General features: G+C 60.6%; 52 protein-coding genes and 3 pseudogenes (2 of these 55 cut by a window edge). 25 read left to right on the top strand and 30 right to left on the bottom strand.

What is annotated here, in order from left to right; translation table 11 throughout:
• Positions 1-103 carry the final stretch of a pirin family protein gene (locus PSH84_RS04260; RefSeq protein ID WP_305467919.1) on the top strand. The gene continues 758 nt to the left of window position 1, outside the view, so the window shows 103 of its 861 coding nt (coding positions 759-861); its start codon lies off the left edge, out of view; its stop codon occupies positions 101-103.
• Positions 104-256: 153 nt separating this feature from the next.
• Here the strand turns inward: PSH84_RS04260 and PSH84_RS04255 are convergent, their stop codons facing one another.
• From PSH84_RS04255 to PSH84_RS04240, 4 genes are all read right to left on the bottom strand, one after another.
• Complete coding sequence (locus tag PSH84_RS04255; RefSeq protein ID WP_122565950.1) at positions 257-985, bottom strand: dienelactone hydrolase family protein; 729 nt, start codon at positions 983-985, stop codon at positions 257-259.
• A gap of 143 nt (positions 986-1,128) precedes the next feature.
• Positions 1,129-3,033 (bottom strand): molecular chaperone HtpG, encoded by a 1,905-nt coding sequence (gene htpG / locus PSH84_RS04250; RefSeq protein ID WP_060743152.1) that lies wholly within the window; start codon positions 3,031-3,033, stop codon positions 1,129-1,131.
• A gap of 87 nt (positions 3,034-3,120) precedes the next feature.
• Complete coding sequence (locus PSH84_RS04245) at positions 3,121-3,582, bottom strand: PaaI family thioesterase (RefSeq protein WP_305482333.1); 462 nt, start codon at positions 3,580-3,582, stop codon at positions 3,121-3,123.
• On the bottom strand, positions 3,579-4,055 hold the full coding sequence (locus PSH84_RS04240) for a PaaI family thioesterase (protein ID WP_305482332.1): 477 nt from the start codon (positions 4,053-4,055) through the stop codon (positions 3,579-3,581). Before PSH84_RS04240 ends, PSH84_RS04245 begins: the two co-directional genes overlap by 4 nt.
• 157 nt (positions 4,056-4,212) lie before the next feature.
• On the opposite strand from PSH84_RS04240, the gene PSH84_RS04235 reads away from it, so the two are divergent.
• On the top strand, positions 4,213-4,464 hold the full coding sequence (locus tag PSH84_RS04235) for a hypothetical protein (RefSeq protein ID WP_122565952.1): 252 nt from the start codon (positions 4,213-4,215) through the stop codon (positions 4,462-4,464).
• A gap of 77 nt (positions 4,465-4,541) precedes the next feature.
• Here the strand turns inward: PSH84_RS04235 and PSH84_RS04230 are convergent, their stop codons facing one another.
• The 11 genes from PSH84_RS04230 to sdhC form a co-directional block, all read right to left on the bottom strand.
• On the bottom strand, positions 4,542-5,279 hold the full coding sequence (locus PSH84_RS04230) for a DUF599 domain-containing protein (protein ID WP_305482331.1): 738 nt from the start codon (positions 5,277-5,279) through the stop codon (positions 4,542-4,544).
• A gap of 269 nt (positions 5,280-5,548) precedes the next feature.
• Entirely contained in the window at positions 5,549-6,862 is a 1,314-nt protein-coding gene (gene brnQ / locus PSH84_RS04225) for a branched-chain amino acid transport system II carrier protein (RefSeq protein ID WP_122565954.1), read from the bottom strand.
• Positions 6,863-7,340: 478 nt separating this feature from the next.
• A complete protein-coding gene (gene sucD / locus PSH84_RS04220; protein WP_014339581.1) occupies positions 7,341-8,225 on the bottom strand; it encodes a succinate--CoA ligase subunit alpha in 885 nt (294 codons plus the stop codon).
• Positions 8,225-9,391: an ADP-forming succinate--CoA ligase subunit beta gene (gene sucC, locus PSH84_RS04215; RefSeq protein WP_003179235.1), complete on the bottom strand. Its 1,167-nt coding sequence runs from the start codon at positions 9,389-9,391 to the stop codon at positions 8,225-8,227. Before sucC ends, sucD begins: the two co-directional genes overlap by 1 nt.
• A 196-nt stretch (positions 9,392-9,587) precedes the next feature.
• The gene (lpdA, locus tag PSH84_RS04210) at positions 9,588-11,024 is read right to left on the bottom strand and encodes a dihydrolipoyl dehydrogenase (RefSeq protein ID WP_122565955.1); all 1,437 of its coding nucleotides are present in this window, start codon (positions 11,022-11,024) and stop codon (positions 9,588-9,590) included.
• Positions 11,025-11,135: 111 nt separating this feature from the next.
• The gene (gene odhB, locus PSH84_RS04205; RefSeq protein ID WP_122565956.1) at positions 11,136-12,359 is read right to left on the bottom strand and encodes a 2-oxoglutarate dehydrogenase complex dihydrolipoyllysine-residue succinyltransferase; all 1,224 of its coding nucleotides are present in this window, start codon (positions 12,357-12,359) and stop codon (positions 11,136-11,138) included.
• A gap of 44 nt (positions 12,360-12,403) precedes the next feature.
• Positions 12,404-15,235 (bottom strand): 2-oxoglutarate dehydrogenase E1 component, encoded by a 2,832-nt coding sequence (locus PSH84_RS04200; protein ID WP_122565957.1) that lies wholly within the window; start codon positions 15,233-15,235, stop codon positions 12,404-12,406.
• A gap of 261 nt (positions 15,236-15,496) precedes the next feature.
• Entirely contained in the window at positions 15,497-16,201 is a 705-nt protein-coding gene (locus PSH84_RS04195) for a succinate dehydrogenase iron-sulfur subunit (protein ID WP_122565958.1), read from the bottom strand.
• 11 nt (positions 16,202-16,212) lie between these two features.
• The gene (gene sdhA / locus PSH84_RS04190; protein ID WP_053123969.1) at positions 16,213-17,985 is read right to left on the bottom strand and encodes a succinate dehydrogenase flavoprotein subunit; all 1,773 of its coding nucleotides are present in this window, start codon (positions 17,983-17,985) and stop codon (positions 16,213-16,215) included.
• A 3-nt stretch (positions 17,986-17,988) separates the two neighbouring features.
• Positions 17,989-18,357, bottom strand: a complete 369-nt coding sequence (sdhD, locus tag PSH84_RS04185; RefSeq protein ID WP_030138327.1) for a succinate dehydrogenase, hydrophobic membrane anchor protein — start codon at positions 18,355-18,357, stop codon at positions 17,989-17,991.
• A complete protein-coding gene (gene sdhC, locus PSH84_RS04180; RefSeq protein WP_003179220.1) occupies positions 18,351-18,725 on the bottom strand; it encodes a succinate dehydrogenase, cytochrome b556 subunit in 375 nt (124 codons plus the stop codon). The genes sdhD and sdhC overlap by 7 nt, the downstream gene beginning before the upstream one ends.
• Before the next feature lie 365 nt (positions 18,726-19,090).
• On the opposite strand from sdhC, the gene gltA reads away from it, so the two are divergent.
• Positions 19,091-20,380 (top strand): citrate synthase, encoded by a 1,290-nt coding sequence (gene gltA, locus PSH84_RS04175; protein WP_003204440.1) that lies wholly within the window; start codon positions 19,091-19,093, stop codon positions 20,378-20,380.
• Between the two features lie 331 nt (positions 20,381-20,711).
• On the opposite strand, the gene PSH84_RS04170 is transcribed toward gltA, so the two are convergent.
• The 3 genes from PSH84_RS04170 to PSH84_RS04160 all read right to left on the bottom strand — a co-directional run bounded on the left by PSH84_RS04170 (position 20,712) and on the right by PSH84_RS04160 (position 23,851).
• Complete coding sequence (locus tag PSH84_RS04170; protein WP_122565960.1) at positions 20,712-22,370, bottom strand: cation acetate symporter; 1,659 nt, start codon at positions 22,368-22,370, stop codon at positions 20,712-20,714.
• Positions 22,367-22,678, bottom strand: coding sequence for a DUF485 domain-containing protein (locus PSH84_RS04165; RefSeq protein WP_122565961.1), 312 nt, complete (start codon positions 22,676-22,678; stop codon positions 22,367-22,369). The genes PSH84_RS04170 and PSH84_RS04165 overlap by 4 nt, the downstream gene beginning before the upstream one ends.
• 318 nt (positions 22,679-22,996) lie before the next feature.
• The gene (locus tag PSH84_RS04160; protein ID WP_122565963.1) at positions 22,997-23,851 is read right to left on the bottom strand and encodes a glycine betaine ABC transporter substrate-binding protein; all 855 of its coding nucleotides are present in this window, start codon (positions 23,849-23,851) and stop codon (positions 22,997-22,999) included.
• A gap of 425 nt (positions 23,852-24,276) precedes the next feature.
• Between PSH84_RS04160 and PSH84_RS04155 the strand changes: the two genes are divergently transcribed.
• Positions 24,277-25,575, top strand: coding sequence for a serine/threonine protein kinase (locus PSH84_RS04155; protein WP_122565964.1), 1,299 nt, complete (start codon positions 24,277-24,279; stop codon positions 25,573-25,575).
• Positions 25,568-26,356, top strand: coding sequence for an MlaA family lipoprotein (locus PSH84_RS04150; RefSeq protein ID WP_046063621.1), 789 nt, complete (start codon positions 25,568-25,570; stop codon positions 26,354-26,356). The genes PSH84_RS04155 and PSH84_RS04150 overlap by 8 nt, the downstream gene beginning before the upstream one ends.
• Before the next feature lie 133 nt (positions 26,357-26,489).
• On the opposite strand, the gene PSH84_RS04145 is transcribed toward PSH84_RS04150, so the two are convergent.
• Complete coding sequence (locus PSH84_RS04145) at positions 26,490-27,404, bottom strand: DUF808 domain-containing protein (protein WP_305467927.1); 915 nt, start codon at positions 27,402-27,404, stop codon at positions 26,490-26,492.
• Between the two features lie 291 nt (positions 27,405-27,695).
• Here PSH84_RS04145 and PSH84_RS04140 point away from each other — a divergent pair, with 291 nt between their 5' ends.
• Positions 27,696-28,301: a TetR/AcrR family transcriptional regulator gene (locus PSH84_RS04140; RefSeq protein WP_014339596.1), complete on the top strand. Its 606-nt coding sequence runs from the start codon at positions 27,696-27,698 to the stop codon at positions 28,299-28,301.
• 126 nt (positions 28,302-28,427) lie between these two features.
• Here the strand turns inward: PSH84_RS04140 and PSH84_RS04135 are convergent, their stop codons facing one another.
• Positions 28,428-28,886 carry an REP-associated tyrosine transposase gene (locus PSH84_RS04135; protein WP_305467929.1) on the bottom strand — a complete coding sequence of 153 codons (459 nt, stop codon included), beginning with the start codon at positions 28,884-28,886 and terminating at the stop codon, positions 28,428-28,430.
• Between the two features lie 214 nt (positions 28,887-29,100).
• Complete coding sequence (locus tag PSH84_RS04130) at positions 29,101-29,541, bottom strand: GlcG/HbpS family heme-binding protein (protein ID WP_122565969.1); 441 nt, start codon at positions 29,539-29,541, stop codon at positions 29,101-29,103.
• 268 nt (positions 29,542-29,809) lie between these two features.
• On the opposite strand from PSH84_RS04130, the pseudogene gcl reads away from it, so the two are divergent.
• From gcl to PSH84_RS04085, 9 genes and pseudogenes are all read left to right on the top strand, one after another.
• Positions 29,810-31,586: pseudogene (gene gcl, locus PSH84_RS04125) on the top strand (glyoxylate carboligase).
• 136 nt (positions 31,587-31,722) lie between these two features.
• The gene (gene hyi, locus PSH84_RS04120) at positions 31,723-32,505 is read left to right on the top strand and encodes a hydroxypyruvate isomerase (RefSeq protein WP_305482330.1); all 783 of its coding nucleotides are present in this window, start codon (positions 31,723-31,725) and stop codon (positions 32,503-32,505) included.
• Between the two features lie 159 nt (positions 32,506-32,664).
• Positions 32,665-33,560, top strand: a pseudogene (locus PSH84_RS04115) (2-hydroxy-3-oxopropionate reductase).
• A gap of 149 nt (positions 33,561-33,709) precedes the next feature.
• Positions 33,710-34,990, top strand: a complete 1,281-nt coding sequence (locus PSH84_RS04110) for a glycerate kinase type-2 family protein (protein WP_305467933.1) — start codon at positions 33,710-33,712, stop codon at positions 34,988-34,990.
• On the top strand, positions 34,980-36,395 hold the full coding sequence (gene pyk / locus PSH84_RS04105) for a pyruvate kinase (protein WP_305482329.1): 1,416 nt from the start codon (positions 34,980-34,982) through the stop codon (positions 36,393-36,395). Before PSH84_RS04110 ends, pyk begins: the two co-directional genes overlap by 11 nt.
• Before the next feature lie 122 nt (positions 36,396-36,517).
• Entirely contained in the window at positions 36,518-37,417 is a 900-nt protein-coding gene (locus PSH84_RS04100; protein ID WP_305482328.1) for an urea transporter, read from the top strand.
• A gap of 20 nt (positions 37,418-37,437) precedes the next feature.
• On the top strand, positions 37,438-38,259 hold the full coding sequence (locus PSH84_RS04095; RefSeq protein WP_122565976.1) for an ion transporter: 822 nt from the start codon (positions 37,438-37,440) through the stop codon (positions 38,257-38,259).
• Between the two features lie 93 nt (positions 38,260-38,352).
• Positions 38,353-39,351 (top strand): sulfate ABC transporter substrate-binding protein, encoded by a 999-nt coding sequence (locus PSH84_RS04090; protein WP_122565977.1) that lies wholly within the window; start codon positions 38,353-38,355, stop codon positions 39,349-39,351.
• Positions 39,352-39,602: 251 nt separating this feature from the next.
• Positions 39,603-40,790, top strand: a complete 1,188-nt coding sequence (locus PSH84_RS04085) for an MFS transporter (RefSeq protein WP_122565978.1) — start codon at positions 39,603-39,605, stop codon at positions 40,788-40,790.
• A 61-nt stretch (positions 40,791-40,851) separates the two neighbouring features.
• On the opposite strand, the gene PSH84_RS04080 is transcribed toward PSH84_RS04085, so the two are convergent.
• The 4 genes from PSH84_RS04080 to PSH84_RS04065 form a co-directional block, all read right to left on the bottom strand.
• Positions 40,852-41,043: a PLDc N-terminal domain-containing protein gene (locus PSH84_RS04080; RefSeq protein WP_003204476.1), complete on the bottom strand. Its 192-nt coding sequence runs from the start codon at positions 41,041-41,043 to the stop codon at positions 40,852-40,854.
• Positions 41,044-41,106: 63 nt separating this feature from the next.
• Complete coding sequence (locus tag PSH84_RS04075; RefSeq protein ID WP_305482327.1) at positions 41,107-41,637, bottom strand: hypothetical protein; 531 nt, start codon at positions 41,635-41,637, stop codon at positions 41,107-41,109.
• A gap of 192 nt (positions 41,638-41,829) precedes the next feature.
• On the bottom strand, positions 41,830-42,348 hold the full coding sequence (locus tag PSH84_RS04070) for an ankyrin repeat domain-containing protein (RefSeq protein ID WP_122565981.1): 519 nt from the start codon (positions 42,346-42,348) through the stop codon (positions 41,830-41,832).
• 94 nt (positions 42,349-42,442) lie between these two features.
• A complete protein-coding gene (locus PSH84_RS04065; RefSeq protein WP_305482326.1) occupies positions 42,443-44,269 on the bottom strand; it encodes a long-chain-acyl-CoA synthetase in 1,827 nt (608 codons plus the stop codon).
• A 356-nt stretch (positions 44,270-44,625) separates the two neighbouring features.
• On the opposite strand from PSH84_RS04065, the gene PSH84_RS04060 reads away from it, so the two are divergent.
• On the top strand, positions 44,626-44,904 hold the full coding sequence (locus PSH84_RS04060) for a DUF3509 domain-containing protein (RefSeq protein WP_003204481.1): 279 nt from the start codon (positions 44,626-44,628) through the stop codon (positions 44,902-44,904).
• 485 nt (positions 44,905-45,389) lie between these two features.
• Here PSH84_RS04060 and PSH84_RS04055 read toward each other — a convergent pair whose 3' ends face one another.
• From PSH84_RS04055 to aroC, 3 genes are read right to left on the bottom strand one after another with little or no spacing between them, the layout of a single operon-like run.
• Positions 45,390-45,923 carry a 1,2-dihydroxy-3-keto-5-methylthiopentene dioxygenase gene (locus PSH84_RS04055; RefSeq protein ID WP_305482325.1) on the bottom strand — a complete coding sequence of 178 codons (534 nt, stop codon included), beginning with the start codon at positions 45,921-45,923 and terminating at the stop codon, positions 45,390-45,392.
• A 34-nt stretch (positions 45,924-45,957) separates the two neighbouring features.
• The gene (locus PSH84_RS04050) at positions 45,958-47,103 is read right to left on the bottom strand and encodes an MFS transporter (RefSeq protein WP_305482324.1); all 1,146 of its coding nucleotides are present in this window, start codon (positions 47,101-47,103) and stop codon (positions 45,958-45,960) included.
• Between the two features lie 34 nt (positions 47,104-47,137).
• Complete coding sequence (gene aroC / locus PSH84_RS04045) at positions 47,138-48,229, bottom strand: chorismate synthase (RefSeq protein ID WP_060741135.1); 1,092 nt, start codon at positions 48,227-48,229, stop codon at positions 47,138-47,140.
• Between the two features lie 143 nt (positions 48,230-48,372).
• Between aroC and PSH84_RS04040 the strand changes: the two genes are divergently transcribed.
• Both PSH84_RS04040 and PSH84_RS04035 read left to right on the top strand, forming a co-directional pair.
• The gene (locus tag PSH84_RS04040; RefSeq protein WP_122566990.1) at positions 48,373-49,338 is read left to right on the top strand and encodes an alpha/beta hydrolase; all 966 of its coding nucleotides are present in this window, start codon (positions 48,373-48,375) and stop codon (positions 49,336-49,338) included.
• A gap of 109 nt (positions 49,339-49,447) precedes the next feature.
• Positions 49,448-50,236 carry a hypothetical protein gene (locus tag PSH84_RS04035; RefSeq protein ID WP_305482323.1) on the top strand — a complete coding sequence of 263 codons (789 nt, stop codon included), beginning with the start codon at positions 49,448-49,450 and terminating at the stop codon, positions 50,234-50,236.
• 241 nt (positions 50,237-50,477) lie between these two features.
• Here PSH84_RS04035 and prmB read toward each other — a convergent pair whose 3' ends face one another.
• Positions 50,478-51,386, bottom strand: a complete 909-nt coding sequence (gene prmB / locus PSH84_RS04030) for a 50S ribosomal protein L3 N(5)-glutamine methyltransferase (protein WP_122566988.1) — start codon at positions 51,384-51,386, stop codon at positions 50,478-50,480.
• Positions 51,387-51,640: 254 nt separating this feature from the next.
• On the opposite strand from prmB, the gene PSH84_RS04025 reads away from it, so the two are divergent.
• The 5 genes from PSH84_RS04025 to PSH84_RS04005 all read left to right on the top strand — a co-directional run bounded on the left by PSH84_RS04025 (position 51,641) and on the right by PSH84_RS04005 (position 54,418).
• Positions 51,641-52,231, top strand: a complete 591-nt coding sequence (locus PSH84_RS04025; RefSeq protein ID WP_122566987.1) for a cysteine hydrolase family protein — start codon at positions 51,641-51,643, stop codon at positions 52,229-52,231.
• 130 nt (positions 52,232-52,361) lie between these two features.
• Positions 52,362-52,682, top strand: a complete 321-nt coding sequence (locus PSH84_RS04020) for a hypothetical protein (protein ID WP_053124023.1) — start codon at positions 52,362-52,364, stop codon at positions 52,680-52,682.
• A gap of 73 nt (positions 52,683-52,755) precedes the next feature.
• Positions 52,756-53,313, top strand: coding sequence for a Smr/MutS family protein (locus PSH84_RS04015; protein WP_003204497.1), 558 nt, complete (start codon positions 52,756-52,758; stop codon positions 53,311-53,313).
• A gap of 82 nt (positions 53,314-53,395) precedes the next feature.
• Entirely contained in the window at positions 53,396-53,941 is a 546-nt protein-coding gene (gene folE / locus PSH84_RS04010; protein ID WP_003204506.1) for a GTP cyclohydrolase I FolE, read from the top strand.
• Between the two features lie 105 nt (positions 53,942-54,046).
• The gene (locus tag PSH84_RS04005) at positions 54,047-54,418 is read left to right on the top strand and encodes a glutathione S-transferase N-terminal domain-containing protein (RefSeq protein ID WP_305471260.1); all 372 of its coding nucleotides are present in this window, start codon (positions 54,047-54,049) and stop codon (positions 54,416-54,418) included.
• A gap of 154 nt (positions 54,419-54,572) precedes the next feature.
• On the opposite strand, the gene PSH84_RS04000 is transcribed toward PSH84_RS04005, so the two are convergent.
• Complete coding sequence (locus tag PSH84_RS04000) at positions 54,573-55,739, bottom strand: aminotransferase-like domain-containing protein (RefSeq protein ID WP_305482322.1); 1,167 nt, start codon at positions 55,737-55,739, stop codon at positions 54,573-54,575.
• 81 nt (positions 55,740-55,820) lie between these two features.
• On the opposite strand from PSH84_RS04000, the pseudogene PSH84_RS03995 reads away from it, so the two are divergent.
• Positions 55,821-56,259 (top strand): annotated as a pseudogene (locus PSH84_RS03995) (MarR family winged helix-turn-helix transcriptional regulator).
• Positions 56,260-56,592: 333 nt separating this feature from the next.
• A protein-coding gene (locus PSH84_RS03990) for an NCS2 family permease (protein ID WP_122566984.1) crosses the window boundary here: on the top strand, positions 56,593-57,102 show its beginning. Its footprint extends 840 nt past the window's final position; the window shows 510 of its 1,350 coding nt (coding positions 1-510); the start codon lies at positions 56,593-56,595; the stop codon falls past the right edge of the window.

The raw sequence follows: 57,102 nt of genomic DNA, 5'->3' as shown, positions 1-57,102 counted from the left end.
CGTCGCCAGCGACCCGGCCCGGATCGATGAAGCCCGCCGGCGCTGGGCCGCTGGGGACTGGCCGACTGTGCCGGGGGAAAGCGAGCGGATCGAGCTGCCCTAGATTCAGGGTTGTCTGTCAGGCAGTCATCGCGAGCAAGCTCGCTCCCACACTGGATCGATGTCATTCACAAATGCTGTGAACACCTCGGTCAAATGTGGGAGCGAGCTTGCTCGCGATGGCTGTGTATCAAACAACAGAGATCCAGCCCCTATCTCAGTCCTTGAACACCTCACCCAACAAGTTATGCATCGACCGGAACGCCCGACCGGCGACCTTGGCGTCGTACATCATCTTGCCCGGCACATTGGCCTGCGGATCGGTAAACGAGTGCACCGCACCGCCATAGCTCAGCAGTTGCCAATCCACCCCGGCGGCGTTCATTTCATCCTCGAAGGCCGGTAGCTGCTCTTTCGGCACCAGCGGGTCGGAGGCACCGTGCATCACCAACACCGCGCCCTTGATGTTCTGCGCATCGGCCGGGTTCGGTGTATCCAGGGTGCCATGGAATGAGATCGCAGCCTTCAGCGGTGCGCCGGTACGGGCCAATTCCAGGGCGCAGCAGCCACCGAAGCAGAAACCGAACGTGGCGAGGTTCGACGCATCGACCTTTGCTTCGCCCTGGCTCTGCAGTTGTTCGAACGCGGCCTGCATGCGCTTGCGCAACAAGGCCCGATCGTTCTTGAGAGGCATCATCGCCGCCCCCGCTTCATCGGCGTTGCTCGGGCGCACCGCCTGCCCATACAGGTCAGCAATCAACACCACATAACCGTTGGCCGCCACCGACTTGGCGATCTCCTCGGCACCCGCCCCTACGCCCATCCAGTTCGGCGCCATCAACAAACCCGGGCGCGGGCCCTGTTGGTTGATGTCGTAGGCCAGGCGGCCTTCATAACTTTGACCATCGATCTGATAGACCAGCGAACGAACCGTAACCTGACTCATGACGGACTCCTCTTGGTAAATGCCTGAAATGCAACCGTGGGAGCGAGCTTGCTCGCGATTCGGTCCAACCCTCAACGATGAGTTGACTGATCGACCGTCATCGCGAGCAAGCTCGCTCCCACAAGGAACTTTCCTGCGTCAGATTAAGCTGACAGTTCAACCAACAGCTTGTTCAGGCGACGCACATACGCCGCCGGATCCTTCAAGCTGTCGCCGGCCGCCAGGGCCGCCTGGTCGAACAGGATGTGCGACAGATCGCCGAAACGCTCTTCGCTCTGCTCGTTGTCGAGTTTTTCCACCAGCGGGTGGGCCGGGTTGAATTCGAAGATCGGCTTGGAGTCCGGGACTTTCTGGCCGCTGGCTTCGAGGATCTGGCGCATCTGCAGACCCAGGTCCTGCTCACCGATAGCCAGGATCGCCGGGGAGTCGGTCAGGCGGTGCGAGACACGCACTTCACTGACGGCGTCGCCCAGGGCTGTCTTGATCCGCTCGACCAAGCCTTCCTTGCTCTTGGCGACCTCTTCGGCGGCTTTCTTGTCTTCTTCCGAATCCAGGTTGCCGAGATCCAGGTCGCCACGGGCCACATCGACAAAGCTCTTGCCATCGAACTCGTTGAGGTAGCTCATCAGCCACTCGTCGATGCGGTCGGTCAGCAGCAGCACTTCGATGCCTTTCTTGCGGAAAACTTCCAGGTGCGGGCTGTTCTTGACCTGTGCATAAGTTTCACCGGTCAGGTAGTAGATCTTGTCCTGGCCTTCCTTGGCGCGGGCCAGGTAATCGGCCAGGCCAACGATCTGCTCGCCATCGTCACCCTGGGTCGACGCAAAGCGCAGCAGGCCGGCGATTTTCTCTTTGTTGGCGAAGTCCTCGGCCGGGCCTTCCTTCATCACCTGGCCGAAGTTCTTCCAGAAGCTCTTGTACTGCTCGGGCTCGTTCTTCGCCAGTTTTTCCAGCATGTCCAATACACGCTTGGTCAGCGCCGACTTCATGGAGTCGATGATCGGATCTTTCTGCAGGATTTCCCGCGAAACGTTCAGCGACAAATCGTTGGAATCCACTACACCCTTGATAAAGCGCAGGTACAGCGGCAGGAACGATTCGGCCTGGTCCATCACGAACACACGCTGCACGTACAGCTTCAGGCCACGTGGCGCTTCGCGCTGGTACAGGTCGAACGGCGCACGGGCCGGCACGTACAGCAGCGAGTTGTATTCCAGCTTGCCTTCGACCTTGTTATGGCTCCAGCTCAGCGGGTTCTCGTAGTCGTGGGCGATGTGCTTGTAGAACTCCTGGTATTCCTCGTCTTTCACTTCGGTGCGCGGACGGGTCCACAGGGCACTGGCGCGGTTGACGGTTTCCCATTCCACTTCAGGCTTCTCTTCGCCTTCAGCAGCGGTGACTTCCTTCGGCAGCTCGATGGGCAGCGCGATATGGTCGGAGTACTTCTTGATGATGTTGCGCAGACGCCAGCCATCGGCGAACTCGTCTTCGCCGGACTTGAGGTGCAGCACGATGCGGGTACCGCGATCAGCCTTGTCGACGGTGGCGACTTCGAATTCGCCCTCGCCCTTGGACGACCAGTGCACGCCTTCGCTCGCAGCGAGGCCGGCACGGCGGCTGAACACTTCGACCTGGTCGGCCACGATGAACGCCGAATAGAAACCGACGCCGAACTGACCGATCAGGTGGGAATCTTTCTTCTGATCGCCCGACAGGTTCTTCATGAAGTCGGCCGTGCCAGACTTGGCGATGGTGCCCAGGTGCGTGATCACCTCTTCGCGGCTCATGCCGATGCCGTTGTCTTCAAGGGTGACGGTTTTCGCGTCCTTGTCGAAGCTCACACGGATTTTCAGCTCAGCGCCGCCTTCCAGCAGTTCAGGCTTGGAAAGGGCTTCGAAACGTAATTTGTCGACAGCGTCAGAGGCGTTCGAAATCAGCTCGCGAAGGAAAATTTCCTTATTCGAATACAGCGAGTGAATCATCAGGTGCAGCAGTTGCTTCACCTCGGTCTGGAAGCCCAGGGTTTCCTTTTGAGTTTCCACGCTCATGGTCATCAAACTCCAAGTGGATGGTGGTGTCCGCCTCGCTGAGATTGGCGGCGGGATGTCCTCAAGGTGGGGGCAACGCTGATGATTTCAAGGGCGATCCGGTTTTGATGGCTCCTGGATCTTGAAATGCGCCCGGGCGGTGGCGATGGGTTCGGCCTCGACGTCTTGCCAGGCGGTGATCGCAACGTTGGCCACCCGCCTCCCCTGGCGCCAGACCTGGCATTTGGCATAGGTGTCGCGAAACTGCCCGGTGCGCAGGTAATCCAGGGAAAAGTCGATGATCTTTGGCACCCCCGGCGTGCCGGTGGCGATCAACAGGTGAACGGCGGCCGACAGCTCCATGAAGCCGGCAATGACCCCGCCATGGATGGCCGGCAGTAAAGGGTTACCAATATTGTCCTTGTTGGCTGGCAGGCGAAACACCAAGGCGTCACCCTCGCGTGTGCAGTCGACGCCGATGAGTCGGGCATAGGGGATCGAGGCGAGCAGCAGCGCGTAGTCGCCCTGCTCGCAGGCGCGGCGCAGTTGTTCCTGGGTGGTATTGGTCATGGCTGGCCCACGGCGGTTATCGGAAGGGTCTTCCCCATGCCCCTGGCATGCTGGCCCAGGCGCATGAACGTGCCCACCACATGGGCGATGGGTTGCTCGGGGTCGTCCTGATAGGCGAAACCTCGGGTGAAGATCACGTCCGGGGTCACCCGATAGCATTGAGCAAAGCCGTAGACGTCCTTGTGGGGCTCGGCGGCGTGCATGTAGTCGATGCGCAGGTCCAGGGTCGGACAGACCTCGAATTGCGGCAGCACACACAAGGTCGACATGCCGCACGCGCTGTCCATCAACGAGGTCAACGCGCCACCGTGGATGATGCCCGTCAGGGGATTGCCGACGATTTGCGGGCTGAACGGCAGGATGAGCGTTAGCCCGTCACGACTGGCGCTGTGCAACTTCAAGCCCAGCACCTGGCAATGCCGCAAGGCGGATAAAAAGCGCGTGGCACGCTCAAAAATGGGATCTTCAGCCATGTCCATCAATGCCCTTGTTCGTTTAGAGGCCTGGCAACAGCACGTTCGCTAAAGTTCCGCGACCGTGCAAAGTTATATATCTGTAGCAAAAGAGGAACTTAACCTGAGGGGGGTAGCTCAAAAGGCCAGTAGTTATTTCCATAAGGAGAAACACCCCATGCGTAAGACTTTTGCTATTGCCTTGATGTTGGCCGCCTCCCTCGGTCTCGCTGCCTGCGATAAAAAATCCGAGGACAAAGCTCAAGATGCCAACCAACACGCTGAGCAAGCTCAGCAAGACATGAACAAAGCACAGGATAAAGTGAACGACGCGGCGAAAGAAAACGCCGAAGCTGCCAAAGCTCAGGCCGAATCGAACGCAGCCGCTGCGAAGGAAGAAGCACCTGCTACCGCGCCTAAAACCAACTGATACGGTTTTAGCAGCAAAAGAAAACCCGCCTGGTGCGGGTTTTCTTTTGCCTGCGATTCGGGAAAACGGCCGAGCAGTCAGGCCGCTTCCTTGCCAACCTCGGGCACTGGCACTTCCGTGGGGGTATAGACCATCACATCCAGCACATCGGAATGAAACTCGCGCTGATACAACACAAACACCACACCAGCACTCATCAACATGAATAACCAGGGGCTGACGAACCACGCCAACATGGTCATGCCGAAATAATAGGCACGCAGGCCGAAGTTGAATTGGTTGGCCGCCATGGAGATCACCCGCGCCGCCCTTAGGGCAAAGGCTTTGCGCTCCTGCTCCGACACATGCCGCTCACCGATCATCGGCGCCGAGCCAATCAGCACCGCCGCGAAGTTGTATTGGCGCATGCACCAACTGAAGGTGAAAAACGCGTAGACAAACACCAGCGCCAGGCACAGCAACTTGACCTCCGCCATGCCCTGGGAAGCCTGCTGCACCATGGGGATGTCCGCCAGCAACGATACGGCCCGATCAGACGCCCCAAGTACCGTCAGGATGCCGGCCAGAATAATCAGCGTGCTGGAGGCGAAGAATGAAGCGTTGCGCTCCAGGTTGCGGATCACGCTGGCATCGGCGATGCGGTTCTCGCGCAACAGCATGCGCCGCATCCAATCTTCGCGGTACAGGTGCATGACACTGGCCAGGCAGGCGGTATCGCGGGCCTTCCAGGTGGCGTAACGGGTGTAGCCCGCCCAGCAGATGATGAACCAGGCGGCGGCAAGCAGATGGATCAGGTTGGCTTGGATGAATGACATTCGATTTCCTGTGACGAAACTAATCTGTGGCAACTTGCAATGGACCCTGTGGGAGCGGGCTTGCTCGCGAATGCGGTGTATCAGACCGCACATTTGTAGCTGAAACACCGCATTCGCGAGCAAGCCCGCTCCCACAAGGTTTTGTGCAAGCCTTTCAAGACACTGCTTCGACGTTAGCCCACGAAAAAAGACACCGCACTCAAGAAAAATGCCCCGTATCGATTGATACGGGGCATTTCGGTTTTATCGGTGAAGCTGCTTGAAGCCGATCAGGCCAACGCTTCGCTGCGCTTGCCCAGCAGGCGATCACACACCACCGCGACGGCCAAGGTCATCACCGAAGGCACCAACCAGGCCAGGCCTTGTTCGCTCAGCGGCAAGTGGGCCAGTTGCGTCGGCATCCAGTCCGCCAGCCCGGCGCCCTTGAGCGCATCGATCAGGCCAAACAGGAACGACACCAGCATCACCGGACCAACGATGCGACCCTGCTCGTGCCAGAAGTCCTTGCAAAAGCTCAGGGCCACCAGGGCGATGCACGGCGGGTAGATCGCGGTGAGGACCGGAATCGAGAACGCGATCAGCTTGGTCAGGCCCAGGTTGGACACCAGCAGCGAAAAGGCTGCCAGGATCACGACCAGAGTCTTGTAGGACAGCGGCAGGACGCGACTGAAGTACTCGGCGCAGGCGCAGGTCAGGCCGACCGCGGTCACCAGGCATGCGAGGGAGATCAGTACCGCCAGGAAACCGCTGCCCAGGCTGCCGAAGGTGTGTTGCACGTAGGCATGCAACACCGCGGCGCCGTTGGTCGCGCCCGTGGCCACTTCGTGGCTGCCCGAACCCAGGCGGAACAAGCTGACGTAGACCAGCGCCAGGCCCACCCCGGCAATCAGCCCGGCGATGATCGCGTAGCGGGTGATCAAGGCCGGCGATTCGACGCCCCGGGAACGGATCGCGTTGACGATGACGATGCCGAACACCAAGGCGCCCAGGGTATCCATGGTCAGGTAGCCATTGATGAAACCTTGGGAGAACGGTGCCGCCACGTATTCGGGGGTCGCCACGCCGATATCGCCGGCCGGCAAGGCAAACGCGGCGATGCCGAGCACGGCCAGGGCGATGATCTTCAGGGGGGCAAGGAAACGTCCGACGGTGTCCAGCAGGCGACCCGGGTAGAGCGAGATGAAAAACACCAGCAGGAAATACACGGCGCTATAGAGGAACAGTGCCAGCGGGCTTTCGCCAGTCAACGGCGCCAGACCAACTTCGAACGAAACGGTGGCGGTACGCGGCGTGGCGAACAACGGGCCGACGGCCAAGTAGCACACCGCCGCCAGCAAGCCGCCGGCGATCTTGCCGATGGGGCTGCTCAAGGCGTCCATCGCACCACCCACCTTGGCCAGTGCCACGACCGTGATGACCGGCAGCCCGACCGCCGTGATCAAGAAGCCCAGCGCAGCCATCCAGACATGAGGCCCGGACTGCAAACCGACGATAGGCGGGAAGATGATGTTGCCAGCCCCGACGAACAGGGCAAATGTCATGAAACCAAGCGCCAGGATATCCTGGCCTTTCAACACTTTCATTAAGGAAACCACACTACTGAATCGGAATTTAGAGAGGGATTTCCCTTATGGGTAGAGGGAAATGCTGCCGATCCGTATGGGATCGACCCGTTTAGCGCGGCGCTTCCTTGTGGGCAGCGGTCGCAAAAATGGCTGCTAGCCTAACGAATTTGCGCGAAAAACGCACTGTTAAGGGGCGGACTATCCGATGCGCGACGTTCATGTGTCGCGTTTACGTATCTATTTTTCCTCACAAAACCCTGTGGCAAGGGGATTTATCTGTGGGAGCAAGGCTTGCCCGCGATGGCATCAACGTGATCTGACAGATAGAACCGAGTCGCCTGTATCGCGGGCAAGCCTTGCTCCCACAGAGCGTTGTTCACAAAGCCTTGCTCCTACACAGTCTTGTTCCCACATATCCTTGCTCCCATAGTGCCAGAAACGACAAAGGCCACCCGAAGGTGGCCTTTGTTGCTGGAACAAAAAAGTCAGCCGAAGCTTACTTCTTCATTTCCCAGCCAGTCAGCTCGGCCAGGGCCTTGCCGATGTCTGCCAGCGAACGCACGGTTTTCACGCCTGCGTCTTGCAGCGCAGCGAATTTCTCGTCTGCAGTGCCTTTGCCGCCAGAGATGATTGCACCAGCATGACCCATGCGCTTGCCCGGAGGAGCAGTCACACCAGCGATGTAGGAAACAACCGGCTTGGTCACGTTGGCCTTGATGTAGGCAGCGGCTTCTTCTTCAGCCGAACCGCCGATCTCACCGATCATGACGATCGCTTCGGTCTTCGGGTCTTCCTGGAACAGCTTCAGGATGTCGATGAAGTTCGAGCCTGGGATCGGGTCACCGCCGATGCCGACGCAAGTCGACTGACCGAAACCGGCGTCAGTGGTCTGCTTCACAGCTTCGTAGGTCAGGGTGCCGGAACGGGAAACGATACCGACCTTGCCTGGCAAGTGAATGTGACCTGGCATGATGCCGATCTTGCATTCGCCTGGGGTGATCACGCCTGGGCAGTTAGGGCCGATCAGGGTGATACCCAGCTCGTCGCACTTGACCTTGGCTTCCAGCATGTCGATGGTCGGGATGCCTTCGGTGATGCAGACGATCAGCTTGATGCCGCCGAACGCTGCTTCAAGGATGGAATCCTTGCAGAAAGGAGCTGGAACGTAGATCACGCTGGCGGTGGCGCCAGTGGCAGCTACAGCGTCTTTCACGGTGTTGAAGACCGGCAGGCCCAGGTGCTCGGTGCCGCCTTTGCCCGGTGTTACGCCGCCAACCATCTTGGTGCCGTATTCCAGGGCTTGCTGGGTGTGGAAACTACCTTGCGAACCGGTAATACCCTGGCAGATAACCTTGGTGTCTTTATTGATCAGGACGCTCATTATTTGCCCTCCGCAGCTTTAACGACTTGTTGAGCAGCGTCGGTCAGGCTGGTAGCAGCGATGATGTTCAAACCGCTTTCTGCCAGTACTTTAGCGCCCAGCTCAGCGTTGTTGCCTTCGAGGCGAACAACAACCGGGATTTTCACGCCGACTTCTTTCACGGCGCCGATGATGCCTTCGGCAATCATGTCGCAGCGAACGATGCCGCCGAAGATGTTGACCAGTACTGCGGCGACGTTAGTGTCGGACAGGATGATCTTGAACGCTTCGGTTACACGTTCCTTGGTAGCACCGCCGCCCACGTCGAGGAAGTTGGCTGGCTTGCCGCCATGCAGGTTGACGATGTCCATGGTACCCATGGCCAGGCCGGCACCGTTGACCATGCAGCCGATGTTGCCTTCCAGGGCTACGTAGTTCAGTTCGAACTTGGCAGCGTGCGCTTCGCGCGGATCGTCTTGCGACGGATCGTGGAAAGTCTTCAGCTTAGGCTGACGGTACATGGCGTTGGCGTCGATGTTGATCTTGGCATCGAGGCAGTGCAGATCGCCGTCGGCCTTGATCACCAGCGGGTTCACTTCCAGCAGTGCCAGGTCGTGGTCCTGGAACAGCTTGGCCAGACCTACGAAGATCTTGGCGAATTGAGTGACCTGCTTGCCTTCCAGACCCAGCTGGAAAGCCAGCTCGCGACCCTGGAATGGCTGTGCGCCAACCAGTGGATCGATGGTGGCCTTGAGGATTTTCTCAGGGGTATCGTGAGCGATTTTCTCGATGTCCACGCCACCTTCGGTGGAAGCCATGAACACGATGCGACGGCTCGAACGATCAACGACAGCGCCCAGGTACAGCTCTTTAGCGATATCAGTGCACGATTCAACCAGGATCTTGGTGACTGGCTGACCGTTGGCGTCAGTCTGGTAAGTCACCAGACGCTTGCCCAGCCACTGCTGTGCGAAGGCTTTGGCGTCTTCTTTGCTGCGAACCAGCTTGACGCCGCCCGCTTTACCGCGACCACCGGCGTGAACCTGGGCTTTGACAACCCATTCGCTGCCGCCGATTTTGTCGCAAGCTTCTGCTGCCGCTTCCGGGGTGTCTACCGCGTAACCGGTGGATACTGGCAGGCCGTACTCAGCGAACAGCTGCTTACCCTGATACTCGTGAAGATTCATGCTTATTACCGTCTTCGTTAGGTACTGCGCATTCGGTGCTGCACCGTGCTGGTGCCGCACCACCTGTGACTGCTGCTTGCGCAGCGTTCCGGACAACCGGTGTCGCTACGCAAGGCTGCGTCCAGCGGATATTCCGCGGTGAGTCTTGCTCGCAAGGCTCACGACGGGCCATACCGCCGTGGTTTCTTATTGTCTATTAACGCTTCTTGCGGTTGGCCACGTGGATGGCGCCGCCATTTACGGCCAGGGCCGCTTCGTGCAAGGCTTCGGACAGGGTCGGATGGGAGAAGACCATCATGCCCAGGTCTTCAGCGCTGGTGCCGAATTCCATGCCGATCGCGCCTTGCTGTACCAGCTCGGCAGCGCTCGGGCCAATGACGTGAACGCCCAATACGCGATCCGTCTTGGCATCGGCGATGACTTTCACGAAACCACCGGTATCGTTGGCTGCCATGGCACGGCCACTGGCGGCGAACGGGAAGGTGCCGACGTTAACTTCAACGCCTTCGGCTTTCAAGGCCTGCTCGGTCTTGCCAACCCATGCGATTTCCGGGTGGGTGTAGATAACCGAAGGGATCAGGTCGTAGTTCATCTGGGCTTTGTGGCCCTTGATGCGCTCGACAACCATGATGCCTTCCTCGGACGCCTTGTGCGCCAGCATCATGCCGCGGACCACGTCACCGATGGCGAAGACGCCCGGTACGGCGGTTGCGCAATGATCGTCAACGTGGATGAAGCCGCGCTCATCGATTTCCACGCCGCTGTCGGCAGCCAGCAAGTCGGTGGTCACCGGGCGACGGCCGACCGCTACGATCAGCTTGTCGAAGGTGATGGTCTGTTCGCCCTTGGCGTCGGTGTAGTTCACCACGACTTCTTCGCCGTTGACCTTCGAACCGGTCACGCGAGCGCCCAGCTTGATGTCCAGGCCCTGTTTGGTCAGGGTTTTCAGCGCTTCCTTGGACACCGCGGTGTCAGCGGCCATCAGGAAGGTGTCGAGGGCTTCGAGCACGGTCACTTCAGCGCCCAGGCGCGACCATACCGAACCCAGCTCGAGGCCGATCACGCCAGCGCCGATCACGCCCAGGCGTTTTGGCACGGTCTGGAATTCCAGGGCGCCGGTGGAGTCGACGATCACGTTCTGGTCAACCGGAGCCGGTGGGATGTCGATCGGACGCGAGCCTGGCGCCAGGATGACGTTTTCGGCTTCGATCACTTCAACCGAACCGTCTGGCTTGGTCACTTCGACTTTCTTGCCCATCAGCAGCTTGCCGTGGCCTTCGATGGAGGTCACGCCGTTGGCCTTGAACAGGGTGGCGACACCGCTGGTCAGGTTCTTGACGATGCCAGCCTTGCGGCCAACCATCGCGGCGACGTCCATTTTCACTTCACCGGTAGAGATACCGTGAACGTTGAAGCTTTCTTTCGCTTCCTTGTATTTCCAGGAGCTGTCCAGCAGCGCCTTGGAAGGAATGCAACCGACGTTCAGGCAAGTACCGCCCAAGGCCTGTTTGCCTTCCTTGTCGGTGTATTTCTCGATGCAGGCAGTGGTAAGGCCCAGTTGCGCAGCCTTGATGGCCGCTACGTAGCCGCCAGGGCCCGCACCAATCACTACCACGTCGAATTTCTGAGTCATGAGTCATTCCTTTTCGAATCAAACCGGACGATCACTTGTGATGACCGTCGAGGGACGAAACCGGTTGTTTCAGCAAGAGGCCGGTCGACAGACCGGCCCTCGCGGCGAAAATCAGATATCCAGCAGCAGACGAGCCGGATCTTCAAGCAGGTTCTTGATGGTGACCAGGAACGTCACAGCTTCTTTGCCGTCGATCAGGCGGTGATCGTAAGACAGAGCCAGGTACATCATCGGACGAATCACGACCTGACCATTGATCGCCATCGGACGCTGCAGGATGTTGTGCATGCCCAGGATAGCCGCTTGCGGCGGGTTGACGATCGGGGTCGACATCATCGAACCGAATGTACCACCGTTGGTGATGGTGAACGTACCGCCGGTCATCTCTTCGATGGACAGCTTGCCGTCACGGGCCTTCTTGCCGAAGGTGGCGATGCCGCCTTCGATTTCGGCCAGGCTCATCAGTTCGGCGTTGCGCAGTACCGGAACCACCAGGCCACGGTCGCTGGAAACCGCGACACCGATGTCGGCGTAGCCGTGGTAGACGATGTCGGAACCGTCGATCGACGCGTTGACGGCCGGGAAGCGTTTCAGCGCTTCGGTGGCAGCCTTGACGAAGAACGACATGAAGCCCAGGCGTACGCCGTTGTGGGACTTCTCGAACAGGTCCTTGTACTTCGAACGCAGGGCCATGACTTCGGTCATGTCGACTTCGTTGAAGGTGGTCAGCATCGCCATGTTCGACTGAGCTTCAACCAGACGCTCGGCAACCTTGGCACGCAGGCGGGTCATTGGAACGCGCTTTTCAACGCGGTCACCGGCAGCGAACACCGGAGCGGCGGCGGCCGGCGCGGCAGGCTTGGACGGGGCAGCGGCTGGCGCGGCTTTCTTGGCGGCAACGGCGGCCACCACGTCTTCCTTGGTCACACGACCGCCCTTGCCGGTGCCGGCAACGGAAGCGATGTTGATGCCATTCTCTTCGGCAATCTTGCGAGCAGCAGGCGCAGCGACTGGATCGTCTTCGCCATCGGCGGCTGGAGCAGCAGCTTGGGCAGCGGCAGGCGCAGCAGCGGCGGCTGGAGCGGCGGCGGCAGCGCCGCCCTCTTCGATCGAGCCCAGGACCTGGTTCGACAGAACGGTAGCGCCCTCCTCGGCAATGATTGCGCCCAGCACGCCGTCAGCTTCGGCCAACACTTCCAGCACGACCTTGTCGGTCTCGATGTCGACGATCAGGTCGTCACGCTTGACGGCCTCGCCTGGTTTCTTGTGCCAGGTGGCAACGGTGCCATCGGCAACCGATTCCGGGAATGACGGGGCTTTGATTTCGATAGCCATTATCTGTGGGTCCTTAAAATTCGGTTTCAGTCAGCGCGAAGGCGTTAAACAGTGAAGGCATCTTGCAGCAGTTTTTCCTGCTGCTCGGCGTGCATCGACGCATAACCACACGCAGGTGCAGCGGAAGCATCACGGCCGGCATATTCCAGGCCCAGGGCCTTGTTATGGTTGCCGATGCTGCGACGCAGGTGATGCTGGCTGCTGTACCACGCGCCTTGGTTCATCGGTTCTTCCTGACACCACACCACATGGGTGAGGTTGGTGTAAGGCGCGATGGCCTCCATCAGGTCCTCTTCCGGGAACGGGTAAAGCTGCTCGATACGCACGATGGCGATGTCTTCGCGGCCTTCGGCACGACGTTTTTCCAGCAAGTCGTAGTAGACCTTGCCGCTGCACAGGATCAGGCGAGTCACCTTCGCCGCGTCCAGGGTATCGATTTCCGAAATGACGGTCTGGAACGAGCCTTCGGCCAGGTCCTCGAGCGTTGAGATCGCCAGCTTGTGACGCAGCAGCGACTTCGGTGTCAGCACGATCAGCGGCTTGCGCAGCGGACGGATGACCTGGCGACGCAGCAGGTGGTAGATCTGTGCCGGGGTCGTTGGTACGCAAACCTGGACGTTGTGCTCGGCGCACAGTTGCAGGTAACGCTCCAGACGTGCCGACGAGTGCTCCGGCCCCTGCCCTTCATAACCGTGTGGCAACAGCATGGTCAGACCGCAGAGACGGCCCCACTTGTGCTCGCCGCTGGTGATGAACTGGTCGACAACCACCTGGGCACCGTTGGCGAAGTCGCCGAATTGGGCTTCCCAGATCACCAGGGCATTTGGCTCGGTGGTGGAATAGCCATATTCGAACGCCAGGACGGCTTCTTCGGACAGCAGCGAATCGTACAAGTCGAAACGTGGCTGGCCTTTGTACAGGTGTTGCAGCGGGATGTAGGTGCTGGCGTCTTTCTGGTTGTGCAGCGCCGCGTGGCGGTGCGAGAAAGTACCGCGGCCTACGTCCTGGCCGGTGATGCGAATCGGGTGACCTTCGAACGCCAGGGTCGCGTACGCCATGGTTTCGGCGTAACCCCAGTTGATCGGCAGGCCGCCGGCTTGCATCTTCTGCCGGTCTTCGTAGATCTTCGCAACCTGGCGCTGGACCACGAAGCCTTCCGGGATTTCCAGCAGCTTGGCGGACAGTTCCTGCAGGGTCTTGAGGTCGAAACGCGTGTCGTGACGCGCGGTCCAGGCGTGGCCCAGATACGGACGCCAGTCCACGAACAACTCTTTGTTCGGTTCCTTGACCAGGCTTTTTACAACGTGCAGGCCGTTATCCAGGGCATTGCGATATTCATCGACTTTTTCCTGGACGCGCTCTGCATCCAGCACGCCGCCTTGGGTCAGGCGCTCGGCATACAGTTCACGGGTGGTGCGCTGCTTGGCGATCTGCTGGTACATCAGAGGCTGGGTACCGCTAGGCTCGTCGGCCTCGTTGTGGCCGCGACGACGGTAGCAGACCAGGTCGATCACCACGTCGCGCTTGTACTGCATGCGGTAGTCGATGGCCAACTGGGTCACGAACAGCACCGCTTCCGGATCATCGCCATTCACATGGAGAATCGGCGCCTGGATCATCTTCGCGACGTCGGTTGCATACTCGGTGGAACGCGAGTCCAGCGGGTTGCTGATGGTGAAACCGACCTGGTTGTTGATCACGATGTGCACGGTGCCGCCGGTCTTGAAACCGCGGGTCTGCGACATCTGGAAGGTTTCCATGACCACGCCTTGACCGGCGAATGCCGCGTCACCGTGGATGGAGATCGGCAGCACCTTCTCGCCGGTCGGGTCGTTGCGACGATCCTGGCGGGCACGGACCGAACCCTCGACCACCGGGGAAACGATTTCCAGGTGGGACGGGTTGAAAGCCATGGCCAAGTGGACTTCGCCACCGGTGGTCATCACGTTGGACGAGAAGCCTTGGTGGTACTTCACGTCACCGGAGCCCAGCTCGACCTTCTTCTTGCCTTCGAACTCGTCGAACAGCTCGCGCGGGTTCTTGCCGAAGGTGTTGACCAGCACGTTCAGGCGGCCACGGTGAGCCATGCCGATGACCACTTCCTTGGTGCCGTAGGAACCGGAACGCTGGATCAGCTCATCCAGCATTGGAATCAGGCTTTCGCCGCCTTCCAGGCCGAAACGCTTGGTGCCCGGATATTTGGTACCCAGGTATTTTTCCAGGCCTTCACCGGCGGTGACGCGCTCGAGCAAGTGGCTCTTGATGTCGGCGGAGTACGTCGGACGGCCACGAACGCTTTCCAGACGCTGCTGGAACCACTGGCGCTGCTCGGAATCGGTGATGTGCGTGAATTCAGCGCCGATGGTGCGGCAATATGTCTGCTGCAACGCTTCGTGAATTTCGCGTAGGCTCGCTTCCTCTTTGCCGATGAACAGGTCGCCGGCACGGAAGGTCGTATCAAGGTCGGCATTGGTCAAGCCGTAGTGAGTGATCGACAGGTCTGCAGGTGCAGGACGCTGCCACAGCCCCAGCGGGTCAAGCTGGGCTGCCTGGTGGCCACGCATCCGGTAGGCCTGGATCAGTCGCAATACTTCAACTTGCTTCTTCTCGTGCTCGGAGCTCACGCTGCCGGCAGACACCGGTTGAGCGCGGCGCTGGTTCTTTGCCAGCAGCACGAAATGATCGCGAATCGTCGAGTGCGAAACATCAGTGGCAGAGTTACCGTCAGCCGGCAACTTCTGAAAGTAGGTGCGCCATTCTTCTGGCACAGCGTTAGGGTCGTGCAGGTAGAGCTCGTAGAGCTCTTCCACATAGGCAGCGTTACCACCGGAGAGGTGGGCACTGTTCCACATGCGCTGCATCACGCTTTCTTGCATGCTTGGTCACCCTCGATTAGGGGAACACCACCGGCGAAAACACCGAGCAAACTTGCAGAAGTCCGAGTGCAGCGACTAAAACAAGCCACTTAGGATCACGCTGATAGTCCGGGTACCAGCCCGGATGCCCCTGCTTGTCTCATTTCTTCAAAATAAGAACCGCCGCTTTGTGAGCGGCTGTTCTGGTTATAGCCAAGACGCGGGTTGAAGCCCGCGCCTGGCCTTTACGGGTACAGCGGTTCTACGGGTACAGCAGCTGAATCACACGCCGTTTTGCAGCAGCATGTTACGTACGTGACCGATGGCCTTAGTCGGGTTCAGGCCTTTCGGGCAGACGTTGACGCAGTTCATGATCCCGCGGCAGCGGAATACGCTGAACGGGTCATCCAGTGCGGCCAGACGCTCGGACGTCTTGGTGTCACGGCTGTCTGCCAGGAAGCGGTACGCTTGCAGCAGGGCGGCCGGGCCCAGGAACTTGTCCGGGTTCCACCAGAAGGATGGGCACGAGGTCGAGCAGCAAGCGCACAGGATGCACTCGTACAGACCGTCGAGCTTCTCACGCTCTTCCGGGGACTGCAGACGCTCGATGGCCGGAGCCGGCGTGTCGTTCTGCAGGAATGGCTTCACCTTCTCGTATTGCTTGTAGAAGATGCTCATATCGACGACCAGGTCACGGATAACCGGCAAACCTGGCAACGGACGAACCACCAGCTTGTTGCCCTTGACCACGGCCGACAGCGGCGTGATGCAGGCCAGGCCGTTCTTGCCGTTGATGTTCATGCCGTCGGAGCCGCAAACGCCCTCACGGCAAGAGCGACGATAGGAAAAACCTTCGTCCTGCTCCTTGATCAGGGCCAGCACGTCCAGCACCATCAGGTCTTTACCACCGGTATCGACCTTGAATTCCTGCATGAACGGCGCAGCGTCCTGATCAGGGTTGTAGCGATAAACACTGACTTGCAACATAGCGGTCACCCTTAATAAGTCCGGACTTTTGGTTCGAAAGTCGGAACAGTCTTCGGCGAGAAGTTCACGGCACGCTTGGCGACGCGTTTTTCACCCGGGAAGTACAAGGTGTGGCACAGCCAGTTTTCGTCGTCACGGTCTTCGAAGTCTTCGCGGGCGTGGGCGCCACGGGACTCTTTACGCACTTCTGCGGCGATGGCGGTGGCTTCTGCCACTTCCAGCAGGTTCTGCAACTCCAGCGCTTCGATACGGGCAGTGTTGAACGCCTGCGACTTATCGTTGATCTTCACGTTGGCGATTCGTTCACGCAATTGCGCCAACTGGGCAATACCCTTCTGCATGTATTCGCCGGTACGGAACACACCGAAGTAGTTCTGCATGCAGTTTTGCAGCTCGCGACGCAGGGTTGCCACGTCCTCGCCTTCGGTACGCTCGTTCAGAGCGGACAGACGCGCCAGGGCGGCTTCGATGTTGGCGTCGGTGGCATCGTCATATTCGATACCGTCGGACAGCGCTTTCTCCAAGTGCAGGCCGGCAGCACGACCGAAGACCACCAGGTCGAGCAGCGAGTTGCCGCCCAGGCGGTTGGCACCGTGGACCGATACGCACGCCACTTCACCCACTGCGAACAGGCCAGGGATGATTTCGTCCACGCCTTCGCCGTTCTGGGTGATCGCCTGGCCGTGAATGTTGGTGGCAACGCCGCCCATCATATAGTGGCAGGTTGGAACCACTGGAACCGGCGCGACGACCGGGTCGACGTGGGCGAAGGTCTTGGACAGTTCGCAGATACCTGGCAGGCGGCTGTGCAGCACTTCCTCGCCCAGGTGATCGAGCTTGAGCATCACGTGGTCGCCATTCGGACCGCAACCGTTGCCGGCGATGATTTCTTTCACCATCGAACGGGCAACTACGTCGCGACCGGCAAGGTCCTTGGCGTTCGGCGCATAACGCTCCATGAAACGCTCGCCGTGCTTGTTGATCAGGTAACCGCCTTCACCGCGGCAACCTTCGGTGACCAGTACACCGGCGCCGGCGATGCCGGTCGGGTGGAACTGCCACATTTCGATGTCTTGTACCGGCACGCCAGCACGCAGGGCCATGCCAACGCCGTCACCGGTGTTGATCAGGGCATTGGTGGTGGAAGCGTAGATACGGCCTGCACCGCCGGTCGCCAGTACGGTGGCCTTGGCGCGGATGTAGGTGGTTTCGCCGGTTTCGATGCAGATCGCGATCACACCGACGAAGGCGCCGTCCTGGTTCTTCACCAGGTCAACGGCATAGTACTCGTTCAGGAACGTAGTACCGGCTTTCAGGTTGCCCTGGTACAGGGTGTGCAGCAGTGCGTGACCGGTACGGTCGGACGCCGCGCAAGTACGCGCAGCCTGGCCGCCCTTGCCGTAGTCCTTGGACTGGCCACCGAACGGACGCTGGTAGATACGACCTTGCTCGGTACGCGAGAACGGCATGCCCATGTGGTCCAGCTCGAACACAGCGGCCGGGCCTTCCTGACACATGTATTCGATCGCGTCCTGGTCACCGATGTAGTCGGAACCCTTGACGGTATCGTACATGTGCCAGCGCCAGTCATCGTTCGGGTCGGCCGAAGCGATGGCACAGGTGATGCCACCCTGGGCGGAAACGGTGTGCGAACGCGTTGGGAAAACCTTGGTGATCACGGCAGTCTTGTGACCGCCCTGTGCCAGTTGCAGCGCTGCGCGCATGCCGGCACCGCCACCACCAATGATGATGGCGTCGAAAGAAATCGTTGGAATGTTAGCCATGGATCAGATACCCCAGAGAATCTGCACACCCCAGACGAAGTAAGCGAACATCGCAACGCCGCATACCGCCTGGAAAAGGAAACGTACGGCAGTCGCCGACTTGCCGAACGCCATTTGCGTCAGGTAGTCGGTCGCGATGGTCCACATGCCGACCCAGGCGTGAGCGCCCAGTGCGACGAGTGCCAGCAGACTGAAGATGCGCATCCAGTTGTTTGCGAACAGTTCATGCCATTGGGCGTAGCCAATGCCAGGGTTTGCCACGACATATCCAATCAGGAAAATGAAGTAAGCCGCGAGAACGACCGCAGACACACGCTGGGCCATCCAGTCATACAGGCCCGAACGCGAAAGGTTCGTGACGTTGGTTACCATATCCAGACTCCTGCCAGAACGATCAGCACCGCAGACACGGCGATAATGATTTTCGAGCCCAGCTTGCCGCCTTCCAGCGTCTCACCGATGCCCATGTCCATGATCAAGTGGCGCACACCGGCAACCAAGTGATACAGCAAGGCGGACAGGATGCCCCAAATCACTAGCTTGGCTAGCGGACTGGTCAGACACGCTTTCACCTGACCGAAGCCTTCTTCCGAATCGAGCGACTTGTCCAATGCATAAAGCATGATGGCCAGGCTGACGAAGAGGATGACACCGGAAATACGGTGAAGAATGGACGTGTAAGCAGTGACTGGGAGTTTGATGGTCCTTAGGTCTAGGTTTACAGGTCGTTGGCTTTTCACGGCTTTTTTTTCACACTGAAGAGCCCCTAACAATCAGGGCAAAGTTGTTGGGGCGCGCACTGGTCAGGTACTCACCACCCAGGGAGTGACGACCCCCAAGAAAGCAGGCCCAAAAGCCCCTGGCGGTCGGTGGCCGAGTATAGACAGTTAGGCTACTAATGACAACGCGTTCACCTTCCCCTAATAGCGCATTGCACATATGGCGCAAAAGGCGTAAACGGCAGGCAATTTCGCGGAAAAAGTGCGGTTAAAGCCTTCTGGAGCAAGACTTTAGGCAAATTGACTTTCGGATTTATCTCACTATAGTGGTGCGGGCCCTGCGTGGGGGGTCTGTCTGATGATTTCAAGCATTAATAGGAGGCCACATGGCTGACAAAAAAGCGCAGTTGATCATCGAGGGCGCAGCCCCCGTCGAGCTGCCCATTTTAACCGGCACCGTTGGTCCCGATGTAATCGACGTACGGGGCCTGACGGCCACGGGCCGTTTCACCTTTGACCCAGGTTTCATGTCGACCGCCTCGTGCGAGTCGAAAATCACCTACATCGACGGCGACAACGGCATCCTGCTGCACCGCGGCTACCCGATCGAGCAACTGGCTGAAAAATCGGACTACCTGGAAACCTGCTACCTGCTGCTCAACGGCGAGCTGCCAACCGCAGAGCAAAAGGCCCAGTTCGTCAGCACCGTGAAGAACCACACCATGGTTCACGAGCAGTTGAAGACCTTCTTCAACGGTTTCCGTCGCGATGCCCACCCGATGGCCGTCATGTGCGGCGTTGTCGGTGCCCTCTCGGCCTTCTACCACGACTCCCTGGACATCAATAACCCCCAGCATCGCGAAATCTCCGCGATCCGCCTGGTGGCGAAGATGCCGACCCTGGCAGCCATGGTCTACAAGTACTCCATGGGCCAGCCCATGATGTACCCGCGCAACGACCTGACCTATGCAGAGAACTTCCTGCATATGATGTTCAACACCCCGTGCGAGATCAAACCGATCAGCCCGGTGCTCGCCAAGGCCATGGACCGGATCTTCATCCTCCATGCCGACCACGAGCAGAACGCCTCTACGTCCACCGTGCGCCTGGCAGGCTCCTCGGGTGCCAACCCGTTCGCCTGTATCGCCGCCGGTATCGCCGCACTCTGGGGCCCTGCCCACGGCGGTGCCAACGAAGCGGTACTGACCATGCTCGATGAAATCGGCGATGTCTCGAACATCGACAAGTTCATCGCCAAGGCCAAGGACAAGAACGATCCGTTCAAGCTGATGGGCTTCGGTCACCGGGTCTACAAGAACCGCGACCCGCGCGCCACCGTCATGAAGCAGACCTGCGACGAAGTACTCAAGGAACTGGGGATCAAGAACGATCCGCAACTCGAACTGGCCATGCGCCTGGAAGAGATCGCCCTGACCGACCCGTACTTCATCGAGCGCTCGCTGTACCCGAACGTCGACTTCTACTCGGGGATCATCCTCAAGGCGATCGGCATTCCAACCAGCATGTTCACCGTGATCTTCGCCCTGGCGCGGACCGTGGGCTGGATCTCCCACTGGAAGGAAATGCTCTCCAGCCCGTACAAGATCGGCCGCCCGCGCCAGCTGTACACCGGCTACGAGTCGCGTGACATCACCCAGCTGGAAGACCGCAAGTAAGACCTGCCTTGCAATGAGGTCTTGAGCTGCACCGAAACAGCCCCTGCTTCTTATATAAGAGCAGGGGCTGTTTTGTTTGGGTCTCTTTTCATCTGATCCAGAAGCTGCATTGGCAGACCCGGCGCCATCGCGAGCAAGCTCGCTCCCACCGTTGACCGGTTGTGAACACAGAACCTGTACTCACTTGAGATCCCCTGTGGGAGCGAGCTTGCTCGCGTTGACGGCAGCCCTGCCAACCCTTAAACCCAGCACAAAAAAATACCCCAGCCTCTGGACCGGGGTATTTCTTCAAACGCACCGCTTTAACTTGAAGCTTTCAGCTTGTCGCTGCTTAGTGATTAACCGCCCCACTCGCCCCCAAACCAGTTTGCGAACGCACGAACTGCGGGAAGAACAGCGCCCGCTCGTTCGCGCCTTCAGCCGACTTGTCGGTGACGGAGAAGAACCAGATGCCGACAAACGCAATGGCCATGGAGAACAGCGCTGGGTATTCGTACGGGAAGATAGCCTTCTCGTGCCCCATGATCTGCACCCAGATGGTCGGACCGAGCACCATCAGGCCCACAGCACTGACCAGACCCAACCAGCCGCCAATCATGGCGCCACGGGTGGTCAGCTTCTTCCAGTACATCGAGAGCAGCAGTACCGGGAAGTTGCAGCTCGCCGCGATGGAGAACGCCAGGCCCACCATGAACGCGATGTTCTGCTTCTCGAACAGGATACCCAGGCCGATCGCCAGCACCGCCAGACAGATGGTGGTGATTTTCGAGACGCGAATCTCATCCTTCTCGTTGGCCTTGCCTTTCTTAATCACGCTGGCATACAGGTCATGAGACACCGCCGAGGCACCGGCCAGGGTCAGGCCCGCTACCACCGCCAGGATGGTCGCGAACGCCACCGCCGAGATGAAGCCCAGGAAGATGCTGCCGCCAACTGCGTTGGACAGATGCACCGCCGCCATGTTGTTGCCACCCAGCAAGGCACCTGCCGCGTCCTTGAAGGCCGGGTTGGTGCTGACCAGCAGAATCGCGCCGAAGCCAATGATGAAGGTCAGGATGTAGAAGTAGCCGATGAAGCCAGTGGCATACAGCACGCTCTTGCGCGCTTCCTTGGCGTCGCTCACGGTGAAGAAGCGCATCAGGATGTGTGGCAAGCCAGCGGTACCGAACATCAGCGCCAGGCCCAGGGAGAAGGCCGAGATCGGATCCTTGACCAGGCCGCCGGGGCTCATGATTGCCTCGCCTTTAGGGTGAACCTTCACCGCTTCGGCGAACAACATATTGAAGTCGAAGTTGACGTGCTTCATAACCATCAGGGCCATGAACGACGCACCCGACAGCAGCAACACCGCCTTGATGATCTGCACCCAGGTGGTGGCCAGCATGCCGCCGAACAACACGTAGAGGCACATCAGGATACCCACCAGGATCACCGCAACGTGGTAGTCCAGGCCGAACAGCAGCTGGATCAGCTTGCCGGCACCGACCATTTGCGCGATCAGATAGAACGCCACCACCACCAGCGAGCCGCAGGCGGACAGACTGCGGATCTGGGTTTGCCCGAGGCGATAGGACGCCACGTCGGCAAAGGTGTATTTCCCCAGGTTACGCAGGCGCTCGGCGATCAGGAACAGGATGATCGGCCAGCCCACCAGGAAGCCGATGGAGTAGATCAAGCCATCGTAGCCGGAGGTGAACACCAGTGCGGAAATCCCCAGGAAGGACGCCGCCGACATGTAGTCGCCTGCGATTGCCAGGCCGTTCTGGAAGCCGGTGATCTTGCCGCCGGCCGCATAGTAGTCGGCCGCCGAGTTGTTTTTCTTGGACGCCCAGTAGGTGATATATAAAGTCGCGCCGACGAAGGCCACGAACATCAGGATAGCCGCGACGTTGAGGGGTTGTTTCTGCACGGCACCCGTCAGGGCGTCAGCCGCCCAGGCACCCGGTGCAAACGCTGCGACGCTCAAAAGAGCCAGTAGACGCCGGATCATTGCTGAGCCTCCTTGAGAATCGCATTGTTCAAGTCGTCGAATTCGCCGTTGGCGCGTCGCACGTAAATGCCGGTCAGGACGAAGGCCGAGACAATCAGGCCGACGCCGATGGGGATACCCCAGGTGATGGTGGACTCAGGCGTGATCTTGGCCCCGAGAATGTGTGGCCCGTAGGCGATCAGAAGAATGAAGCCGGAATACAGCCCAAGCATGATCGCCGAGAGAATCCAGGCGAACTTTTCCCTTTTTCTCACCAGCTCCTTGAAGCGCGGGCTGTTTTGAATCGAGAGGTAAATGCTGTCGTTCATTGTTTTTATCCTCGCAGCACAGATTTAATTGGAACAGCCCTACTCTATGCGGCTCAAGGCCAGGTTCCAGACGACCTTAGTATTAGAACGACATGACGGTGCTGCCGGTTTCCCGCACATTTTCGCAGTTGCCCTCCTGTGGGAGCGAGCCAGCTCGCGATGGCGGCGCTACATTCAACATGACTGCAAGCAGATACGCCGCTACCGCGAGCCAGCTCGCTCCCACAAGGGAATTGTGGAGAAACCAGGAATTGCGGGCACAAAAAAAACCGCATGACACACGGTCATGCGGCTTTCGGAACAGCTAAACCAGGCCGATTACTTGCCGGTCCACTCCTTCACGCGGTCCGGGTGCTTGGCGACCCAGTCCTTGGCAGCGGCGTCTGGCTTGGCACCCTCTTGGATCGCCAGCATGACTTCGCCGATCTCGTCTTTCGACGCCCACTGGAATTTCTTCAGGAACTCGGCCACTTCCGGGGCCTTGGTGCCCAGCTCCTTGCTGCCGATGCTGTTTACAGTCTCAGCCGCGCCGTAGACGCCTTTCGGGTCTTCCAGGAAGCGCAGTTTCCACTTGGCGAACATCCAGTGCGGCACCCAACCGGTGACGGCGATGGATTCGTTTTTCTTCTCGGCACGAGTCAGCTCGGCGATCATGCCGGCGCCGGAACTGGCCTTGAGTTGATAACCGGTCAGGTCGTAATCCTTGATCGCCTGTTCGGTCTTGAGCATCACGCCTGAACCGGCGTCGATGCCGACGATGCGCTTCTTGAAGGAGTCGTCGGTCTTGAGATCCTCGAGCGACTTGGCCTTGACGTACTCCGGCACGATCAGGCCGATTTTTGCATCCTTGAAGTTGGGGCCGTAGTCGACCACGTTGTCTTTGTTCTTGGTCCAATAGTCGCCGTGAGTCACCGGCAGCCAGGCCGAGAGCATCGCGTCGAGTTTGCCGGTGGCCACGCCTTGCCACATGATCCCGGTCGCGACCGCTTGCAGCTTCACGTCATAACCGAGTTTTTGCTTGATCACTTCGGCGGCCACGTGGGTGGTCGCGACGCTGTCGGACCAGCCGTCAACGTAACCGATGCTCAGGGTTTTGGTTTCGGCGCTGGCCAAGGTGGAACTGATGGCCAGTACCAGTGCGGCACCTGCGCCCAAGAGTCGTCGCATCTTCATCGTTACTTCCCCGAAAGTGCTGCGCCCGACGGATGCCGGACGGCGTCAACGTATTGTTATGATGCTCAGCGCCCCCATCACGCTCGCCCTCAAACCGGTCTGAACGCCAGTGGAGTACTGACAGGATCGATCATCAACCTGTGCCGTTCCGGAACCTGCTCTGCCTGCGACGTCGAAGCAACGAGAAACGACATCAGAACGCCAGCTAATGATTACGGGCAATTGGCGCCCCTCTCACGCGTGAGATTCGCAGGCCAAATCCGGCAAATGCCAGATAACTAGCCGCCACTGCTCATGACCGTGTATCGTCCCGCTACTATCGCACCCCGTCCGTGCCTGTTTTGTGCCCGTCATGGCACTTGGCTCCGCTTCGGTGGTCATAGCCTGCGAACTTCATTCGGCACCTTCCTCTAAGGGATCCAGTCATGCTCCGTTCCTTGCGCTTCGCTGCCCTCCTCGGCGGCCTTATCCTGAGTGCGTCCGCGCTGGCGGCAGATATTGACGCCGCCAGCTATGGCTACCCCTTGACCAACCCGTTCGAGGCAACCATCGCCACCACCCCGCCGGACCTGCGTCCGGAGTTGCCACTGATCGAAGACATCAATCAGGCGGACCACAGCCTGACCCTGCGCCCGGAACGCGAGTTCATCCTGCCGGACAACTTCTGGCCGGTGAAAAGCCTCACCTACCGCATGGCCACCCAGGACAAGCCCGCGCCGCTGATCTTCCTGATCGCCGGCACCGGTGCGCGCTTTGACAGTAGCATCAATGAATACCTCAAGCGGCTCTATTACAAGGCTGGCTACCACGTTGTGCAGTTGTCCTCGCCCACCAGCTTCGACTTCATGAGCGCCGCCTCACGCTTTGCCACCCCGGGCATCAGCAAGGAAGACGCCGAAGACATGTACCGGGTAATGCAGGCGGTACGCGCGCAAAACCCGAAAGTGCCCGTCACCGAGTACTACCTGACCGGCTACAGCCTCGGCGCCCTGGACGCGGCCTTCGTCGCCCACCTGGACGAAACCCGGCGCAGCTTCAACTTCAAGAAGGTGCTGTTGCTGAACCCGCCGGTGAACCTCTACACCTCGATCACCAACCTGGACAAACTGGTGCAGACCGAGGTCAAGGGCATCAACAGCACCACGACCTTCTATGAACTGGTGCTGAACAAGCTGACCCGCTACTTCCAGCAAAAAGGCTACATCGACCTCAACGATGCCCTGCTCTATGACTTCCAACAGTCCAAGCAGCACCTGAGCAACGAGCAGATGGCGATGTTGATCGGCACCTCGTTCCGCTTTTCGGCGGCCGACATCGCGTTCACCTCGGACCTGATCAACCGGCGCGGCCTGATCATCCCACCCAAGTTCCCGATTACCGAAAGCACCAGCCTGACGCCGTTCCTCAAGCGTGCGCTGCAATGCGACTTCGACTGCTACCTCACCGAGCAGGTGATCCCGATGTGGCGCGCGCGCACCGACGGCGGCAGCCTGCTGCAACTGGTCGACCAGGTCAGCCTGTACGCGCTCAAGGATTACCTGCACGACAGCTCGAAGATTGCCGTCATGCACAATGCCGACGACGTCATTCTCGGACCGGGCGACCTGGGCTTCCTACGCAAGACTTTTGGCGATCGCCTGACGGTTTATCCACTGGGCGGTCACTGCGGCAACCTTAACTACCGCGTCAACAGCGACGCCATGCTGGAGTTTTTCCGTGGCTAAATATCTGCTGCTTATCGCTGCGTTAATGAGTGCGGGCATGGTCCACGCCGACAACAGCAAAGCCAATGCGCCTGTGGTGGTGGATTCGGACGGTTTCAAGGAACCGCTGACCAAGCTCAAGTTCAACCCAGGGCTGGACCAGCGCGAGTTCGAGCGCTCGACCCTCAACGCGTTGAACGTCTATGACCCGCTGGAATCCTGGAACCGCCGGGTCTATCACTTCAACTATCGCTTCGACCAATGGGTCTTCCTGCCCGTCGTCGATGGCTATCGCTACATTACCCCCGGCTTCGTGCGCACCGGCGTCAGCAACTTTTTCAACAACCTGGGGGACGTGCCGAACCTGATGAACAGCCTGCTGCAATTCAAGGGTAAGCGTTCAATGGAAACCACGGCGCGACTGCTGCTCAACACCACCGTCGGCATCGCCGGCCTGTGGGACCCAGCCACCGCCATGGGCCTGCCGCGCCAGAGCGAAGATTTCGGCCAGACCCTGGGCTTCTACGGCGTGCCGGGCGGCGCGTATTTCGTGCTGCCGATCTTCGGCCCGTCTAACCTGCGCGACACCTCCGGCCTGCTGGTGGACTACACAGCCGAATCGGCGATCAACTTCCTGAACGTCTCTGAAGTCAGCTCCAACCACCCGGAGTTGCTGCTTCTGCGCGGCGTCGACAAGCGCTACCAGACCAGTTTCCGCTATGGGCAACTGAACACGCCGTTCGAGTATGAAAAGGTGCGTTACGTGTACACCGAGTCGCGCAAGTTGCAGATTGCCGAGTAACTTTCGGCCACCCCAAAACCCACTGTGGGAGCGAGCTTGCTCGCGATAGCGGTCTACCAGAAAGCATTAATGCTGACTGTCAGGCCTTCATCGCGAGCAAGCTCGCTCCCACAGTTGTTTTGGGTTGTCAGGGTTAGCCTTTCAGCGCCTTCCAGATTTTGCCAATCGCCAGTACACCCACCAAAACCGCTGCCCCCGCCACAATCCCCGCCACCGCATTGAGCAACGTCGGCACGATAAACCCGGCACCACCGGCGCTGGCCGTCACGCCTTCGATCCAATGGTGCACCGCCGGCACGCCATGGGTGAGGATGCCACCACCCACCAGGAACATCGCTGCGGTGCCGATCACCGACAGGCCTTTCATCATGTAGGGTGCCGCGCTCAGGATGGCGCCGCCGATGCTTTTGGCGGCCTGTCCTGGCTTCTGGGTCAACCACAAGCCCAGGTCATCGAGCTTGACGATGCCCGCCACCAGGCCATAGACACCGACGGTCATGATGATGGCGATGCCCGACAGCACGATCACCTGCTGGGTCAGCGCCGCATCCGCGACGGTGCCGAGGGTGATGGCGATGATTTCCGCCGAGAGGATGAAGTCGGTGCGTACCGCGCCCTTGATCTTGTCCTTTTCAAAGGCCACCAGATCGACCGCCGGATCCGCCACCGCCTCGACCAATTGCGCATGTTCGGCCTGGTCCTCGGCCTTGCTGTGAAGGAACTTATGGGCGAGTTTTTCAAACCCTTCAAAACACAGGTAGGCGCCGCCCACCATCAACAACGGCGTCACCAGCCAAGGGACGAAGGCGCTGATCGCCAGCGCCGACGGCACCAGGATCAATTTGTTGATGAACGACCCCTTGGCCACTGCCCACACCACTGGCAGCTCCCGCTCGGCACGCACACCCGACACTTGCTGGGCATTGAGCGCAAGGTCATCGCCGAGCACGCCGGCGGTTTTCTTGGCGGCCATCTTGGTCATCAACGCAACATCGTCGAGCACGGTGGCGATGTCGTCGATCAGTACCAGCAAACTGCTTCCAGCCATGGGGGGGCTCCTTGAATAATAATGTTGCGCAGCATACCGCGAGCCGCGGTGCCTGGTGGCCTGTACGGTTAATTCGAGTACTCAAGTTCGAGTGCCAGTGATTGCCAGGCAAGGCGCCATGACGAGTCGTAGCCCGCTACGGCGAGGAATGGTAACGCAGCTTGGCAAGCACTGGCGCCGAAGTTGAGTGCACGAATTAGCCACACAGGCCACTAGGGGCATTCTTGAGCGCCGCGCGAAGCCGGTGCTACCATGCGCCACCGCCAGAACAGGCAAGGAACCCCTGGGTTTATGAGCACAATCCGCGAGCGCAACAAAGAACTGATCCTGCGTGCCGCCAGCGAAGAATTTGCCGACAAGGGCTTCGCCGCGACCAAGACCAGCGACATCGCGGCCAAGGCTGGCCTGCCCAAACCCAACGTCTACTACTACTTCAAATCCAAGGAAAACCTCTACCGCGAAGTGCTGGAGAGCATCATCGAACCGATTCTCCAGGCCTCGACACCGTTCAATGCCGACGGCGTACCCGGTGAGGTGTTGAGTCACTACATCCGTTCCAAGATCCGCATCTCCCGCGACCTGCCCTTCGCTTCGAAAGTCTTCGCCAGCGAAATCATGCACGGCGCCCCCCACCTGAGCCCCGACCTGGTGGAACAACTCAACGCCCAGGCCCGGCACAACATCGACTGCATCCAGACCTGGATCGACCGCGGCCAGATCGCCCCCATCGACCCCAACCACCTGATGTTCAGCATCTGGGCCGCCACCCAGACCTATGCCGATTTCGACTGGCAGATCAGCGCCGTGACTGGCAAGGCGAAGCTGGATGAGGCGGATTACGAAGCGGCGGCGCAGACGATTATTCGGTTGGTGTTGAAGGGGTGTGAGCCAGACTGAAATACCGCAGTGCCCCCATTCGCGAGCAAGCCCGCTCCCACAGTTTCGCGGTGCTCACATACTTTATGCTCACCACAGGCTCTGTGGGAGCGGGCTTGCTCGCGAAAGCGGCAACTCGATTTCGAGTCAAAGCCAAATGGCATCCCACAGCGGATAATCGCCAAGCCGCTTCACCAGGCCTGCCCGTAGCGGGTTAGCGACGACATAGCGCGCCATTATGATCAACTCGTCCTCCCGCCGCAGGGCTCGGTCATGAAATCCTTGCTGCCAAAGGCTTCCAGCCCTTCCTGCCGCCTCGTTGACCCCCTTGGCACTGATGGATTTCACCTGACACATCAACTGCCCCAAAGACCCTCGATGCAGTCGAATCAACCAATGGACATGGTCAGGCATGACGACAAAGGCCAAGGAGTCCGCAATACCCTGCTCCTGGACCTTCCTGAACTGATGAATGACGACCCTCCCCAAGCCATAGTCTTCGAAGACCGGTTCGCGCTCCAGTGTATTGGCCGTCAATAAATAGATGCGGTTTTGCTCTGCATAGCGACCAATGCGCAGGCGGTGTGAAGCTGAGCGTGCAGGCATTCCGTTGCTCTCCTTTCCCAATGAAGTTCTGAAAGGCTAGCGCTGTGAATGCAACATCATGGTCAGACTTATTAGCCAGATGTGTCTGGCCGATTGCCTTCGCGAGCAAGCCCGCTCCCACAGGGGATTTGCGACGCTCACACATTTTGTGTCGATCGCCAGGCCCTGTGGGAGCGGGCTTGCTCGCGAAGGCGCCAGTCCGGTCACCACAGAATCAAGCAACCACCCCCACATCCGCCCTCAACTGCACCGCCTCCACGGCCCTGACCGCCACCTGCTCATCCACATCCGATACATCACCGCTGACACCAATCGCCCCCAGCACCCTCCCGTCCTGATCCCTGATCAACACCCCACCCGGGGCCGGTACGACGCTGCCCTGCCCCAATCCATTCAACGCGGCAAAGAATGCCGGGCGTTGCTGGGCGTCCTGGGCGAGCAGGCGCGAGCCTTTGCCCAGGGCGATGGCGCCCCAGGCCTTGCCGATGGCGATTTGCGGGCGAAGCAGGCTGGCGCCATCTTCGCGCTGCAAGGCAACCAGGTGTCCGCCACTGTCCAGGACCGCGACGGTCAAGGGCGCTGCGCTGATTTCACGACCCGCGGCAAGGGCTTGCCCGGCCAGGTTGACGGCGATTTTCAAGGTTAAAACGCTCATGGGTGCTGTCCTTCTTTTGTTATGGGAGAGCCTTGCGGGCTTCACTTTCAGAAAAACCGAACACCACAAATAGAACACAACACTCTATACTTTTGTATACAATAATTCTCACAAAGCACCTTTACCGACAAAAGACCTCAGCAAAACCTGGCCTTCCGACGAATGAAACAGGTGCTTGAGGAAAGGGATTGACCTGTGTCGTTAGCCGTGAATACACTCTGCACAAAGCCACTTGTATACAATTACAAAACGTAAGAGGCACAAAATAATGAGCAAAATGAGAGCAATCGAAGCCGCCGTTCTGGTGATGCGCCGTGAAGGCGTGGACACGGCCTTCGGCATCCCGGGTGCCGCGATCAACCCGCTGTACTCCGCCCTGCAGAAGGTGGGTGGCATCGATCACGTCCTCGCTCGCCACGTTGAAGGCGCCTCGCACATGGCCGAGGGCTACACCCGGACCAAGGCCGGCAACATCGGCGTGTGCATCGGCACCTCGGGCCCGGCCGGCACCGACATGGTGACCGGGCTCTACAGCGCTTCGGCCGATTCGATCCCGATTCTGTGCATCACGGGGCAAGCCCCCCGCGCCCGTATGCACAAGGAAGACTTCCAGGCTGTGGATATCACCAGCATCGTCAAACCCGTGACCAAGTGGGCCACCACCGTGCTGGAACCGGGCCAGGTGCCATATGCCTTCCAAAAAGCCTTCTTCGAGATGCGCTCCGGCCGCCCGGGCCCGGTGCTGATCGACCTGCCGTTCGACGTGCAGATGGCCGAGATCGAATTCGACATCGACGCCTATCAACCACTTCCGCTGGCCAAACCCGCGGCCAACCGCGTGCAGATAGAGAAAGCCCTGACGATGCTCAACCAGGCTGAGCGTCCATTGCTAGTGGCCGGCGGCGGCATCATCAACGCCGATGCCAGCGACCTGCTGGTGGAGTTCGCCGAGCTGACCGGCATCCCGGTTCATCCCCACCTTGATGGGCTGGGGCACCATTCCCGACGATCATCCGCAGATGGTCGGCATGGTCGGCCTGCAAACGTCCCACCGCTACGGCAATGCCACCTTGCTCAAGTCGGACGTGGTGCTGGGCGTTGGTAACCGCTGGGCCAACCGCCACACCGGTTCGGTGGACGTCTACACCGAAGGCCGCACGTTCATTCACGTGGACATCGAGCCGACCCAGATCGGCCGCGTCTTCACCCCCGACCTGGGCATCGTGTCCGACGCCGCCTCGGCCCTGACGGTGTTCATCGAAGTGGCCCGCGAGTGGCAAGCCGCCGGCAAGCTGAAAAACCGCAGCGCCTGGCTGCAAGACTGCCAACAACGCAAGGCCAGCCTGCAACGCAAGACCCACTTCGATAACGTGCCGGTCAAGCCACAGCGGGTGTACGAAGAAATGAATCAAGTGTTCGGCAAGGACACCTGCTACGTCAGTACCATCGGCCTGTCGCAGATCGCCGGGGCGCAGTTCCTCCACGTCTACAAGCCACGCCACTGGATCAACTGCGGCCAGGCCGGTCCCTTGGGCTGGACGATTCCGGCAGCGCTGGGGGTGGTCAAGGCCGACCCGAGTCGCAAGGTCGTGGCGCTGTCGGGCGACTATGATTTCCAGTTCATGATCGAAGAGCTGGCGGTGGGTGCGCAGTTCAAGCTGCCCTACATCCATGTCGTGGTAAACAACTCCTACCTGGGCTTGATTCGCCAGGCCCAGCGCGGATTCGACATGGACTACTGCGTGCAACTGTCCTTCGACAACCTCAACGCCCCGGAACTCAACGGCTATGGCGTGGACCACATCGCCGTGGCCGAAGGCCTGGGGTGCAAGGCGCTGCGGGTGTTCGAACCGGCCGGTATCCAACCGGCCCTGCGCCAGGCCCAGGCGATGATCGAGGAGTTCAAGGTGCCGGTGATCGTCGAGATCATCCTGGAGCGGGTGACCAACATCTCCATGGGCACCGAGATCAACGCCGTCAATGAGTTTGAAGACCTGGCGCTTGTGGGCAACGATGCACCGACAGCCATTTCGTTGCTCGATTGACCGATCGGCATCCCTGTGGGAGCGAGCTTGCTCGCGATGACGGCGCTACATTCAACCCGGATGCAAGCAGACACACCGCTATCGCGAGCAAGCTCGCTCCCACAGGGGGCCTGCCAACTTTCTACAGGAGACCACCATGCCGCGTTTCGCCGCCAACCTGTCCATGCTGTTCACCGAGCAGGATTTCCTCGCCCGTTTCGAAGCCGCCGCCAAGGCCGGTTTCAGTGGTGTCGAATACCTGTTCCCCTATGACTACAGCTCCGCCGAACTCAAGGCCCTGCTCGACGCCAACGGTCTGATCCAAGTGCTGTTCAACCTGCCGGCCGGCGACTGGGCCAAGGGCGAGCGCGGCATTGCCTGCCTGCCGGACCGCGTCGAGGAGTTCCGCGCCGGTGTCGACCTGGCCATCGCCTACGCCCAGGTATTGGGCAACACGCAGGTCAACTGCCTGTCGGGGATTCGCCCACAGAACTGCAGTGAAACCCTGGTGGAAAAAACCTTCGTCGCCAACCTGAAATACGCGGCCGAGAAGCTGCAGGCCAAAGGCATCAAGCTGGTGATGGAAGCCATCAACACCCGCGACATTCCCGGCTTCTACCTGAACAACACCGCCCAGGCCCTGTCGATCCGCGAGCAGGTGGGCAGCGCCAACCTGTTCCTGCAATACGACATCTACCACATGCAGATCATGGAAGGTGACCTGGCCCGGACCCTGTCGGCGCACCTGGGCGAAATCAACCACGTACAACTGGCGGACAACCCGGGCCGCAACGAGCCGGGTACAGGGGAAATCAACTACCGCTTCCTGTTCGAACACCTGGACCGCATCGGCTACCAGGGGTGGGTCGGCTGCGAATACAAACCACTGACCACCACCGAAGCGGGCCTGGGCTGGCTGAAAACCCACAACGCGATCTGACCCAACTCTTTCCCCCTGGGGGAGCGAGCTTGCTCGCGATGACGTCAGTAAAGCCAACATCACCGGCACTGACCCACCGCTATCGCGAGCAAGCTCGCTCCCACAGGAAAGCAGTCCCTCATTTGCCTGAAGCAGCGATAACAACAAGAGGATTTCCACATGGCTAAAATCGGATTTATCGGCACCGGCATCATGGGCCACCCCATGGCACTGAACCTGCAAAAGGCCGGTCACAGCCTGTTTCTGTCCCAGCACCACGACGCAGCCCCAGCCGACCTGCTGGCCGGTGGCGCGGTGGCGTTGGCCAACCCGAGGGAAGTGTGGCCCAGGAAGCCGAGTTCATCATCGTCATGGTCCCGGACACGCCCCAGGTCGACGACGTGCTGTTCCGCGCCGACGGCGTGGCGGCGGGCGTGGGCGCGGGCAAGGTGGTGATCGACATGAGCTCGATCTCCCCCACCGCCACCAAGGCGTTCGCAGCGAAGATCAATGAGGAAGGCGCGCAGTACCTCGATGCCCCGGTGTCCGGCGGTGAAGTCGGCGCCAAGGCCGCGACCCTGAGCATCATGGTCGGTGGCGACAGCGCCGCCTTCGAGCGTGCCCTGCCGCTGTTCCAGGCCATGGGCAAGAACATCACCCTGGTGGGCGGCAACGGCGATGGCCAGACTGCCAAAGTGGCGAACCAGATCATCGTCGCCCTGAATATCCAGGCGGTGGCCGAAGCGTTGTTGTTGTTCGCCGCGAAAAACGGTGCCGACCCCGCCAAGGTCCGTGAAGCGCTGATGGGCGGTTTCGCATCGTCGAAGATCCTCGAAGTGCATGGCGAACGCATGATCAAGGGCACCTTCGACCCAGGCTTCCGCATCAGCCTGCACCAGAAGGACCTGAACCTGGCCCTCCAAGGCGCCAAGGAACTGAACATCAACCTGCCCAACACCGCCAACGCGCAGCAAGTGTTCAGCACCTGCGCGGCCATTGGTGGCAGCAACTGGGATCACTCGGCGCTGATCAAGGGGTTGGAGCATATGGCCAATTTCTCCATCCGCGACAACTGACACACCGCCCCCCTTGTGGGAGCGGGCTTGCTCGCGAAGGCGGTGTGTCAGTCAACACTTCATTGACAGATAGATCCCCTTCGCGAGCAAGCCCGCTCCCACAGGAGGCTGCGTTGCCCTTCAAATAACAAGAATCCAGGGAGCCCGCCATGTCGGTCGATCCGCAACAACTGCTGCGCGAGCTGTTTGCCACAGCCATCGACGCGGCCCATCCGCAGCACGTCCTTGAACCCTACCTGCCCCGCGACCGCAGCGGCCGGGTGATCGTCATCGGCGCCGGCAAGGCCGCGGCGGCCATGGCGCAGGTGGTTGAGCGCTGCTGGCAGGGCGAAGTGTCCGGCCTGGTGGTGACCCGCTACGGTCACGGCGCGCCCTGTCAGAAAATCGAAGTGGTGGAAGCCGCCCACCCGGTGCCAGACGCCGCTGGCCTGGCCGTGGCCCAGCGAGTGCTGGGGCTGGTGAGCAACCTCAGCGAAGACGACCGGGTGATCTTCCTCTTGTCTGGCGGCGGTTCCGCCCTGCTCGCCTTGCCGGCCGACGGCATCACCCTGGCTGACAAGCAATCGATCAACAAAGCCCTGCTCAAATCCGGCGCGACCATCGGCGAGATGAATTGCGTGCGCAAGCACCTCTCGGCGATCAAGGGCGGGCGCCTGGGCAAGGCCTGCTGGCCGGCGACGGTGTACACCTACGCGATTTCCGACGTACCCGGGGACCTCGCCACGGTCATCGCTTCCGGCCCCACCGTGGCCGACCCCAGCACATCGGCCGAAGCCCTGGCGATTCTCCAGCGCTACCACATCGAGGTGCCGGCGTCGGTGCGCAACTGGCTGCAAAGCCCGGCATCGGAAACCGTCAAGCCCGGCGACCCGAGCCTGGCCCGCAGTCATTTCCAACTGATCGCCCGCCCCCAGCAATCCCTGGAAGCCGCAGCGGTGAAGGCTCGCCAAGCCGGTTTCAGCCCGTTGATCCTCGGCGACCTGGAAGGCGAATCCCGGGAGGTGGCAAAAGTCCACGCCGGCATCGCCCGGCAAATCGCCCTGCACGGCCAGCCACTGGCGGCACCGTGCGTGATTCTCTCTGGCGGCGAAACCACCGTCACCGTGCGCGGCAATGGCCGTGGCGGGCGCAATGCCGAATTCCTGCTGAGCCTGACCGACAGCCTCAAGGGCCATCCCGGCATCTACGCGCTGGCCGGTGATACGGACGGTATCGACGGTTCCGAAGACAACGCTGGCGCCCTCATGACCCCGGACAGCTATCGTCGCGCCGCCGAGCTAGGCCTGAACGCCAGCGACGAGTTGGATAACAACAACGGCTACGGCTACTTCGCCGCCTTGGATGCGCTGATCGTCACTGAACCGACCCGCACCAACGTCAACGACTTTCGCGCCATCCTGATCCTCGAGAACCCCAACCATGACGCCTGATAAAAAGGTCAAGATCCTCGCAACCCTCGGCCCCGCCACCCGTGGCATCGATGACATCCGCGCGCTGGTGCAGGCCGGCGTGAACATCTTCCGCCTGAACTTCAGCCACGGCGAGCATGCCGACCACGCCCAGCGCTACCAGTGGATTCGTGACGTCGAGCAGCAGCTCAATTACCCCCTGGGCATCCTGATGGACCTGCAAGGCCCGAAGCTGCGGGTTGGCCAATTCGCCGACGGCAAGGTCCTGCTACAACGGGGCCAGGCCCTGCGCCTGGACCTGGACCCGACACCGGGTGATCAACGCCGGGTCAACCTGCCCCACCCGGAAATCATCGCGGCCCTGGAGCCCGGCATGGACCTGCTGCTGGACGACGGCAAGTTGCGCCTGCGCGTGACCGCCAGGCACCGCGACGCCATCGACACCGAAGTGCTCAACGGCGGCGAGCTGTCGGACCGCAAAGGCGTGAACGTGCCCCAGGCCGTGCTCGACCTGAGCCCGTTGACCGCCAAGGACCGGCGCGACTTGAGTTTCGGCCTGGAACTGGGCGTGGACTGGGTGGCGTTGTCGTTCGTCCAACGCCCCGAAGACATCCGCGAGGCTCGTGCGCTGATCGGCAACAAGGCGTTCCTGATGGCGAAGATCGAGAAGCCCTCGGCGGTGAGCCAACTGCGGGAAATCGCCGAATTGAGCGACGCGATCATGGTCGCCCGTGGCGACCTGGGGGTCGAAGTCCCGGCCGAAAGCGTGCCGCAGATTCAGAAAAATATCATTGGCACCTGCCGCGCCCTGGGCAAACCGGTGGTGGTGGCGACCCAGATGCTTGAGTCGATGCGCTTTTCCCCGGCGCCCACCCGTGCCGAAGTCACCGATGTGGCCAACGCCGTGGCCGAGGGCGCTGATGCAGTGATGCTGTCGGCGGAAACCGCCTCCGGTGATTACCCCCTCGAAGCCGTGCAGATGATGAGCAAGATTATCCGCCAGGTGGAAAATGGCCCCGACTACCAGGCGCAGCTGGACGTCAGCCGGCCGAAAGCCGAGGCCACGGTGTCGGATGCCATCAGCTGCGCGATCCGACGCATCAGCAGCATCCTGCCGGTGGCGGTGCTGGTGAACTACAGCGAATCGGGCAGCTCCAGCCTGCGGGCGGCGCGGGAACGGCCGACGGTGCCGATCCTCAACCTCACGCCGAACCTGCAGGCCGCCCGCCGCCTGACGGTAGCCTGGGGCGTGCACTCGGTGGTCAATGACCGGTTGAAGCAGGTGGATGAAGTCTGCTCCACCGCCCTGGAAATCGCCCAGGCCCAAGGCATGGCCCAGCGCGGCGATACCTTGCTGATCACCGCGGGCGTGCCGTTCGGGCAGCCGGGGTCGACCAATTCGCTGCGCATTGAGACGTTGCTCTAGCGTTTGTACTGGCCTCATCGCGAGCAAGCTCGCTCCCACAGGGGTTTGTGATCGCCGCAAATCCAGTGTGGGAGCGAGCTTGCTCGCGATAAGGGCAACTCGGTCCATCAGACATACCCATCATGCCTAACACCCACTGCCCCGACTGGGCCACCGCCCTGCTAAACGGCTTCAGCCAAATCTTCCTCCAGCGCCATCCGCTGTGCGGCCTGCTGTGCCTGCTGGCGATCCTGCTCACGGCGCCCGCCCTGTTCGGCGGCGCGTTGCTCGGCGGGGTGGCCGGGTTGCTGACGGCCCAGCGACGCGGTTACGCCAAGGCCGACCGGCAAGCCGGGCTGTTCAGCTACAACGGCATCCTGCTGGGCTTGCTGCTGAGCCTCGCGTTGCCCTGGTCCGTGCTGTTGCCGCCGTTGATCCTCGCCGCAGGCGGCCTCAGCGCGATGCTGACCCAGCAGTGGCTCAAACGCACCCGAGGCCCTCGCTGCCTGCCCGCCTACACCGCGCCCTTTGTCGGATTGGCTTGGCTACTGACGGGGTTCACCCTGCCGTCATCCCCCGCCACCGCGATTGAAATGACGATACCCAACCTGCTGGCCGCGCTTCTGAGCGGACTGGGCCAGGTCATGTTTCTCGGCCACCCGGCGGCCGGTGCGCTGATCGCCGCCGGCCTGCTGCTGGCCAACCGGCGCGCCGTCGCGTGGGCATTGTTCGCTTCCGCCGTCGGCCTGGCCTTCACCTTGTCGCAACATGAAAACGCAACCGCCCTCTCCGGGCTGGGCGGCTACAACCCGGTGTTGGTAGCGCTGGCCCTCAGCCAACAACGCCGCCCATGGCTACCACTGACGGGCATCTGCCTGGCGGTCGTGCTCACGCCAGGTTTTATCGCCCTTGGCCTGCCGCCCCTGACGGCACCGTTCATCCTGGCCTGCTGGCTGATCCAGGCCACCAGCCGGGCGTGGCACCAGGCCAGCCTCGACAGCGCGCCTTGCGCTCTACGGGGCAATCACCCTAGGCTTCGCTGATTCCGGTTCAGGCGACGAGTATGGACAGCAGCAACTGGCGTGAACGCCTCTACGTGATCATTTTCCAGACCGACACCGTGGCCGGCCGGCGCTTCGACAGCACCCTGCTGTTGATCATCCTCGCCAGCCTGGTGATCGTGATGCTCGACAGCATCGACAGCGTGCACAAAAACTACGCGACCCTGCTGGCCGCTATCGAGTGGGGCTTTACCTTCATCTTCATCGTCGAGTACGGCCTGCGCCTGTATTGCTCGCCCAAGCCGCTGCGCTATGCCTTCAGTTTCTACGGGCTGGTGGATCTGCTGGCGATCGTGCCGGGGATCCTGGCGCTGTACTACAGCGATGCCCAATACCTGCTGATCATTCGGATCATCCGCATGCTGCGGATTTTCCGCGTGCTCAAGCTCAGCCCTTACCTCAAGCAGGCCAACTACTTGATGGCGGCGCTGCGCGGGAGCAAGCAGAAAATCATCGTGTTCCTGGTCAGCGTCTCGACCCTGGTGACCGTCTTCGGCACGCTGATGTATGTCATCGAAGGGCCCGAGCACGGTTTCACCAGCATTCCCAAGGGCATCTATTGGGCTATCGTGACACTGACCACCGTAGGCTTCGGCGACATCGTGCCCAAGACGCCCCTGGGCCAAGTGGTGTCGTCTCTGGTGATGATCACCGGTTACTCGATCATCGCCGTGCCAACGGGTATTTTCACGGCTGAACTGGCCACGGCCATGCGCGGTGACCAGCTCAAGCACGATTGCCCGGTGTGCAGCAAAAACAACCATGAACATGGCGCCGCCTTCTGCTCCCGTTGTGGCAATGCGCTGTTTAAAAAATTGGAATAAGCAAAGCACTTTTTGATGCTTGAAGGTCTATAGGCTTGCAGCTAGTGTGCTGGCTAATTGCCCGGAACCCCCGTTAATAAAAAGGAATTCGCAGTGAAGAACTTCTTTGGCGCCTCCCTTCTCGCCGCTGGCCTGACCTTCGGCAGCCTGGCCCACGCCGCCCCGACCCTGCTCAACGTTTCCTACGACGTGATGCGTGATTTCTACAAGGACTACAACGCCGCCTTCCAGAAGCACTGGCAGGCCGAGCACAACGAAAACATCACCGTGCAGATGTCGTTCGGCGGCTCCAGCAAGCAGGCACGCTCGGTGATCGATGGGCTGCCGGCGGATATCATCACCATGAACATGGCCACCGACATCAACGCCCTGGCGGACAACGGCAAACTGGTGCCCGAGAACTGGGTCACCCGCCTGCCGAACAACAGCGCGCCGTTCACCTCGGCCACGGTATTCATCGTGCGCAAAGGCAACCCGAAAGCACTGAAAGACTGGCCCGACCTGCTCAAGGACGGCGTGCAAGTGATCGTGCCCAACCCGAAGACCTCCGGCAACGGTCGCTACACCTACCTGTCGGCCTGGGGTTACGTGCTGAAAAATGGCGGTGACGAGAACAAGGCCAAGGCCTTCGTCGGCAAACTGTTCAAGCAGGCGCCAGTACTGGACACCGGCGGTCGCGCCGCGACGACCACCTTCATGACCAACCAGATCGGCGACGTGCTGGTGACCTTTGAAAACGAGGCGGAAATGATCGCCCGCGAGTTTGGCCGCGACCAGTTCGAAGTGATCTACCCAAGCGTTTCCGCCGAGGCCGAGCCACCGGTCAGCGTGGTCGACAAAGTCGTCGAGAAAAAAGGCTCCCGCGAAGCCGCCGAGGCGTACCTCAAATACCTGTGGTCGCCTGAAGGCCAGGAAATCGCCGCCGCCAACTACCTGCGCCCACGGGACCCGGCGGTGCTGGCCAAATACACCGACCGCTTCCCGAAAGTGGACTTTTTGTCCGTGGAAAAAACCTTCGGCGACTGGCGCACGGTGCAGAAGACTCACTTCAATGACGGTGGGGTTTTCGACCAGATCTATAGCGGGCAGTGAGGCACTGATCGCATAGGGTTGCCAGAGAGCTTTTGTGGCGAGGGAGCTTGCTCCCGCTGGGTGGCGAAGCCACCCTGAAAACGATGAGCGCTTCGCACTCAAGTGGGAGCAAGCTCCCTCGCCACATAAAGCGCTCATCACAGCAACCATCATCAACCACAAGCATGTCTGGTATCAGCCACAAAGCCTGTTCCAGAGCAGCACAACTCTTTAGCCTCACGCCATCTTTCCTGTTCACTGACGAGATTGCCATGAGTGCCCACCCCGCAACCCTGACCCGAGGCATGGTCCTGCTGTTCGCTTTTTGCTGCGGCGCCATCGTCGCCAACATCTACTACGCCCAACCCATCATCGAACTGATCGCCCCCGATGTCGGCCTGAGCAGCACCATGGCCAGCCTGATCGTTTCGCTGACCCAGATCGGTTATGCCCTGGGCCTGTTTTTCCTGGTGCCGCTGGGGGACTTGCTGGAGAACCGGCGGCTGATGATCATCACCACGCTGGTGGCGATTGCCAGCCTGTTGGGGGCGGCGTTCACTGACCAGCCGAATGTGTTCCTGCTGGTCTCGCTGCTGGTGGGGTTCAGTTCGGTGTCGGTACAAGTCCTGATTCCGCTGGCCGCGCACCTGGCGCCGGAGGAATCCCGGGGGCGGGTCGTCGGGGGGATCATGGGCGGCCTGCTGCTGGGGATCCTGCTGGCGCGGCCGATCTCCAGCGTCGTGGCCGATCACTTCGGCTGGCGGGCCATGTTCATCATCGCCGCCGCGTTGATGGCCGCGATCAGCATCGTCCTGGCGCTGACCGTGCCCAAGCGCCAGCCCGACCATAGCGCTTCCTATGGCCAACTGCTGGGTTCACTCGGCACCCTGCTGCGCCAACAACCGCTGTTGCGGCAACGGGCGTTCTACCAAGCCTGCATGTTCGCCACGTTCAGCCTGTTCTGGACTGCCGTGCCGCTGGAACTGTCACGCAACCATGGCCTGTCCCAGACTGAAATCGCCCTGTTTGCCCTGGTCGGCGCCATCGGTGCCATCGCCGCGCCCATCGCCGGTCGCCTGGCGGATGCCGGCCATACCCGCAACGCCTCGCTGCTGGCGATGCTGTTCGCCAGCCTGAGTTTCCTGCCGGCGTTCATCCATCCGCTCTACAGCGTGATCGGCCTGGCGGTGACCGGCGTGGTCCTGGATTTCTGCGTGCAAATGAACATGGTCCTGGGCCAGCGCACCATCTACGCCCTCGATGCCAAGAGCCGCAGCCGGCTGAATGCGTTGTACATGACCAGCATCTTCGTCGGCGGCGCCTTCGGTTCATCGATTGCCAGTGCGGTGTACGAGCACGGCGGCTGGTTGTGGGTGGTGATCGTCGGCAGCGCCTTCCCGCTGTTGGCCTTGCTGCGCTTCTTGAGTGCCTCGCGCAAGCCAGCCCTGGCCACGGCCTGAAACCCCACGCATAAAAAAATGCCCGTTCGCTTGAAGCGATCGGGCATTTTCATTGGAGCGGTCAGATCCGCACGTTGCCCCGCGGCCCGGCAATCGCCCAGATGATCAGGCCCAGGACCGGCAACAGCAGGATCAGCAGCACCCAGAGGATTTTCATCCCGGTTTCCGCGCCACTCTTGAGGACATTGATGATCGCCCAGATATCGAGCGCCAGGATAATCAGGCCGACCAGGCCGTTGAAGGTGGAACCCATGGTGTCGCTCCCAAATGGTGATGTGCACCCTTAGGATAGCGGGCCCCCGGCATGGGTTCCGTTTTATATGTGAACCGCGACCTTGAGGGCTTCCAGGGCCGGCGCGGCGGCGATGCCGACTTCGGCACACAATTCCAGCACTCGCGGCACGTCGTTGCCGTACACCAGCACCATTTGCAACTCATCGTCGAGCAACTGGCTGAAGTTCATCAACACATAGCCACCGTTTTCCTTGTTCAAGCTGCTCATCTGGATCTGGATACGGTTGAGCGCGGTCAGGGCTTCGGTTTTCGCCAATTGCTTGGGCTTGAGGCTGAACGCCACGCCAGGGCCGAACGAGGCAACGATCTGCTCGAACAGGTCCACGTAGGTGTCCGCCTGGAACAGCACGGTGTCTGGCAGGCTGCCCGCCACCACCCATTCCCCCAACGGGATCGGGAAGGTGTCGTCGTAGTTGATATCGGGGTTGGCCGTCAGGAAAGCCGCCGGATCGGCGTAGGCCTGGGCCGCTTCGTCAGCGATTCGTTCAATGTCAGCCTCGCCAAGGCAGCCGGAGCTGATTTTGCCGATGAGTTCGATGAGGGCGGCTTTCATGGGGATGAATCCTGTGGCGAAGGGTGTTTTGAGGGCGGGCAGGATAGCGCATTCGCATGCGGATTAGGATTGGAGAAGGACCTGTGGTGAACGAGCATTTTGTGGGAGCAAGGCTTGCCCGCGATGAAAACAACGCGGTTTCTCTGGAAACGAGGTGCCTGTATCGCGAGCAAGCTTTGCTCCCACAGCCTATCAGCCCAACATCTTTTCCAACTGCGCCGTGGTGTCCACCGCGCCCATGGTCCGGGCGGCATCAAGGGCCGAGACGCCGTTGGCATCCTTGGCTTTCGGGTCGGCGCCTTTGCCGATCAGGTAGTCGACGATTTCCACCCGGTTGAACATCGCCGCCATCATCAAGGCGGTACGGCCATCGAAGGAGGCGCCTTCCACTTGCGCGCCGCCGTCCACCAGCGCCGCGACCACGGCCAGGTCGCCCTTGAACGCCGCGCCGGCAATCGGGCTCTGGCCGTTGTCGTTGCGGATTTCCGGATCGGCTTTGTGCTCCAGCAACACTTTCACCGTTTCCACATGCCCGTGGTAAGCGGCCAGCATCAACAGGGTGTCGCCCTTGTGGTTGCGCAGGTTGGGCGGCAGGCCCTTGCTCAGCAGCGCGGCCATCATGGCCGCGTCGCCCTGGCGTGCGACGTTGAACACCTGCTCGGCAAACTCGGCAGCCTCTTCCGGGGTCATCTGGCGGCTTGTATCGGACATGGGAAACTCCACTCGGCTCTTCGCAAAGCGGCTAGTTTCCCGAGGGACCTGGGCGCTGTCATCCCTTTTTTCACTGTGCCCGCCATAGCCAGAATCAATAACGCAATTGTCCGTCCTGAATCCGGGTCGCCAATTGTCGGTCGACCCGCACGTACGTATCAGTGCCCGGCAGCCAGGCATAGACCGGCTCATCCCCCATGATGCACGGGTCGAACCCTTCAGCCTTGAGGCGCGTTTTCTGGTACTTGAAGGTGCCGGTGGTATCCATCTTCACCTTGATGCGCAGGAACAGCGGCACGGCATAAGCGGGCAATTTACATTGCAGGAATTGCAGCAACTCGCTGAAGTCCAGGGTCGCCAGGGATTCGGACGGGGTGATCGCCGCCATGCCGGCACGGCCATTGGTGCCATTGATCTCCACGCCATAAGCCACCGCCTCGGCCACCTGCGGGTGTTGCAGCAAAACGTTTTCGACTTCCGTGGTGGAGACGTTTTCGCCTTTCCAGCGATAGGTGTCGCCAAGGCGGTCAACAAACCGCCCATGCCCGAAGCCGATGTTGCGCAGCAGGTCCCCGGTGTTGAAATAACGGTCGCCCGGCGCAAAGGCATCCCGGCAGATAGTCTTTTCGGTCAAGGCCTGATCGGTATAGCCGTCCAGTGGCGCCTTCTCGTCGATCCGCGCCAGCAGCAGTCCCGGTTGGCCCCTGGGTACTTTTTGCATGTGCCCTTGCAGGTTGCGCAACGGCAGGCCACTGGCATGGTCGTACTGCACCAGCTCCCAGCCCATCAGGGAGAACCCGACGGTGTTGTCGAAATTCAGGATGTTGGTGAAACCGATATTGCCGTCGCTGGCTGCATATAGCTCGCAGATATGATCGATACCGAAACGCGTCTTGAAGGCCGACCAGGCCCCGGGCCGCAGGCCATTGCCGATCATTTTCTTTACGCCGTGGTGGCGGTCATTGGCAGCGACAGGCTGGTCGATCAGGTAGCGGCACAACTCACCGACGTACCCCAGCGTGGTCGCCCGGTAGCGGCGTACGTCACTCCAGAACTGGCTGGCGCTGAACTTGCGTCGAATCGCGAACCCCGATGCCCCACAGATCGCCGCCCCCCAACACACGCACAGGCCCGTGGCGTGGTACAGCGGCAAGGTGCAATAGACGACATCGTCGGGCTGCATGTCCAGGGCGATCAGACCGAAGCTGGTGGACGTGCGCATCCAGCGACCGTGGCGAAACACCCCGGCCTTGGGCAGCCCGGTGGTGCCCGAGGTGTAGAGGTAAAAACACGGATCGTTGCAGAAAACCTCCCGGCTGCACGCCGGGTTATCGTCCGGGTAATCCTCGCAACCGGCCAACAGGTCGATGAAACCGGACGGGGCATCGGTACTGTCCTGATCCGCCAGCCACCAGGCCCTGCTGCTCGACAGTGCGGTGCGCGCTCGCACATCGTTGAAAGCCGCGACCCGCTCATCCCCGACCACTACCGCGACCGGGTTGACCAGGGCCAGGCTGTGCACCAACGCATCACCGGTTTGCGAGGTGTTGAGCATGGCGCTGACCGCGCCAACCTTGGCCATCGCCAGCACGCTGATCAACAGCTGTGGCCGGTTCTCGATGAAGATCGCCACGCAATCGCCCTTGCCGATGCCTTGGGCCAACAGGTAATGGGCGATGCGATTGGCCTGCGCGTTGACCTGTGCATAACTCAACACCGTATCGCCACACAGCAGTGCCGGCCCCTGGGGATTGCGTTGGGTGGCCTGCTCGAAACACCAGCCCAGGCCACATGGCTGGGTCGGGTCCTGGACATTGGCCAGCTTCATGCCCTTGACGATCCGGGGTACGACTCTGGCGATGGCGGGCAGCTTGCGCAGCATCATGCCCCAGGTAATGGCGTCGCTGGGTGTACGACTCATGGTGTTCTTCCCCGTTCGACCTCGTGGGTCTCGGTTCTTGTTATCGGGCTGGCGGTGATTTTGGCTCGAAAGTACGCTGGCGATTGCGGCGCTGTACATGCGGTTTTTGCAATGTTTTGTATCCGCTGCCGGAGCCAGGAGGTGCGTGAGCGCCGGAAAACGATTTGGTTCCAAAAATCGTTGCTCGACCCCGCAAAATGCAGGATGCACGATGAGCATTCATGCAAGATGCACGAAAGCGAAAATAGAGAAAAAACATAACGTATTGTTTTTAAAGTATTTTTTATAAGAGCAAATGCTGGCACAGACAGTGCAACCACCTCTCCACGGTTTGCCACACCATGGAGCAGTCAACTATGAACATGATTCAAGAAAAGTTTGCATCCCTGTTTTCCAACTACGAAGTGACCACTCAGCCCCGCCCGGATGGCGGCATTTTGCTGACCTTGCGTAATAGTGACGGCAAGCTGTTCAAACGCACGATTTCCTATGCTCAATTGCATGCTGGGGATCAGTTGTCCTGGGCGATCAGCGCGATTCGTCGTGACTTGGCTGAACAGGCTAGCGAGTTGCCACAGATCACCTTGTTGCAGAGCCAGCATCGGTTTGCGCTGCCGACTTACCATAGCGCTTGAGTCTGCTGGAAAATCCGCTTTGCTGTTCACTTGGAAACGGCGCTTTTTCAGAGATGGGAAGCGCCGTTTTTTTGTGCGTTGGGAGAGGCTGCTTTGGTGTGTATATCCATTTCTGCGGTAACGGCTACTGACGGTTCCGCTTTTACAGCGGCTCACTTTTGAAGAGCGCAAAAGTAACCAAAACGCTTTTGCCCCACCACTCGGTGCCTCGCTTAGGCTCGGCATGCCTGAACGAAGGCATTGCTCCGTGGGCAACCCGGCATGGATGCCGGGTTAGCCGCGCTGGGCCATGGATGGCCCTTCGCGGCGGCCCACGGAGCAATGCCGGAGTGAGGGCACACCGAGCCTAAGCGAGGTGCCGAGTGGTGGGGCAAAGCGTTTTTGGTTACTTTTGGCGCTCTTCCAAAAGTGACCCGCCGTAAGGGCGGAACCCTAAGCCGCCGTTACCGAAATAACGGATATACACACCAACCCTAAGAACGCGGTCAATCCTCCAGACGAGGAAACCGGCGAGCAATATCATCCCCAGTAAGCTCAGCAACCAACCCCTGCGAACCACCAGACAAACGAATCGAAACAAAATACGGCCGCTCTCCCCCGTCAAACCAATGCGCCGTACCGGCAGGCACCGTGATCAAGTCATTCCTCTCACACAGCACCGCATAGACATAATCGCCAATGTGCAGGTTAAACAACCCCCGACCAGCAACGAAAAATCGTACTTCGTCCTGGCTATGGCGGTACTCATCAAGCACCCCTGCTTGTTCCGGATGATCGCAGCTGACACTGACCACATCGACCGCAACATAACCGCGCTCAGTCATCACCCCATCGATCCGAGCCTGGTAAGCCGCAATAATCTCCTCCTCACTGGCCCCAGGCTGAATGTTCGCCGCCGCTTCCCAGCGATCAAAGCGAACACCTTGCTCAGCCAAGGTCGCGGCAATGTCCTCAAAATGAGTCAACACCTTGTTCGGAATCTCAGGGCTCGAAACGTGATAGACGGACAGGCTACTCATGACAATGGCTCCAGCAAATTAACGGTTCGAAGGCTCATGGCCGGTCCTCTTGCATACGTGTCGCAATGATAACGGCTGCCGCGAAGGCCGCGAGGCTGGCAAGACTGAACGTCCAACTGGCGCCCAGGGCGTTCCAGCTGTACCCGGAGTACAACGCGCCCAAGGCCCCGCCCGTGCCGGCCAACGCTGCATACAGCGCCTGCCCCTGGCCTTGCTGGCGAGGGCCGAAGCTGCGTTGCACGAAATGGATGGCGGCGGCATGAAAGCTGCCGAAGGTCGCCGCATGCAGCACCTGGGCAAACAACAACACCCAGAGAAACTCGGCCAGCGAGCCCAACAACAGCCAGCGCAACGCCGCCAACAGGAAACTCGCCAGCAGTACCCGGCGCACGGAAAACCGCGCCAGGATCCGGCTCATCAGCAGGAAGACCAACACTTCCGCCACCACACCGACCGCCCAAAGCATGCCGATCAAGCCGCGACTGTAGCCCAGGCGTTCGAGGTGCAGCGTCAGGAAGGTGTAATACGGCCCGTGGCTCACTTGCATCAGGCCCACGCAGGTGTAGAACGCCAGTACGCCAGGGTTGCGCAGTTGCCGCAGGAAGCCCTCCCCCGCGACTCGCGGCCCCTGCAGTGGCTGGGCGTTGGGCACCCAGAAGCTGGCGAGGACGATGCCGGCCATGATCAACACCAGCGCCAGCGGGTAGATGTCCAGGCTCAGCCATTCGAACAAGCGGCCGAGCACGACCACGGTGATGATGAAACCGATAGAGCCCCACAGGCGGATCTGGCTGTAGCGCGAGGCCTGCCCGCTCAAGTGGGCCAGGGTGATGACTTCGAATTGCGGCAGCACCGCGTGCCAGAAGAACGCGTGCAGCGCCATGACCATCGCCAGCCAGGCGTAGCTTTTGTCGATGAAGATCAGCGAGAAGGTCAGCAGCGTACAGATCGCGCCAAAGCGCACGATCGCCAGGCGTCGGCCGGTGTAATCCCCCAGCCAGCCCCAGATGTTCGGCGCCACGCAGCGCATCAGCATCGGGATCGCCACCAGCTCGCCGATGCGCGCCGCGTTGAAGCCCAGGTGATCGAAATACAGCGCCAGGAACGGCGCCGTCGAACCGAGCAGCGCGAAATAGAACAGATAGAAGCTGGAGAGCCGCCAGTACGGCAGTGCCGCCATGGTCGTCAGGCCACGGCGGCTGGCAGGCAGGCCATCAAAGTTGTCCCAGCACCGGGGTGCTGACGCGGACGTCGGCGTTCTGGCCGCGATGACGCAGCAGGTGATCCATCAGCACGATGGCCATCATCGCTTCGGCGATGGGCGTGGCACGAATGCCGACGCACGGGTCGTGACGGCCCTTGGTGATCACATCCACCGGGTTGCCATGGATGTCGATGGAGCGCCCCGGCGTGGTGATGCTGGACGTCGGCTTCAAGGCCAGGTGCGCCACGATCGGCTGGCCCGAGGAAATGCCGCCAAGGATGCCGCCGGCATTGTTGCTGAGGAAACCGTCCGGGGTCAGTTCGTCACGGTGCTCAGTGCCGCGCTGGGCGACGCAGGCGAAACCGGCGCCGATCTCCACGCCCTTCACCGCGTTGATGCTCATCAGCGCGTGGGCCAGCTCGGCGTCGAGGCGGTCGAAGATCGGCTCGCCCAGGCCCGGCATCACGCCTTCGGCCACCACGGTGATCTTCGCGCCGACCGAATCCTGGTCCCTGCGCAGTTGGTCCATGTAGGCCTCGAGTTCCGGCACCTTGTCCGGGTCGGGGCAGAAGAACGCGTTCTGTTCCACCGAATCCCAGGTCTTGAACGGTATTTCGATGGGGCCCAACTGGCTCATGTAGCCACGAATCACGATGCCCTGGCTGGCCAGGTATTTCTTGGCAATTGCCCCGGCCGCCACGCGCATGGCGGTTTCTCGGGCAGAGCTGCGGCCGCCGCCACGGTAGTCGCGCTCACCGTATTTATGGTGGTAGGTGTAGTCGGCGTGGGCCGGGCGGAACAGGTCCTTGATGGCCGAGTAGTCCTTGGACTTCTGGTCAGTGTTGCGAATCAGCAGGCCAATGGCGCAGCCGGTGGTGCGCCCTTCGAACACGCCGGACAGGATTTCGACTTCATCGGCTTCCTGGCGCTGGGTGGTGTGGCGGCTGGTGCCGGGCTTGCGGCGGTCGAGGTCACGCTGCAGGTCGTCCAGGGAAATCTCCAGGCCCGGCGGGCAGCCGTCGACAATGGCGACCAACGCCGGGCCATGGCTTTCGCCCGCGGTGGTGACAGTGAACAGCTTGCCGTAGGTATTGCCGGACATGCAGGGTGCTCCGTGAAAAACGCTGAGAGACTCAACCTTGGATTCGTAGTGGGCGCCAGTATACGCAGGCTCCCCGCGTAGTTCATCCTCGAACCTTATCGGCGACCACCAGTCCAACCGGCACCTTCGCAACTAATGGCGTGATGATGTTAAAGCTGCTTGCCTTAAGCCTTGCCGTGTTCACCGGCCTGTTTTCCTGCCTGGCCCAAGCCACGGTGCTGCAACGCCCGATCAGTCTCGACACCGGCAGTGGTGAGCTTTTCGGCTCGTTGTTGCTGCCCAAGTCCGACACGCCCGTGCCGGTTGTCCTGATCATTTCCGGGTCCGGTCCTACGGATCGCGACGGCAACAACCCCGAGGGCGGGCGCAACGACAGCCTCAAGCGCCTGGCCTGGGTCCTGGCCAGGCACAACATTGCCAGCGTGCGCTATGACAAACGCGGTGTGGCCGCCAGCCTCGCGGCGACACCGGACGAGCGCAACCTGAGCGTCGAGGCCTATGTGGCCGATGCCGTGGCCTGGAGCCACAAGCTCGCCGCCGATCCACGCCTGGGCCCGTTGATCCTGCTGGGCCACAGCGAAGGCGCGTTGATCGCCAGCCTCGCGGCGCCCCAGGCCAACGCGGCGGCGGTGATTTCGCTGTCCGGCAGTGCCCGGCCGATCGACCAGGTGCTGCGCCAACAACTGAGCAACCGCCTGCCACCACCGCTGATGTTACGCAGCAATGAGCTGCTCGACAGCCTCAAGGCCGGGCAGCTCGACAACAACGTGCCGGCGCAATTGCAGGTCATTTTCCGCCCCAGCGTTCAGCCCTACCTGATCTCGTTGTTCCGCCAGGACCCGGCCCGGGCCTTCGCCGCGTTGAAGATGCCTGCCTTGATCATCCAGGGCAGCAACGACATCCAGGTCAGCGTCGATGATGCCCGGCAGTTGAAAGCCGCCAAGCCCGACGCCGAGCTGGCGCTGATCGAGGGCATGAACCACGTGATGCGCATCGTGCCCAACGACGTGAAACGGCAACTGGCCTCCTACAAGGACCCCGACCTGCCCCTGGCGGCCGAGCTCGGTACGCGGATTCTGCGTTTTATTGACTCGTTAGCCGCCCGTTAAGCGGTTTTAGTCGCAACTAGCCCTCCAGTCCTGGCAAAAACGGCCGATAGCACTGTGTCGGATAGCGCAATGGCTACCGACCCGCCGGCCTGGACAGGACTTTGCCGTTATGACTGAAACTCAAACTTCCCCCGACACCGCTGCCGAAGCCCCCGCCTCGACTGCGGTGGAGCTGCCGTGGGCCGACGTGCACACCGAGCATCACAAGATGCTCCGGCTGGCACCGCTCAAGACCGACCGCGCCACCGGTGTGCGGCCGCTGCGGTTTGTCGAGTTCAGCTACGTCGAGCGCCACAGCAAGGAACGCAGCCTGCTGCGCATGACCATCCAGTTGCCGAACCAGCGGGTGCGCAAGGAACAGAATCACCTGGACGTCTGGGCCGACCACGTCGAAAAACGCCTGACTTTTTCCCCGGACAACCTGCAAGTCGAGCCGTTGAACCGTGGCATCGGCCGTTTCCTGGCGGCCCAAGGTATTACCTGGGCCAAGAAACGCTGGTCGGCCTACCAGGTTGAAGGCTCCGACCTGGATAACAAGGACGCCCTGAACGAAGACACTCGCCTGCGCCGCGACCGCTTTCTCAAGGCCCAGGGTTTCGAGGTGGCCTACGCCGATGCCCAACACCTCAAGGGCAGCATCAAGCCGACCCAGGTCGGCGATTTGATCGGCGACTGGAACACCGAGAAGCTGCAGTTCGTGACCATCCTCGAAGCTGCGCAGATGCTGCAACAAGCCGAGCAGAACCTGGCGGAACAGGAAGTCAAACTCAAACAGCAGGAAGAAAAGGTCACCAAGTTCAAGCGCGAAGACACCGGCCTGCGCTTCACCATCACCTGCCTGGTGGCTTTCGCCATGTTCCAGGCGGGGTTGCTGATCTGGATTGCGACGCGGCATTGAACCCAACAGCGCGTGAGTAACCCTGTGGGAGCGAGCTTGCTCGCGATAGCGGTGAATCAGTCAACTTCCATGCTGCTGATCCGACGCCATCGCGAGCAAGCTCGCTCCCACAGTAGGGTTGCGGCGGAAAAATGCGGACAATCCCGTGGCGAGGGAGCTTGCTCCCGCTCGGCTGCGCAGCAGTCGTAAATCTGGCAAGTACTATTTTGAGCCTTTGAAGCCACAAAAGCGGTCGCAGCAATCAAACCCGCGAAGCAAACACCGCCTGATACTGGCGGCACTGCTCGGCACTGAGCATGAACACGCCATGGCCACCACGCTCGAAGTCGAGCCAGGCGAAATCGACTTCCGGGTACAGCGCCTCGACGTGCACCTGGCTGTTGCCCACCTCGACAATCAACAGCCCTTTCTCGGTCAGATGATCGGCCGCCTCGGCCAGCATCCGGCGAACCAGGTTCAAGCCGTCGTCGCCACAGGCCAGGCCCAGCTCCGGTTCGTGCTGGTACTCCTGCGGCATGTCGGCGAAATCTTCCGCATCAACGTAGGGCGGGTTCGACACGATCAGGTCGAAACGTTGCCCCGGCAGACCTTCGAAACCATCCCCCTGAACGGTGAACACGCGCTCGTCGACGCCGTGGCGCTCGATGTTCTGGTTGGCCACTTCCAGTGCTTCGAACGACAGGTCGGCCAGCACCACCTCGGCCTCCGGGAATTCATAGGCACAGGCAATGCCGATGCAGCCGGAACCGGTGCACAAGTCGAGAATCCGGGCCGGTGCCTGGCCCAACCAAGGCTCGAAACGGTTTTCGATCAGCTCACCGATGGGCGAGCGCGGAATGAGCACGCGCTCATCGACGATGAACGACATTCCGCAGAACCAGGCCTCACCCAACAGGTAGGCCGTCGGGATGCGCTCGGCAATGCGCCGACGCAGCAGACGCTGCACATGCACCAGTTCTTCGTCTTCAAGACGGCAGTCCAGGTAGCTGTCGGCGATTTCCCACGGCAGGTGCAACGCACCCAACACCAGTTGCCGAGCTTCATCCCACGCATTGTCGGTGCCATGGCCGAAAAACAGATCCTCCCCATGGAAACGGCTGACGGCCCAACGGATATGGTCGCGCAGGGTACGGAGACGGGAAGTGATCACGGCGGCAAACTCCAGAAAAATCGACGGGCGAGTCTACCAGCCAAACGCGGCCCCACCCAAACACGCCTCGATGGCGAACGAAAAGCGCTGGACCAATCGTAGGATTTATCCGTTTTTTGCACCGCCTATTGAACGAGACGAGCATCTTGACAAGGCTGTAGGCCAGCAACGGCGGCCCTTGCGATGGAAGCGATTCACAGAACCGCTCAGCCAGAGGACAATGTCGCAAAAGCCCCACTCGAAGGAGCCCCAGAATGTCCGTTCCAAAAACGATGTTTCAACTCAGCGGCCGTGGTTATGCAGCGGCCAATCTGAGTCAAGCGACCTTGATCATCATCGATGCCCAGAAGGAATACCTCGCCGGGCCCCTGGCCCTGAGCGGCATGGATGCAGCCGTCGCGAACATCAAGCAACTGCTCGGCGCGGCCCGTGCAGCCGGTCGCCCGATCGTGCATGTGCGCCACCTGGGCACCCATGGCGGGCTGTTCGATCCACAAGGCGAACGCGGGGAGTTCATTGCCGGCCTCGAACCCCTGAGCGACGAAACCGTGGTCGAAAAGTTGCTGCCCAGCGCCTTCCACGGCACCGAGCTGAAAAAGCGCCTGGAAGACTTCGGCCCCCTGGACCTGATCGTGTGCGGGTTCATGAGCCATTCCAGCGTCAGCACCACCGTGCGCGCCGCCAAGAACCTGGGCTTTCGCTGCACCCTGGTGGAGGACGCCTGCGCCACGCGCGATCTGCCGTACAAAGGCGGTGTCCTCAGTGCCGAGCACGTTCAGCAGACCGAAATGGCGATCATGGCCGACAACTTCGCCACCCTGGCCCTGACCCGCGACTTCATCTGATGCGCCTTGATGAGCGGCCCTCCCTGCCGCTCATCCGCAAAAGCCTCTCATTTGCTGCAATTACCCTAGCCTCAGGAACAACCCGAATATCTTCCGGTCGAAGGGCCGATACCCATTGAGGAAGGTCGGAATGAAGTTATCCGATGGTTTTGACGCACGTCGCTTGCGGCCCAAGGGCCCGAGCAACTGGCGGTTTCGTTTTGGCGCGGCGATCGCTGCGCTGCTGGCAACACTCGGTGTGCTGCTGGCCATGGCCGGTGCGGCCAGCTTGCTGGGCCGTCCACCCGCATTGGGCGAGTTGAATGCCACCCCACTGGGTTCGGCGATCATCCTGGCAGTCGGTCTTTTCGTGTTGCTGTTGGGCGTCTGGCTCTGGCGCCGCTGCCGCCGTCGCGCCCGCCAATCCCTGGAGCTGGCCATGGCTCCGCACCTGATGAAAAAGCACGACTGATCCGCCACTCGACGTTTTGTCGCGCCTGATCCCGCCAGAGTTGGGTAAACTGGCCGGCTTCGCGGAGGCTGACATGCAAGACGACGACTTTTCCCTGTTCAAAAGTGCGATCCAGGGCGTAAAACCGATCAAACACGACCGTGCCGAGACCGGCAAGCCCAAGGCCGATCGCGCGCAAATCGCCAAGCTGCGCCAAGCCGCCACCGTGCGCACCGACGCCACGACCGTGGACGGTTTGTCCGATCAGTTCGTGATCGACGTCGGCCCGGAAGACGAGTTGATGTGGGCGCGCGACGGCGTCCAGGAAAGCCAGATGCGCAAGCTGAAGGTCGGCCAGATCCCCTTCGAAGGCAGCCTAGACCTGCACGGCATGAGCGTCGAAAAGGCCCGGGAAACCCTTTGGGCGTTCCTGGCCGAAGCCACCAAGTTCGAAATCCGTTGCGTACGCGTCACCCATGGCAAAGCCGTGCGCCTGGACGGCAAGCGACCGATGATCAAGAGCCACGTCAACACCTGGCTGCGCCAGCACCCGCAAGTGCTGGGCTTCACCTCCTGCCAAGCGAAACACGGCGGCGCCGGGGCGGTCTACGTGATGCTCAAGCGCACCATGATGGAAGGTCGCGACGAGTAGCCCTCGCTTGCCGAGCTTGCAGCGCCGTGTCCGCCACCGTACCCTTGCCCTTTGCGTAAAATCCCATCCCACAGGTAGTTTCATGTCTCTGGAACAGAATTACACCGCGATTCTCGGCCAACTGGGCGAGGACGTTTCCCGCGAGGGCCTGCTCGACACGCCCAAGCGCGCTGCCAAGGCCATGCAGTACCTCTGCCGCGGTTATGAACAGACCCTGGAAGAAGTCACCAACGGTGCCTTGTTCAGCTCCGACAACAGCGAGATGGTGCTGGTCAAGGACATCGAGTTGTACTCGTTGTGCGAACACCACCTGCTGCCTTTCATCGGCAAGGCCCACGTGGCCTATATCCCGAGTGGCAAGGTGCTGGGGCTGTCGAAAGTCGCGCGCATCGTCGACATGTATGCCCGTCGCCTGCAGATCCAGGAAAACCTCAGCCGCCAGATCGCCGACGCGGTCCAGCAAGTGACCGGCGCCTTGGGCGTGGCGGTGGTGATCGAGGCCAAGCACATGTGCATGATGATGCGCGGTGTGGAAAAGCAGAATTCCTCGATGATCACTTCGGTGATGCTCGGCGAGTTCCGGGAAAACGCCGCCACTCGCAGCGAATTCCTCAGCCTCATCAAGTAACCCGTCGCTTGAAGAAAACCGGCGTTGATCGCCGGTTTTTTTTCGCCCGGTGAAAAATCAGGTAAGCTGCGCGCCCTCTTCTTCCCTGCCGCGAGGCTGAATACCGTGATCGTCAAAGCGCTTCGAGTTGGCTTGGGCCAGCTCATTATCTTCATCGACTTCATCACCCGCCCCGGCAAGAAACAGCGCCCGGCCGCGGCCCAGGCCCAGGTCGACCAGGCCGCCCGCAGCCTGACGCTGTATCAATTCCACGCCTGCCCGTTCTGCGTGAAGACCCGCCGCACCCTGCGCCGTCTCAACGTGCCGGTGGCCCTGCGCGATGCGAAAAACAACGAACAGGATCGCCAGACGCTGCTGGAGCAAGGCGGCAGGATCAAAGTGCCGTGCCTGCGTATTGAAGAAGATGGCAAGACCACCTGGATGTATGAGTCCAAGGTGATTATTGAGTATCTGGATAAGCGGTTCTCTGCAGCCTGATGGTTTTGTGGTGGCTGGGGAGGCCCCCATCGCGAGCAAGCTCGGCTCCCACAGTAGGCCTTGGTGAACGCTAGATTTGTATTCACCACCGTCCCCTGTGGGAGCCGAGCTTGCTCGCGATGGGGCCCGGACAGCCACCACAAAGCCCCTGATATCAAGCCGCTTTTACCGCCAACGCCTCCCGCACCACCCCCGCCAACCGCTTGAGCCCTTCATCCAGCCGCGCCGGATCAATGTGGCTGAAGTTCAAGCGCAGGTGCCCTGGATGCTGGTCCGGTTCAGGAAAGAACGGCTCCCCCGGCATGAACGCAACGTCGGCCGCCAGTGCGGCGGCGAGCAAGGTGCGGGTGTCCAGCGGTTGCCTGAGGGTCAGCCAGAAAAACAATCCACCCTGGGGTACGTTCCAGTCCGCGATATCAGAGAAATGCTTTAGCAACGCCACCTGGAACCGATCGCGACGGTCCCGGTAGAAATCCCTCAATTCACTCAAATGGCTGCGGTACTGCTCGGTGCCGATCCATTGCAGCGCCTGCCACTGACCGATGCGATTGGTGTGCAGGTCCGCCGATTGCTTGAGCCGCAGCAGGTGCGGGAACAAATCCGGGCTGGCGATCAGATAGCCCACCCGCAGCCCCGGCAACAGGGTTTTCGACACGGTGCCGGTGTAGATCCAGCTGGCTTTCTTCAAGCGACTGACGATCGGCGTGGCACTGCCGCCATCGAACGTCAGCTCGCGGTAGGGTTCGTCCTCGATCAGGGTGACGCCGAACTCATCCAGCAAAGCTGCCACCGCGTCGCGCTTGGCCTCGCTGTAGCGCACCGCCGAGGGGTTCTGGAACGTCGGAATCAGGTAGATGAACGCAGGCCGATGCCGCTCCAGCCGGGCCCGTAACTGATGCAGATCCGGGCCATCGGCCTCCAGGGGCACGGTGATGCAGTCGGCGCCGAACAACTGGAAAATCTGCAGCGCCGCCAGATACGTCGGCGCTTCGAGCATCACTTCGGTGCCCACGTCAATGTGCAACTTGGCCGCCAGGTCGAGGGTTTGCTGGGAGCCGCTGACCACCAACACCTGACTCGCCTCACAGACCACGCCCAATGCCCGCGCCTGAGCCGCCAGGGCTTCGCGCAGGGCCGGTTCGCCTTCGCTCATGCCGTACTGCCCCATGGACAACGGCATGGCCGCCCATTCCACCTTCGGCAGCATGGCTTCGGCTGGCAGGCCGCCGGCGAACGACATCACTTCAGGGCGCTGCGCCGCCGCGAGGATTTCTCGAATCAAAGAACTTTTGAGGCGCGAGACACGTTCGGAAAAAGCCATGGGGTCACCTGTAGCGGGTCGCTGGAAGAATGAGTCAAACTGATTGACCGAAATTACTCCGACCTCTCTGGATACGTCAATATGCTTGACCTTAAAAACCCAACCTCCCAACAAATGGCCATGGAAGCGTTTTTCTTCGGTTATCAGGCGTTCACCGCCAAGGCCGATGAAAATGCTCGAGCGTCGTGGGTTGAGCAGGGTCCACCAGCGCATCGTCTTTTTCATCGCCCGCTATCCGTCCTTGAGCGTGAAGGAATTGCTGGCCCTGCTCGGAGTGAGCAAGCAGGCGCTGAACATGCCGCTGCGACAGTTGATGGAAATGCACCTGGTGAACAGCGTTGCGTCCGAGACTGACAAGCGTAAGCGGCTGCTGGAACTGACGGCCGAGGGCGAGCGGTTCGAGCAGGCGTTGCGGCGCGAGCAGGTGAAATTGCTGGAGCGGGTGTTTGCCGAGGCTGGGGAGGCGGCGGTGAATGGGTGGTTGGCGGTGAACCTGGCACTGGGCAAATCCAGTGACTGAAGGCACCTGATCCGACGCTATCGCGAGCAAGCTCGCTCCCACAGGGTTCATGGTTGAACCCAATTCTTGCATTCACCCCACCCCACTGTGGGAGCGAGCTTGCTCGCGATAGCGTCCGCATGGGTGATATATCCCTATCGCCAGACATTTCGTCGACAACACAGAAAACATTATTTGCATTATTTGTATACAAAAGCATAATTCGCTTCGTGCGAGTTCCTGACCAACAGGTCAACATACTTCGCCAGCCTTACCTGCCTCAACGCATCGCGGCCACCCCCAGGGCGTTTGCGGTGCTGGAAATAACAATAAGACTCTTGAGGAGTACTCGCTGTGGAAAGCCGCAAACCCGACGCCCGGACGCTGGACCTCTCGCCGCCACTACGCAGTGGCTGGCTGGAACGCCTCTTCAAACTCAGCTTGCATGGCACCACGGTGAAGACCGAGTTGATTGCCGGCCTGACAACCTTCATCACCATGGCCTACATCATCTTCGTCAACCCCAACATCATGGCCGACGCCGGCATCGATCACGGTGCCGCGTTCGTCGCCACCTGCATCGCCGCCGCCCTGGGCTGCCTGTTGATGGGCCTGTACGCCAACTGGCCGGTGGGCCTGGCACCGGGCATGGGCCTGAACGCCTTCTTCACCTACACCGTGGTCGGCACCATGGGCTACAACTGGGAAACCGCGTTGGGCGCGGTGTTCATTTCCGGTGTGCTGTTCATGTTCTTGACCCTGTCACGGGTGCGCGAGTGGCTGCTCAACAGCATTCCGGTGAGCCTGCGCTTCGCCATGGGCGCGGGGGTCGGGTTGTTCCTCGGGCTGATCGGCCTGAAAACC

It is taken from the genome of Pseudomonas beijingensis, from assembly GCF_030687295.1.
In the GTDB taxonomy this organism is placed as follows: Bacteria; Pseudomonadota; Gammaproteobacteria; order Pseudomonadales; family Pseudomonadaceae; genus Aquipseudomonas; species Aquipseudomonas beijingensis.
This window is presented reverse-complemented; position numbering and strand designations above follow the sequence as displayed.

Coding starts and splice junctions, on each gene's coding strand:
- PSH84_RS04100 (WP_305482328.1), top strand. CDS start 36,518: ATGCCTAACACCCACTGCCCCGACTGGGCCACCGCCCTGCTAAACGGC.
- PSH84_RS04035 (WP_305482323.1), top strand. CDS start 49,448: ATGACTGAAACTCAAACTTCCCCCGACACCGCTGCCGAAGCCCCCGCC.
- hyi (WP_305482330.1), top strand. CDS start 31,723: ATGCCGCGTTTCGCCGCCAACCTGTCCATGCTGTTCACCGAGCAGGAT.
- PSH84_RS04050 (WP_305482324.1), bottom strand. CDS start 47,103: ATGGCGGCACTGCCGTACTGGCGGCTCTCCAGCTTCTATCTGTTCTAT.
- aroC (WP_060741135.1), bottom strand. CDS start 48,229: ATGTCCGGCAATACCTACGGCAAGCTGTTCACTGTCACCACCGCGGGC.
- PSH84_RS04095 (WP_122565976.1), top strand. CDS start 37,438: ATGGACAGCAGCAACTGGCGTGAACGCCTCTACGTGATCATTTTCCAG.
- PSH84_RS04080 (WP_003204476.1), bottom strand. CDS start 41,043: ATGGGTTCCACCTTCAACGGCCTGGTCGGCCTGATTATCCTGGCGCTC.
- PSH84_RS04130 (WP_122565969.1), bottom strand. CDS start 29,541: ATGAGCGTTTTAACCTTGAAAATCGCCGTCAACCTGGCCGGGCAAGCC.
- PSH84_RS04240 (WP_305482332.1), bottom strand. CDS start 4,055: ATGGCTGAAGATCCCATTTTTGAGCGTGCCACGCGCTTTTTATCCGCC.
- PSH84_RS04060 (WP_003204481.1), top strand. CDS start 44,626: ATGAACATGATTCAAGAAAAGTTTGCATCCCTGTTTTCCAACTACGAA.
- PSH84_RS04155 (WP_122565964.1), top strand. CDS start 24,277: ATGCTCCGTTCCTTGCGCTTCGCTGCCCTCCTCGGCGGCCTTATCCTG.
- PSH84_RS04025 (WP_122566987.1), top strand. CDS start 51,641: ATGTCCGTTCCAAAAACGATGTTTCAACTCAGCGGCCGTGGTTATGCA.
- folE (WP_003204506.1), top strand. CDS start 53,396: ATGTCTCTGGAACAGAATTACACCGCGATTCTCGGCCAACTGGGCGAG.
- sdhA (WP_053123969.1), bottom strand. CDS start 17,985: ATGGCTAACATTCCAACGATTTCTTTCGACGCCATCATCATTGGTGGT.
- gltA (WP_003204440.1), top strand. CDS start 19,091: ATGGCTGACAAAAAAGCGCAGTTGATCATCGAGGGCGCAGCCCCCGTC.
- PSH84_RS04110 (WP_305467933.1), top strand. CDS start 33,710: ATGTCGGTCGATCCGCAACAACTGCTGCGCGAGCTGTTTGCCACAGCC.
- PSH84_RS04200 (WP_122565957.1), bottom strand. CDS start 15,235: ATGCAAGAAAGCGTGATGCAGCGCATGTGGAACAGTGCCCACCTCTCC.
- pyk (WP_305482329.1), top strand. CDS start 34,980: ATGACGCCTGATAAAAAGGTCAAGATCCTCGCAACCCTCGGCCCCGCC.
- PSH84_RS04165 (WP_122565961.1), bottom strand. CDS start 22,678: ATGAACGACAGCATTTACCTCTCGATTCAAAACAGCCCGCGCTTCAAG.
- PSH84_RS04015 (WP_003204497.1), top strand. CDS start 52,756: ATGCAAGACGACGACTTTTCCCTGTTCAAAAGTGCGATCCAGGGCGTA.
- odhB (WP_122565956.1), bottom strand. CDS start 12,359: ATGGCTATCGAAATCAAAGCCCCGTCATTCCCGGAATCGGTTGCCGAT.
- PSH84_RS04070 (WP_122565981.1), bottom strand. CDS start 42,348: ATGTCCGATACAAGCCGCCAGATGACCCCGGAAGAGGCTGCCGAGTTT.
- PSH84_RS04145 (WP_305467927.1), bottom strand. CDS start 27,404: ATGGCTGGAAGCAGTTTGCTGGTACTGATCGACGACATCGCCACCGTG.
- PSH84_RS04000 (WP_305482322.1), bottom strand. CDS start 55,739: ATGGCTTTTTCCGAACGTGTCTCGCGCCTCAAAAGTTCTTTGATTCGA.
- PSH84_RS04160 (WP_122565963.1), bottom strand. CDS start 23,851: ATGAAGATGCGACGACTCTTGGGCGCAGGTGCCGCACTGGTACTGGCC.
- PSH84_RS04170 (WP_122565960.1), bottom strand. CDS start 22,370: ATGATCCGGCGTCTACTGGCTCTTTTGAGCGTCGCAGCGTTTGCACCG.
- brnQ (WP_122565954.1), bottom strand. CDS start 6,862: ATGAAAGTGTTGAAAGGCCAGGATATCCTGGCGCTTGGTTTCATGACA.
- PSH84_RS04235 (WP_122565952.1), top strand. CDS start 4,213: ATGCGTAAGACTTTTGCTATTGCCTTGATGTTGGCCGCCTCCCTCGGT.
- PSH84_RS04245 (WP_305482333.1), bottom strand. CDS start 3,582: ATGACCAATACCACCCAGGAACAACTGCGCCGCGCCTGCGAGCAGGGC.
- htpG (WP_060743152.1), bottom strand. CDS start 3,033: ATGAGCGTGGAAACTCAAAAGGAAACCCTGGGCTTCCAGACCGAGGTG.
- PSH84_RS04135 (WP_305467929.1), bottom strand. CDS start 28,886: ATGCCTGCACGCTCAGCTTCACACCGCCTGCGCATTGGTCGCTATGCA.
- PSH84_RS04230 (WP_305482331.1), bottom strand. CDS start 5,279: ATGTCATTCATCCAAGCCAACCTGATCCATCTGCTTGCCGCCGCCTGG.
- PSH84_RS04065 (WP_305482326.1), bottom strand. CDS start 44,269: ATGAGTCGTACACCCAGCGACGCCATTACCTGGGGCATGATGCTGCGC.
- PSH84_RS04195 (WP_122565958.1), bottom strand. CDS start 16,201: ATGTTGCAAGTCAGTGTTTATCGCTACAACCCTGATCAGGACGCTGCG.
- sucD (WP_014339581.1), bottom strand. CDS start 8,225: ATGAGCGTCCTGATCAATAAAGACACCAAGGTTATCTGCCAGGGTATT.
- lpdA (WP_122565955.1), bottom strand. CDS start 11,024: ATGACTCAGAAATTCGACGTGGTAGTGATTGGTGCGGGCCCTGGCGGC.
- PSH84_RS04075 (WP_305482327.1), bottom strand. CDS start 41,637: ATGAAAGCCGCCCTCATCGAACTCATCGGCAAAATCAGCTCCGGCTGC.
- PSH84_RS04040 (WP_122566990.1), top strand. CDS start 48,373: ATGATGTTAAAGCTGCTTGCCTTAAGCCTTGCCGTGTTCACCGGCCTG.
- sdhD (WP_030138327.1), bottom strand. CDS start 18,357: ATGGTAACCAACGTCACGAACCTTTCGCGTTCGGGCCTGTATGACTGG.
- PSH84_RS04020 (WP_053124023.1), top strand. CDS start 52,362: ATGAAGTTATCCGATGGTTTTGACGCACGTCGCTTGCGGCCCAAGGGC.
- sucC (WP_003179235.1), bottom strand. CDS start 9,391: ATGAATCTTCACGAGTATCAGGGTAAGCAGCTGTTCGCTGAGTACGGC.
- PSH84_RS04255 (WP_122565950.1), bottom strand. CDS start 985: ATGAGTCAGGTTACGGTTCGTTCGCTGGTCTATCAGATCGATGGTCAA.
- PSH84_RS04085 (WP_122565978.1), top strand. CDS start 39,603: ATGAGTGCCCACCCCGCAACCCTGACCCGAGGCATGGTCCTGCTGTTC.
- PSH84_RS04055 (WP_305482325.1), bottom strand. CDS start 45,923: ATGAGTAGCCTGTCCGTCTATCACGTTTCGAGCCCTGAGATTCCGAAC.
- PSH84_RS04140 (WP_014339596.1), top strand. CDS start 27,696: ATGAGCACAATCCGCGAGCGCAACAAAGAACTGATCCTGCGTGCCGCC.